The 57671-nt window shown below is 45.2% G+C and carries 54 protein-coding genes (2 of these 54 cut by a window edge); 31 read left to right on the plus strand and 23 right to left on the minus strand.

Translation table 11 applies throughout. The annotated features are described in order from the left end of the window. Together speB and ACQY3M_RS02330 are read right to left on the minus strand one after the other, a co-directional pair. Window positions 1–172: the start of an agmatinase gene (speB, locus tag ACQY3M_RS02325; protein ID WP_428065854.1), read on the minus strand. It extends 755 nt beyond the left edge of the window; only the first 172 of its 927 coding nucleotides appear in the window; it begins with the start codon at window positions 170–172; the stop codon falls past the left edge of the window. Beyond that, complete coding sequence (locus tag ACQY3M_RS02330; protein ID WP_428065855.1) at window positions 133–684, minus strand: pyruvoyl-dependent arginine decarboxylase; 552 nt, start codon at window positions 682–684, stop codon at window positions 133–135. Before ACQY3M_RS02330 ends, speB begins: the two co-directional genes overlap by 40 nt. A 100-nt stretch (window positions 685–784) precedes the next feature. Between ACQY3M_RS02330 and ACQY3M_RS02335 the strand changes: the two genes are divergently transcribed. Next, window positions 785–2833: a M3 family metallopeptidase gene (locus ACQY3M_RS02335; protein WP_428065856.1), complete on the plus strand. Its 2049-nt coding sequence runs from the start codon at window positions 785–787 to the stop codon at window positions 2831–2833. A 244-nt stretch (window positions 2834–3077) separates the two neighbouring features. Here the strand turns inward: ACQY3M_RS02335 and ACQY3M_RS02340 are convergent, their stop codons facing one another. The 6 genes from ACQY3M_RS02340 to rbr are packed head-to-tail and all read right to left on the minus strand — an operon-like array spanning window position 3078 to window position 6449. After that, window positions 3078–3233, minus strand: a complete 156-nt coding sequence (locus ACQY3M_RS02340) for a rubredoxin (protein WP_428065857.1) — start codon at window positions 3231–3233, stop codon at window positions 3078–3080. Further along, on the minus strand, window positions 3230–3757 hold the full coding sequence (locus ACQY3M_RS02345) for a flavin reductase family protein (RefSeq protein WP_428065858.1): 528 nt from the start codon (window positions 3755–3757) through the stop codon (window positions 3230–3232). Before ACQY3M_RS02345 ends, ACQY3M_RS02340 begins: the two co-directional genes overlap by 4 nt. After that, window positions 3757–4953 carry an FprA family A-type flavoprotein gene (locus tag ACQY3M_RS02350; RefSeq protein WP_428065859.1) on the minus strand — a complete coding sequence of 399 codons (1197 nt, stop codon included), beginning with the start codon at window positions 4951–4953 and terminating at the stop codon, window positions 3757–3759. The genes ACQY3M_RS02345 and ACQY3M_RS02350 overlap by 1 nt, the downstream gene beginning before the upstream one ends. Before the next feature lie 19 nt (window positions 4954–4972). Next, entirely contained in the window at window positions 4973–5356 is a 384-nt protein-coding gene (locus ACQY3M_RS02355) for a desulfoferrodoxin (protein WP_428065860.1), read from the minus strand. Window positions 5357–5365: 9 nt separating this feature from the next. After that, window positions 5366–5872 (minus strand): thiol peroxidase, encoded by a 507-nt coding sequence (gene tpx / locus ACQY3M_RS02360; protein WP_428065861.1) that lies wholly within the window; start codon window positions 5870–5872, stop codon window positions 5366–5368. 4 nt (window positions 5873–5876) lie between these two features. Further along, the gene (gene rbr, locus ACQY3M_RS02365; RefSeq protein ID WP_428065862.1) at window positions 5877–6449 is read right to left on the minus strand and encodes a rubrerythrin; all 573 of its coding nucleotides are present in this window, start codon (window positions 6447–6449) and stop codon (window positions 5877–5879) included. Between the two features lie 201 nt (window positions 6450–6650). Here rbr and dnaA point away from each other — a divergent pair, with 201 nt between their 5' ends. From dnaA to pth, 11 genes are all read left to right on the plus strand, one after another. Continuing rightward, window positions 6651–8009: a chromosomal replication initiator protein DnaA gene (gene dnaA / locus ACQY3M_RS02370; RefSeq protein WP_428065863.1), complete on the plus strand. Its 1359-nt coding sequence runs from the start codon at window positions 6651–6653 to the stop codon at window positions 8007–8009. A 136-nt stretch (window positions 8010–8145) separates the two neighbouring features. Next, on the plus strand, window positions 8146–9255 hold the full coding sequence (gene dnaN, locus ACQY3M_RS02375) for a DNA polymerase III subunit beta (protein WP_428065864.1): 1110 nt from the start codon (window positions 8146–8148) through the stop codon (window positions 9253–9255). 4 nt (window positions 9256–9259) lie between these two features. Continuing rightward, a complete protein-coding gene (locus ACQY3M_RS02380; RefSeq protein WP_428065865.1) occupies window positions 9260–9550 on the plus strand; it encodes a DciA family protein in 291 nt (96 codons plus the stop codon). An 11-nt stretch (window positions 9551–9561) separates the two neighbouring features. After that, on the plus strand, window positions 9562–12033 hold the full coding sequence (gyrB, locus tag ACQY3M_RS02385) for a DNA topoisomerase (ATP-hydrolyzing) subunit B (RefSeq protein ID WP_428065866.1): 2472 nt from the start codon (window positions 9562–9564) through the stop codon (window positions 12031–12033). An 11-nt stretch (window positions 12034–12044) separates the two neighbouring features. Further along, window positions 12045–14564, plus strand: a complete 2520-nt coding sequence (gene gyrA / locus ACQY3M_RS02390; protein ID WP_428065867.1) for a DNA gyrase subunit A — start codon at window positions 12045–12047, stop codon at window positions 14562–14564. Window positions 14565–14746: 182 nt separating this feature from the next. After that, window positions 14747–15163, plus strand: a complete 417-nt coding sequence (gene nusB, locus ACQY3M_RS02395; protein ID WP_428065868.1) for a transcription antitermination factor NusB — start codon at window positions 14747–14749, stop codon at window positions 15161–15163. After that, on the plus strand, window positions 15153–17156 hold the full coding sequence (gene ligA, locus ACQY3M_RS02400; protein ID WP_428065869.1) for an NAD-dependent DNA ligase LigA: 2004 nt from the start codon (window positions 15153–15155) through the stop codon (window positions 17154–17156). The genes nusB and ligA overlap by 11 nt, the downstream gene beginning before the upstream one ends. Before the next feature lie 89 nt (window positions 17157–17245). Next, complete coding sequence (glmU, locus tag ACQY3M_RS02405) at window positions 17246–18643, plus strand: bifunctional UDP-N-acetylglucosamine diphosphorylase/glucosamine-1-phosphate N-acetyltransferase GlmU (RefSeq protein ID WP_428065870.1); 1398 nt, start codon at window positions 17246–17248, stop codon at window positions 18641–18643. A gap of 2 nt (window positions 18644–18645) precedes the next feature. Further along, entirely contained in the window at window positions 18646–19596 is a 951-nt protein-coding gene (locus ACQY3M_RS02410; protein WP_428065871.1) for a ribose-phosphate diphosphokinase, read from the plus strand. A 40-nt stretch (window positions 19597–19636) separates the two neighbouring features. Continuing rightward, window positions 19637–20299 (plus strand): 50S ribosomal protein L25, encoded by a 663-nt coding sequence (locus ACQY3M_RS02415; RefSeq protein WP_428065872.1) that lies wholly within the window; start codon window positions 19637–19639, stop codon window positions 20297–20299. Between the two features lie 86 nt (window positions 20300–20385). Next, on the plus strand, window positions 20386–20961 hold the full coding sequence (pth, locus tag ACQY3M_RS02420; protein ID WP_428065873.1) for an aminoacyl-tRNA hydrolase: 576 nt from the start codon (window positions 20386–20388) through the stop codon (window positions 20959–20961). A gap of 207 nt (window positions 20962–21168) precedes the next feature. Here pth and ACQY3M_RS02425 read toward each other — a convergent pair whose 3' ends face one another. The 5 genes from ACQY3M_RS02425 to ACQY3M_RS02445 all read right to left on the minus strand — a co-directional run bounded on the left by ACQY3M_RS02425 (window position 21169) and on the right by ACQY3M_RS02445 (window position 25403). Next, the gene (locus tag ACQY3M_RS02425) at window positions 21169–22296 is read right to left on the minus strand and encodes a DegT/DnrJ/EryC1/StrS family aminotransferase (protein WP_428065874.1); all 1128 of its coding nucleotides are present in this window, start codon (window positions 22294–22296) and stop codon (window positions 21169–21171) included. A 2-nt stretch (window positions 22297–22298) separates the two neighbouring features. After that, window positions 22299–22940 carry an MgtC/SapB family protein gene (locus ACQY3M_RS02430; protein WP_428065875.1) on the minus strand — a complete coding sequence of 214 codons (642 nt, stop codon included), beginning with the start codon at window positions 22938–22940 and terminating at the stop codon, window positions 22299–22301. Window position 22941: 1 nt separating this feature from the next. Next, entirely contained in the window at window positions 22942–23991 is a 1050-nt protein-coding gene (locus ACQY3M_RS02435) for a DUF1646 family protein (protein WP_428065876.1), read from the minus strand. A gap of 79 nt (window positions 23992–24070) precedes the next feature. Continuing rightward, window positions 24071–24724 carry an outer membrane beta-barrel protein gene (locus ACQY3M_RS02440; RefSeq protein ID WP_428065877.1) on the minus strand — a complete coding sequence of 218 codons (654 nt, stop codon included), beginning with the start codon at window positions 24722–24724 and terminating at the stop codon, window positions 24071–24073. 55 nt (window positions 24725–24779) lie between these two features. Then, window positions 24780–25403 (minus strand): KdsC family phosphatase, encoded by a 624-nt coding sequence (locus ACQY3M_RS02445; RefSeq protein WP_428065878.1) that lies wholly within the window; start codon window positions 25401–25403, stop codon window positions 24780–24782. 53 nt (window positions 25404–25456) lie between these two features. On the opposite strand from ACQY3M_RS02445, the gene ACQY3M_RS02450 reads away from it, so the two are divergent. From ACQY3M_RS02450 to ACQY3M_RS02470, 5 genes are all read left to right on the plus strand, one after another. Continuing rightward, window positions 25457–26152 carry a CsgG/HfaB family protein gene (locus tag ACQY3M_RS02450; RefSeq protein WP_428065879.1) on the plus strand — a complete coding sequence of 232 codons (696 nt, stop codon included), beginning with the start codon at window positions 25457–25459 and terminating at the stop codon, window positions 26150–26152. Further along, complete coding sequence (locus ACQY3M_RS02455; RefSeq protein WP_428065880.1) at window positions 26149–26400, plus strand: hypothetical protein; 252 nt, start codon at window positions 26149–26151, stop codon at window positions 26398–26400. The genes ACQY3M_RS02450 and ACQY3M_RS02455 overlap by 4 nt, the downstream gene beginning before the upstream one ends. Beyond that, the gene (gene serS, locus ACQY3M_RS02460) at window positions 26387–27679 is read left to right on the plus strand and encodes a serine--tRNA ligase (protein WP_428065881.1); all 1293 of its coding nucleotides are present in this window, start codon (window positions 26387–26389) and stop codon (window positions 27677–27679) included. The genes ACQY3M_RS02455 and serS overlap by 14 nt, the downstream gene beginning before the upstream one ends. Continuing rightward, window positions 27672–28841, plus strand: coding sequence for a tetratricopeptide repeat protein (locus ACQY3M_RS02465; protein ID WP_428065882.1), 1170 nt, complete (start codon window positions 27672–27674; stop codon window positions 28839–28841). The genes serS and ACQY3M_RS02465 overlap by 8 nt, the downstream gene beginning before the upstream one ends. A 94-nt stretch (window positions 28842–28935) precedes the next feature. Beyond that, window positions 28936–29685, plus strand: coding sequence for a hypothetical protein (locus ACQY3M_RS02470; RefSeq protein WP_428065883.1), 750 nt, complete (start codon window positions 28936–28938; stop codon window positions 29683–29685). Window positions 29686–29924: 239 nt separating this feature from the next. Here the strand turns inward: ACQY3M_RS02470 and ACQY3M_RS02475 are convergent, their stop codons facing one another. Together ACQY3M_RS02475 and dnaE are read right to left on the minus strand one after the other, a co-directional pair. Beyond that, on the minus strand, window positions 29925–30149 hold the full coding sequence (locus ACQY3M_RS02475; RefSeq protein WP_428047306.1) for a hypothetical protein: 225 nt from the start codon (window positions 30147–30149) through the stop codon (window positions 29925–29927). A gap of 118 nt (window positions 30150–30267) precedes the next feature. Further along, entirely contained in the window at window positions 30268–33771 is a 3504-nt protein-coding gene (dnaE, locus tag ACQY3M_RS02480) for a DNA polymerase III subunit alpha (RefSeq protein WP_428065884.1), read from the minus strand. 54 nt (window positions 33772–33825) lie between these two features. On the opposite strand from dnaE, the gene ACQY3M_RS02485 reads away from it, so the two are divergent. From ACQY3M_RS02485 to ACQY3M_RS02500, 4 genes are all read left to right on the plus strand, one after another. Beyond that, the gene (locus ACQY3M_RS02485; protein ID WP_428065885.1) at window positions 33826–34368 is read left to right on the plus strand and encodes an NUDIX hydrolase; all 543 of its coding nucleotides are present in this window, start codon (window positions 33826–33828) and stop codon (window positions 34366–34368) included. A gap of 81 nt (window positions 34369–34449) precedes the next feature. Then, a complete protein-coding gene (locus tag ACQY3M_RS02490) occupies window positions 34450–35253 on the plus strand; it encodes a hypothetical protein (RefSeq protein WP_428065886.1) in 804 nt (267 codons plus the stop codon). A gap of 71 nt (window positions 35254–35324) precedes the next feature. Beyond that, on the plus strand, window positions 35325–36197 hold the full coding sequence (locus ACQY3M_RS02495; RefSeq protein ID WP_428065887.1) for a bifunctional 5,10-methylenetetrahydrofolate dehydrogenase/5,10-methenyltetrahydrofolate cyclohydrolase: 873 nt from the start codon (window positions 35325–35327) through the stop codon (window positions 36195–36197). Further along, window positions 36194–36649, plus strand: a complete 456-nt coding sequence (locus ACQY3M_RS02500) for a hypothetical protein (RefSeq protein WP_428065888.1) — start codon at window positions 36194–36196, stop codon at window positions 36647–36649. Before ACQY3M_RS02495 ends, ACQY3M_RS02500 begins: the two co-directional genes overlap by 4 nt. A gap of 50 nt (window positions 36650–36699) precedes the next feature. Here the strand turns inward: ACQY3M_RS02500 and ACQY3M_RS02505 are convergent, their stop codons facing one another. Genes ACQY3M_RS02505 through ACQY3M_RS02515 form a run of 3 tightly spaced genes read right to left on the minus strand, consistent with a single transcriptional unit; the run spans window position 36700 to window position 38429 of the window. Next, a complete protein-coding gene (locus tag ACQY3M_RS02505; RefSeq protein ID WP_428065889.1) occupies window positions 36700–37380 on the minus strand; it encodes a glycerophosphodiester phosphodiesterase in 681 nt (226 codons plus the stop codon). Between the two features lie 12 nt (window positions 37381–37392). Continuing rightward, a complete protein-coding gene (locus ACQY3M_RS02510) occupies window positions 37393–38205 on the minus strand; it encodes a PHP domain-containing protein (RefSeq protein ID WP_428065890.1) in 813 nt (270 codons plus the stop codon). After that, window positions 38205–38429 carry a NifU family protein gene (locus ACQY3M_RS02515; protein ID WP_428065891.1) on the minus strand — a complete coding sequence of 75 codons (225 nt, stop codon included), beginning with the start codon at window positions 38427–38429 and terminating at the stop codon, window positions 38205–38207. Before ACQY3M_RS02515 ends, ACQY3M_RS02510 begins: the two co-directional genes overlap by 1 nt. A gap of 173 nt (window positions 38430–38602) precedes the next feature. On the opposite strand from ACQY3M_RS02515, the gene ACQY3M_RS02520 reads away from it, so the two are divergent. The 9 genes from ACQY3M_RS02520 (at window position 38603) to ACQY3M_RS02560 (ending at window position 49248) form a co-directional block, all read left to right on the plus strand. Next, entirely contained in the window at window positions 38603–39067 is a 465-nt protein-coding gene (locus tag ACQY3M_RS02520) for an SH3 domain-containing protein (protein WP_428065892.1), read from the plus strand. Between the two features lie 110 nt (window positions 39068–39177). Next, window positions 39178–39645, plus strand: a complete 468-nt coding sequence (locus ACQY3M_RS02525; RefSeq protein ID WP_428065893.1) for a hypothetical protein — start codon at window positions 39178–39180, stop codon at window positions 39643–39645. Window positions 39646–39754: 109 nt separating this feature from the next. Then, window positions 39755–40615, plus strand: coding sequence for a Fe-S cluster assembly protein NifU (gene nifU, locus ACQY3M_RS02530; RefSeq protein WP_428065894.1), 861 nt, complete (start codon window positions 39755–39757; stop codon window positions 40613–40615). After that, window positions 40612–41793, plus strand: coding sequence for a cysteine desulfurase NifS (gene nifS, locus ACQY3M_RS02535; RefSeq protein WP_428065895.1), 1182 nt, complete (start codon window positions 40612–40614; stop codon window positions 41791–41793). Before nifU ends, nifS begins: the two co-directional genes overlap by 4 nt. A 22-nt stretch (window positions 41794–41815) precedes the next feature. After that, window positions 41816–44398, plus strand: coding sequence for a preprotein translocase subunit SecA (gene secA / locus ACQY3M_RS02540; protein WP_428065896.1), 2583 nt, complete (start codon window positions 41816–41818; stop codon window positions 44396–44398). Next, complete coding sequence (lnt, locus tag ACQY3M_RS02545; protein ID WP_428065897.1) at window positions 44383–46368, plus strand: apolipoprotein N-acyltransferase; 1986 nt, start codon at window positions 44383–44385, stop codon at window positions 46366–46368. The genes secA and lnt overlap by 16 nt, the downstream gene beginning before the upstream one ends. After that, window positions 46358–47467, plus strand: a complete 1110-nt coding sequence (prfB, locus tag ACQY3M_RS02550; RefSeq protein ID WP_428065898.1) for a peptide chain release factor 2 — start codon at window positions 46358–46360, stop codon at window positions 47465–47467. Before lnt ends, prfB begins: the two co-directional genes overlap by 11 nt. Beyond that, on the plus strand, window positions 47467–48549 hold the full coding sequence (hemW, locus tag ACQY3M_RS02555; RefSeq protein WP_428065899.1) for a radical SAM family heme chaperone HemW: 1083 nt from the start codon (window positions 47467–47469) through the stop codon (window positions 48547–48549). The genes prfB and hemW overlap by 1 nt, the downstream gene beginning before the upstream one ends. Continuing rightward, window positions 48550–49248, plus strand: a complete 699-nt coding sequence (locus ACQY3M_RS02560; protein WP_428065900.1) for a coenzyme F420-0:L-glutamate ligase — start codon at window positions 48550–48552, stop codon at window positions 49246–49248. 2 nt (window positions 49249–49250) lie between these two features. On the opposite strand, the gene coaD is transcribed toward ACQY3M_RS02560, so the two are convergent. Next, a complete protein-coding gene (gene coaD, locus ACQY3M_RS02565) occupies window positions 49251–49733 on the minus strand; it encodes a pantetheine-phosphate adenylyltransferase (RefSeq protein WP_428065901.1) in 483 nt (160 codons plus the stop codon). 33 nt (window positions 49734–49766) lie between these two features. Between coaD and ACQY3M_RS02570 the strand changes: the two genes are divergently transcribed. Then, entirely contained in the window at window positions 49767–50876 is a 1110-nt protein-coding gene (locus ACQY3M_RS02570) for a deoxyguanosinetriphosphate triphosphohydrolase family protein (protein WP_428065902.1), read from the plus strand. 177 nt (window positions 50877–51053) lie between these two features. On the opposite strand, the gene mutL is transcribed toward ACQY3M_RS02570, so the two are convergent. The 4 genes in view from mutL to ACQY3M_RS02590 are tightly spaced (at most 6 nt apart) and all read right to left on the minus strand, a layout consistent with a single transcriptional unit that may run on beyond the window. Next, window positions 51054–52934 (minus strand): DNA mismatch repair endonuclease MutL, encoded by a 1881-nt coding sequence (gene mutL / locus ACQY3M_RS02575; RefSeq protein WP_428065903.1) that lies wholly within the window; start codon window positions 52932–52934, stop codon window positions 51054–51056. Then, the gene (mutS, locus tag ACQY3M_RS02580; protein WP_428065904.1) at window positions 52931–55477 is read right to left on the minus strand and encodes a DNA mismatch repair protein MutS; all 2547 of its coding nucleotides are present in this window, start codon (window positions 55475–55477) and stop codon (window positions 52931–52933) included. The genes mutL and mutS overlap by 4 nt, the downstream gene beginning before the upstream one ends. A gap of 6 nt (window positions 55478–55483) precedes the next feature. After that, window positions 55484–56461, minus strand: coding sequence for a tRNA dihydrouridine synthase DusB (gene dusB / locus ACQY3M_RS02585; protein ID WP_428065905.1), 978 nt, complete (start codon window positions 56459–56461; stop codon window positions 55484–55486). Then, window positions 56462–57671 carry the 3' portion of a bifunctional metallophosphatase/5'-nucleotidase gene (locus ACQY3M_RS02590; RefSeq protein WP_428065906.1) on the minus strand. 284 nt of this gene lie beyond the right edge of the window, so only the last 1210 of its 1494 coding nucleotides appear in the window; its start codon lies off the right edge, out of view — the gene reads right to left on this strand; the stop codon is at window positions 56462–56464.

Raw genomic sequence — 57671 nt, forward strand, 5'->3', positions numbered from 1 at the left:
CCAACTTCGTCCCGCCGCCATAAGAAACCGTACGCTCATAAGGTACCGATATTACTGCAAAGCGGCTCTCTTCTAGGGAAGGCTGTCCGTCTTCCACCGCAAGAAAATGCGTCGCGTGTTCAGGATGCATAATTACCTTACGAATACCGCCGCCGCTACCACAGTCGTCCATAAACCGTCGACGCAGATCGCCGATTGGGTTATGTTCGTACTCTTTACGATTTTACCGCTCATCTTCCAGATTTCTTCTTTCTGGTTCCAAGTGGTGTTATTGTCAAACTCTATGCCTAAGGTCGTCGAAAGCATCATCGCGGCCAAGTCCTCGGCGTAATCGCCGGCTTTTTGGTCGGCCTCGCCGAAACTGTGATGCTCGGATATATATCCGTGCGTGTTCTTGTCTTTAGGAATAGCCAAACCTACCGAAGCGGATATCAAGCGCCTGTTTTCGTTGCTGGTGTTTCTGCTGATTACGCAGTGAAGTATCTGCCCGGCGTGTAAATGTTCCAGCCCTTTGCTGACTGAAACCACTTTACATTTCGGCGGGAAAATACTTGATACCGGCACCAAGTTGAATTTAGCTATTTTCGCGTCTCTAAGAGCTTCTTCAAAGCTCGCGAGTTTTTCTTTATGTCTGCCTACACCTTTAGTAAGGAATATCTCCCTTGGAACAAATGGTTCGTACATTTTTTATTCTCTCTGTTAAGTGATATTACCCTGAAAACAGGGGCATTATTTTATAAAATAAATTATAACAAAAAATATAATGTAAGTGTAAAGGATTATTATGAACAAAATTTTGTTTCTTACCGCTTTGCTTTTTACGACGGTGAATTTACACGCTGCGGAGGGTGATATGCCTTATAATATGTTCAATGAAAACGGAGTCTTGCATTTCGATTATAAAGCGGAGGATTTGGCGCCGCGCGAAAAAGCCGCCAGAGCCCAGCTGGAAAGAGATTTGCAAGCCATTATAAATATCAATAAAAAAGACAGAACTTTCGAGAATACTTATCTCGCCTACGACAAAGCCTTTGACGCTTATTCCGATTCGCTCGGCCAGGCCGGTTTCTTGGCTTATGTATCGCAGGACGAAAAACTCAGAAACGCGGCCCTCGCCCTCGAGCAGGAAGTAAGCAACTATCTTATAGAAGTCGCCACGCGCCGCGATATTTATCAGGCGTTTAAAGATTACGCCGACACCAATCCCCAACTTGGGCCCGTCGAAGCGAAAATGCTTAAAGACACTATGATAGGCTTTAAGAAAAGCGGTCTTACCCTTAACGATAAAGATTTGGAAACCTTCAAAGAATTAAATAAACAAAAAGCAAAAAACTCCATAGAGTTTTCAAAAAATATCCGCGAGTATAAAGACAGCCTTGAGGTAACAAAAGAACAGCTTGACGGCATGGGCGAAGATTATATCAATAAATTAAACAAAACGCCCGAAGGGAAATACATCGTCACGCTGGATTATCCGGACTATGTCCCCTTTATGCTAAACGCAAAAGACGAAGACGCCCGCAAAGCCTTGGAATTTAAATATTCCCGCCGCGGCGGCAAAGAGAATATAAAACTGTTCGAAGATACTTTGACTCTAAGATACCAAACGGCGAAATTGCTAGGCTACAAAAACCACGCCGAGAACCGCCTCGACACCAGAATGGCGAAAACGCCCGAAAACGTCGAGAAATTCCTAAAAGATTTGGAAAAGAAATTAAGGAAACTCGCCAAAGAGGAAGAAAAAGAACTCCTTAAATTCAAAGAGGAAAAAACCGGCGTAAAGGCCGAAGGCTTCCACGCCTGGGACACCGGCTATTGGACCAATCTGCACAAAAAAGAATACTATGACGTCGACCAAGAAAAAATAAAAGAATATTTCCAAACCGATATAGTGATAGCCAATATGTTTGAAATTTTCGGCAATCTCTTCGGCGTTAAATTTGAAGCGGCCGACATTCCAGTTTGGCATAAAGACGTAAAAAGCTATAAAGTACTTGACACCCAAGACGGCCATATCATCGGTTACATCTATATGGATTTATATCCCAGAGACGGCAAATACAAACACGCCGCCTGCTTTGACTTGGTCGACGGAGAATTAAAAGACGACGGCACCTATCAACAGCCTTTTACCGCCATTGTCGCCAATTTAAACCCGCCGAGCAAAGACGCACCCTCCCTGCTCAAACACGACGAGGTGGAAACTCTCTTTCACGAGTTTGGGCATGTCCTGCATAATGTTTTGACCAAGGCCAAATACTCCTCAATTTCTGGGACTTCCGTCAGCAGGGATTTTGTGGAGGTGCCTTCCCAAATCCTTGAAAATTGGGCTTGGGATCCTTCCGTAATAAAAAAGATGTCGAAGCATTACAAAACGGGCCAGCCGCTCGACGACGAAACAATAAACAAAATGATAGCGGCAAAAAATCATTTCTCGGGCAGTTTCTATATAAGGCAGAACTTCCTCGCGCAAATCGATATGATGTATCATACCGCGACAAAACCCGTAGACTCCACAAAAATGTGGGAGAAATATTCCAAGAAAATCAGAATGATACCGATGACCAAAGATACTTATCCGCAGGCCAGCTTCGACCATCTGATGGGCGGCTATGACGCGGGCTATTACGGTTATTTGTGGGCGGAAGTCATCGCTTTGGATTTCTTCTCCGAGTTCCAAAAATATGGTTTGTTCAATCCGGAAATAGGTAAAAAATTCCGTAAGGAAATTTTAGAGCCGGGCGGCAGTTATGAGGAAGAAACACTCGTCAAGAACTTCCTCGGCAGAGAAGTTTCCAATGAGCCTTTCCTAAAAAATATAGGCTTAAAATAAAAGTTTGAAAATAAAAAAAGGGGGGGATAAATATCCTCCCTTTTTATCGTCTATGCAATTTGACGGACGAGAAGCCCCTCGTGAACAATATTAAAACTTTTTGCAATTTTCACCACACACCACCTTTGCCGTACGCGCCGAAGCCTGTATCCTTTCAAATTTTACTCGCGAAAACAAATCCTTTCCGCCAGATAAAAAACCCCCGCATTAACGGGGGCTTAATATTGATTGTACAACCGTTAAATTACTGAGCCGAGAATTGATCCTTCCCGACACCGCATACCGGGCAAACCCAAGTTTCCGGTACGTCGGCCCATTTTGTTCCGGCAGCTATTCCGTTTGCGGGATCGCCGACTTCCTCGTCATACACATATCCGCACACATTGCACACGTATTTCATTTTACTCCTCCTTGATATTCTTTAAAAGTAGTGGCGCCTTTTGGCGTTTTGCCTTTAAGCACCGTTTGATAATAATCGTAAGTCAAAGGTTTGCAGGCATCGCACAGGACTTCCGCTTCTTGTATCGGGCCGATAAACATAGTATGCGTACCCAAATCTATGCTCTGCTTTACCTCAACCGACAAAACCGCCAAAGTATTTTCCGTAACGACGGGCAAACCTTCCCCGTTTACTTTATATTGCACTTTGGAGAATTTATCGAAATCACGCCCGCTTCTAAAACCGAAAATGCCTATAAACGGCATTTGTGCAGTTTCCATAAGCGGCTGAACGCAAAACTTCTTAGACGACATTATATAGTCGTGCGTAAGAGAATTTTTGTTTAAAGCTATCGCCAGCTGCGCGGGCTGCGCCGTTACTTGAAATACGGAATTGGCTATTAAACCGTTAAATTTACCGTCTTTTTCACTGCTGACGATAAATAGTCCGTAAGATAAATCCGACAAAGCTTTAACGTCTATCATTATTTATTTTTCTCCAATACTTTTTTGCCGACGGCCAAACCAAGCTCAAAACATTCCTTCAGCTTGTCTTCCGTCGGGACGAATCTGCTCTTTACGCACGGCGCCGCTATTTCGATATTGAGTTTTTCTTTCATAATCGTTTCTAGCTCGTTTAGAGCTCCGTCGCTCCAGCCATACGAACCGAATGCCGCGCCGACAAGGTTCTGCTTCTTCAAACCTTTGAAATAGGTTATCAAATCGCCCAAAGAAGGATACAGCTCCTGATTTAATACCGGCGAACCCAGCACCAAACCGGCGCTGTCCAACAGTTCCGTGGCGGCGTCGCTTCTGTGAACGGCGTGCAAAGACATTTGCTTTACTTCCACGCCTGCGGCTATCAAGCCGTCGGTAACGGAAGCGGCCATCTTCTCCGTGCTGCCCCACATTGTATCGTAGATAACCAATACTTTGTTTTTGTTCTTCTGCGCCGCAAATTCCGCGTAAAGATTTATAATCTTTGAAGGATCTTTACGCCATATCGGACCATGGTCCGGGCAGATTATGCTCGGTTTTATACCCAATTTTGTTACCTGTCCCAAAAAGGCGGTAACTATCTTGGAATAGGGCAATATGATATTGGCATAATATTTTTTGGCTTCGTAAATCCAGTCCTTTTCGCAGACTTCGTCGTCAAAGCGTTTGCAGCTGGCGTAATGCATGCCGAAAATATCATTGCAGAAAAGAACATTCTCTTTCTTTAAAAGGCATATCATACTGTCGGGCCAGTGCAGCATTCTGGATTCTATAAAAGTCAAACTATCGCCGCCAAGGTCTATACTGCCGCCGTTGGCTATCGCTTCCACAGGCAAATCATCACCCAAATGCGCCTTTAAGTTCGCCGTACCCATTACTGAGGCATAAACGTGTTCAGGCGCCATATCGGCTATCGCCATTTTTAAAGAACCGCTGTGGTCCAACTCCGCGTGATTGGATATGATGATGTCCACCTTTTTGGGATCTATCACGCTTTTTATTCTTGAAAGCATCTCTTGATAAAACTCTTTCTTGACGGTGTCTATAAGCGTTATTTTATCGTCCAATATCAAAAAAGCGTTATAGGTCGTGCCTTTATTCGTCGAATAACCGTGGAAATCCCTCACGTTCCAATCTATCGCGCCTACCCAATATATCTTTTCCGTAACTTTTATTGCCTGCATATTACTATCCCTTAGTGTTTTATTTTTTCTCCGCAGACCACAATCCGTGCAGATTGCAGTATTCTCTGGCTTTTATAACGCGGCCGTTAAAGCTGAATTTTGCTTCAGGCTTGTCGCCCGGTTTTAAATATTTGCGCCCGATTTTACCATCGTCGGTAAGCACTTCTATAAATTCTATATAATGCTCCGCCAGCATTGGATGCGCAACCGATCCTACTTTAACCAAAATACCGTCATCGGTATATTCTATTACGGGAACGTGTTTTTCCAAAGCGCCGTCGCTGCTGCCTTCTTTCATTTTAATCATAGGCTTGCCGCAGCATACCAGTTCTCCGCCGCCGACATGAACCACTTCCACCATATTGCCGCATATCGGGCATTTATATACATCATTCAATTCCATATTATCCCCCTATATAAGTTCTTTAATATTGTCCAAAATTGATTTATAATCAGGTTCGTTTGATACTTCCTCTACAAACTGAATATATCTTATTATACCTTGCGCATCTATTATAAACACCGCTCTTGTAAGCAGACATAATCCTTCCATAAAAACGCCGTAGTCTTTGGAAAAAGAGGTGTTCTTATAATCAGAAAGTGTTTGAACATTTTTAATTCCCTGCGCGGCGCACCATCTGCTTTGCGCGAAAGGTAAATCCCGGCTGACGGTAAGAACTTTAACCTTATCGCCGAGTTTCCCGGCCTCTTGGTTAAAGCGCGCCGTTTCAATAGAGCAAGTGGGCGTATCAAGAGAAGGAACCGTAGACAAAATAACGATGCGCCCCTTAAAATCTTTAAGGGACACATCGCTTAAATCATTGGCGCTGAGCGTAAAATCCGGCGCAGCCGCACCGATTTTAAGCTCCGAGCCCAACAAAGAGAATTTATTCCCGTTAAGGGTTATTTCTCTCGCCATATTCTTACCAATTCTCGCAGAGAAGCTCAAAATAAGCCTGGGCATGAGCGCAAGCCGGGCATTTTTCAGGAGCTTCTTTGCCTTCGTGCAAATAACCGCAGTTCATACATCTCCATACAACGGGAGAGGATTTCTTAAATACTGTTCCTTCAAGAATATTCTTCCTGAGGCCTTTATATCTGTTGGAATGTTGCTTTTCCGCTATGGCTATATTTTCCATAACGAGGGCAATTTCTTCAAAACCTTCTTCCCTGGCGACTTTTGCAAAATCCGGATACATATGCTGCCATTCATGGTCTTCTCCGGCGGCGGCTTCTTTAAGATTGTCCTCCGTGCTGCCGATCACGCCAGCGGGGAAAGAAGCCGTTATTTCAACTTCTCCTCCCTCCAAAAATTTGAAGAGCCTTTCCGCATGCTCTTTTTCTTGAGCGGCGGTTTCCTCAAAAATCTTGCTTATTTGTACATATCCGTCTTTCTTGGCTTTGCTAGCAAAGAAAGTATATCTGTTTCTAGCCTGAGATTCCCCGGCGAAAGCCGTAAGAATATTTTTTTCTGTTTTTGTTCCTTTTAAATTCATAGTTTGTAATTTCCTCCGTACAAAGAGTATATAAAATTAACCGTTATTAAGTATACAGCTGTAAAACCTTTTTACAAGTATTTTTTTATTAGTTTTATACTTTCTTTTCAAATTCCCCTTTTATTGACTAATTTTACACAAAACTGCTAAAATTTAAGCGTATTGCGTTTTTAATATTTTATAGGGTGTTTGGTATTTACGGTGGAAAATCTTAATATAAACGAAATTTGGGCCGATCTTTTAAAAAAACTGGAAAACAGTCTTGGTAAAGATATCTGCGAAATGTGGATAAAACCAATGAAAATAATCTCTTTTAAAGGGGGTATTTTAAAAATTGAACTGCCAAGCGAAGTTTGGCTTAAAACCATTAAAGACAGGTATGAAAATAATCTGTTAGAGGCTTTGACCGAAATTTTAAACTCCACCTTTTCCATAGAATACTCAATAACCTTAAAGGAAGATTATTCCCAGCAGCAATATCAATCACTGCAGGAACCTGCTTCTTATCAAAACAGAAATCCTTTTATAAATAAACTTAACTCTTATTTTACTTTTGAGGGTTTTATAGAAGGTCCGTCAAACAGATTTGCATATAAGGCTTCAGAAGCCGTCGTAAAGAAGATGGGGGAAAGATCAAATAATCCTTTTGTTATCTTCAGTGCGCCCGGTTTAGGGAAAACGCATCTTCTTCACGCAATAGGAAACCAAATTTTAAAGGAAAATCCTTTCGCCAAAGTATTATATATGTCCGGGGAAGGTTTTGTATCGGAATATATAGAGTCTTTACAAAAATCCACACAGGATTCTTTTAGAAAAAAATACCGTTCTTTGGACTGTTTGTTGATAGATGATATACAATTCGTAGTGGGAAAAGAACGCTGCGAAGAAGAATTCTTTTATACCTTCAACAGTCTTTTTGACAATAGAAAACAAATAGTTTTAACTTCGGACAGAACACCAAACCAACTTGGTCTGAGCGAGAGATTATCTTCTAGGCTCCTTTCTGGCATAGTGGCGGAGATAAAACGCCCCGACCTTGAAACCAGAATAGCTATTTTAAGGCAGAAAAGGGATTCAAACCAGTTTGATATTACCGATGACGTTTTAGCCTTTATAGCGGAAGGAGTGCAAGGCAGTATAAGGGAATTGGAAGGTTGTCTTTTCCGTTTATCTACTTACTGTAATATTCATGGTGTAAATGCGACAATTTCCATCGCCAAGGAAGTACTGGCCGATATTTTAACGCTTGAAAGGGAAAAATATTCCATAAGCGTAAATCAGATAAAAAAGGTTGTATGCAAATATTTCAAAGTAAGTATAGAGGACTTAAACTCCAAGAAAAAGAATAATTCCATAGCGTGGCCTAGGCAGGTTTCCATGTATTTGGCTACGGAGCTTACTTCTCTTTCCCTGCCGGAAATAGGAAGAGAATTTAACAGGGATCACTCAACGGTAATACATGCCAAGGAAAAGGTAAAGGAAGAAATCGACAATAATCTTCTTTTTGCCCCTATTATCAATGATTTGATAACTAAGGTAAAAGCTGTTGATAACAATTAACATAACCGTTTTTTGATAATTGATGTTTATAATGTTGACAAAAAGTGATAACCATCAACAAATCAAACAGAGTATTTGTATAGTGCTATAAACATTATCAACACAATTAACAGGATATAATAATAAGGATAATAATATGAAGATAAATATTACTAAAGAAAATTTTTTGGAAGGCATACAAATTATTCAATCGGGATTGTCAGGCAGAACGACTTTGCCGATTCTTTATAATTTTCTTATGGAAGCGCAGGACGGTAATGTTAAATTAACCAGAACGGATATGGAAATGGCGACCATACACAATATAAAAGCCGAAGTATTGGAAAACGGTTCTATAACCGTACCGTTAAAGGAATTTGCCGATATACTTAAGAACTTGCCTTCCAATCAAGAGATAAATTTGGAAACGGACGAAAACAATAAACTTCATATTAAAAGCGGCAAGTCTAAATTTTGGGTAATAGGCACGCCCAAGAGCGAATATCCCATAGTACCGGAAATAGAAAGGAACGAAAATTTCAGCATAAAAGCAAAAGAAATAAAAGAAATGATAGAAAATACGATATTTTCTTCTTCCACTCAGGAAACTAGATATGTCCTAAACGGTCTTTTATGGGTAAATACGGCCGAGAAATTCGAACTTGTCGCCACCGACGGCAGGAGATTGGCTTTGGCTACGGCTCCCGCCTTACAAAACTCCAAGGAATTTAAAATAATAGTGCCCAGTAAAATTTTAAACGAGCTGTTGAAACTTTTGACGATAAACAAACCCTCAGACGAAGATTTTATAGACGTAACCGTAAGCGCCAATCAAATAAGTTTCAATATGAAAGACACGACTTTTATATCCAGGCTTATAGAAGGCAACTTCCCTAATTATGAGCAGGTTATTCCTACTAAGAAAAATATTATTCTTAAAGTTAACGCGAAGGAATTATTGTCTTCCACCAAGCGCGCCGCTTTATGCGCGGGCGATTTGGGCGGTACGGTAAAATACGCTTTGAGCAATAATTTACTTGGTATATCTGCCAGTTCTTCCAAGATGGATTTTTCCGACGAGCTTAAAGTGGAGTGTGAATGCGAAGATTTCAACACTTCTTTTAATCCTCAGTATTTGATAGACGTTCTTAAGATAATAGGCAGCGATAATGTTATATTTTCTTTTGTGAACGGATCCAATCCCGTACTGGTAGAGCCGGAAGGCAAGGAACAATATAAATACGTGATAATGCCCGTAAAGGCCTAAACCGATGGAAATAAAAAAGAAGGAAATTTGGCATGAGTCAAAAGAGGTTTTAAACTCTTTTTCCAAGCTAAACGGAACTCTTAACCGTTTGATAATATTGGAAAATATATGGGAAAAATCTTTAGGCACAAACGCCAAATATTGGGCTATTGACGCGGTACAGGGCGGTACGATATACGTAAAAGTTAAAGTAATGGCTGCCCGGCACGAACTTAAACTTAAAGAGAAGGAAATAATAAGGGAATTAAATAAAAATTTTGACAGAGCTTGGATAAAACGGATTTTGATAATTTAAAGGAGTAAAACATGACTATATCAGAAGCAGAGTTGGAGAAGGATTACGATTCTTCCAAAATACAGGTTTTGGAAGGCTTAGAGGCGGTAAGGAAACGTCCTGCGATGTATATCGGGTCTACTGGCGCGCCGGGCCTTCATCATCTTATTTATGAGGTTGTAGATAACTCGGTAGACGAAATTTTGGCAGGCAACGCCACACATATAAACGTAACGATAAAAGAAGATAATGTATGCAGCATACAAGACGATGGACGCGGTATCCCCGTAGATCCTATGAAGAACGTCAAAGATCCTAAACTTAAAGGTAAAAGCGCGCTGGAAGTGGTAATGACGGTGCTGCACGCCGGCGGTAAATTTGACAGCGGAGCGTATAAAGTATCGGGTGGTCTTCACGGCGTGGGCGTATCGTGCGTAAACGCTTTGTCTGAATGGTTGGAAGTAGAGGTAAAGAGGGAAGGGAAAATATATTTCCAATCCTACAAACGCGGCAAGCCGCAGGGTAAAGTAGAAGTTGTTGGAGAAACCAAAGAACACGGCACGAAGGTGACTTTTAAGGCGGATAGCGAAATTTTCGGCGATAATATATTCTCCTACGATACCATCGCCAACAGGCTTAGGGAGCTTGCCTTTTTAAACGCCGGTGTAAGAATAACTCTTACTGATGAGAGAGTTGAAAATAAATCTCAGGTATTTTTATACGAAGGCGGCATATCCCAATTTGTAAAATATTTAAATACGAATAAAAAGGTAATTAACCCGGAACCGATATATCTCACCAAGGAAATAGACAATAATTATATTTCCTTTGCGATACAATATAATGACGGCTATTCCGAAAACGTGTATTCTTTCGTCAACAATATTAACACGATAGAAGGCGGAACTCATTTAAGCGGATTCAGATCATCTTTAACCAGAATAGTAAACGAATATATTAAGAGCAACAATCTCTTAAAAAATAAAGATTTGAATATTACCGGCGACGATCTTAGGGAAGGTCTTACGGCGGTGTTATCGGTTAAAATACCGCACCCGCAGTTTGAAGGCCAAACGAAAACGAAATTGGGCAATTCGGAAATAGAAGGTATAGTCCGCTCGATAGTTGGCGACACATTATCTACTTTCTTTGAGGAAAACCCGAAAACGGCCAGAGCTATATGCGAAAAATGTATAGGCGCGGCAGTCGCTCGCGAAGCGGCGAGAAAGGCTAAAGACTTAACCCGCAGGAAAGGCGCATTGGAGTCGGGCGGTCTTCCTGGAAAATTAGCCGACTGCCAGGAAAAGAACCCCGCAAATTGCGAGTTATTCATCGTAGAAGGCGATTCGGCCGGCGGCTCGGCCAAGCAAGGCAGGGACAGAGTATTCCAAGCGATATTGCCTTTAAGAGGTAAAATTTTAAACGTAGAGAAAGCCCAGCTCGTCAAAATACTTTCCAACGAGGAAATCCGCACTTTAATATCTGCGGTAGGTACGGGCGTAGGAGAGGGTGAAGGCGGTTTTGATATTTCCAAATTAAGATACCACAAAATCGTGTTGATGGCCGATGCTGACGTAGACGGCCAGCATATCACCACTTTGCTTTTGACTTTCTTTTACAGGCAGTTAAAGCCTTTGATAGAAAACGGACACATTTATATAGCGCAGCCGCCTTTATATAAAGTAAAGAAAGGCAAGACTGAGGAATATATCCAAACGGAAGAGCAAATGCAGGCCTGGTTGTTTAAGGAGGCTTTAAACTCCATTACGGCCAAGAAGAAAGACGGCAGCGTACTCAGCGTAGAAGAGTTGGAGAAATTCCTCAAGCTGTTAAAAGAAACGGAAGACATGGTAATGAAACTTGAGATAAAAGCCTTAAGTTTGCACGATTTCCAGGAATTTAAGAAATCCGGCAGAATACCGATGTTCCGCACGCCTCTTGAATCTGGCGGATACAAATATTTTTACAGCGACACCGAATTTAGGGAATACGAACAGCAATATAAAGAAGAGAAACGCGAAAACCTTATAGCGGACGGCACTCCCGAAGAGGAAATAACTGAAGATATGCTTGAGCTGGATTATCAAGGCTTGACCGAGCTTACCAAACTTTTGGCGATAGAGAACAAATTGGAAGCGAACGGATACAGCCTAGAGCAATATCCCGCGATAACCGACGAAAAGAAGAGAATAAATCCCATCTTTACGGTAAACGACGGCAAAAAGGATATTTTAGTTTACAGCTTGCAGGAGTTTTTGAAAACGGTGAAGGACGCGGGCGCTCAGGGCGCGAGCATACAGCGCTACAAAGGTCTTGGCGAAATGAACCCCGAACAGCTTTGGGAAACGACGATGGATCCTTCCAAGCGCAAGTTGCTGCGCGTAGCGATAGAGGACAGCGCCGATACGGAAAAGATATTTACCATGCTTATGGGCGATAAAGTAGAGCCCAGGAGAGCGTTTATAGAAAGTCATGCTCTTGAAGTCAGCAACTTGGATATTTAAGGAGTATTTAAATGGCAGAGAATTTAAACAATAATTCGCAGGAACAGGAAGTAAAAAGCGTAGATTTATTTGGCAATATAAAGCAGCGCGACGTCGGCGAGGAGATGAAGAAATCCTTCATAGATTACGCCATGAGCGTAATCGTCAGCCGCGCTCTGCCCGACGTAAGGGACGGCTTAAAGCCCGTACACAGACGTATTTTATACGCGATGCAGGAGATGGGCTTAAAATACAATAAACCGTTTAAGAAATCTGCCCGTGTGGTAGGTGATGTATTGGGTAAATACCACCCGCACGGCGATATGGCGGTGTATGATGCTTTGGTGCGTATGGCTCAGGATTTTTCGATGAGGAAAATGCTGGTAAACGGGCAAGGCAACTTCGGTTCGGTTGACGGCGACAGCGCCGCGGCCATGAGGTATACCGAAGTCCGCCTTCAGGCGATAGCCGACGAGCTTTTGGAAGATATAGATAAAGACACTGTAAAATTTGTCCCGAACTACGACGGCTCCTTGCAGGAGCCTTCGGTATTGCCGGGGAAAATGCCGCAGCTTTTGGTAAACGGTTCCAACGGCATCGCGGTAGGTATGGCGACGAATATCCCCACCCACAATTTGGGCGAAATATGTGACGGTATAATCGCTTTGATAAAGAACCCGGCGATAACCACCAAGGAAATGATGCAAATAGTAAAGGGGCCGGATTTCCCTACGGGCGGCATATTGCGCGGCACCAAGGGCGTATTTGATTATTTTGAAACAGGCAAAGGCTCTTTGAAGATACAGGCCAAAGCGGAAATTGAGGAAATGAAAGGCGGGCGCGAAGCTATAATCGTGACCGAAATACCTTATCAAGTCAACAAGACTAACCTTATCGAAACGATAGCGGGCTTGGTCAAAGACAAGAAGATAATGGAAATATCCGATATCCGCGACGAATCCGACCGCAGGGGCATGCGCCTGGTGATAGAATTAAAGAGGGACGGCAACGGGCAGGTTGTATTGAACCAGCTGTATAAACACACGCAGCTGCAAAGCTCTTTCAGCGTGAATATGCTGGCGATAGTCGACGGCAAACCGCGCGTATTGGGTATGAAGGAAGCTATGCGCCAATACATCAAGCACCGCCAGGAAGTTATCACCAACCGTACCCGCTTTGACTTAAACAAAGCTTTAAAGCGCGAACATATTTTGGAAGGTTTGCTGGTCGCCATAGCGAATATGGACGAAGTGGTAAGCATAATCCGCAAATCCAAAGATGCGGCGGAAGCGAAACTTAACTTGATGACCCGCTTTAAACTGAGCGAAGCTCAAACGCAGGCTATTTTGGATATGAGGCTGCACCAGTTGACGCAGCTGTCTTCCATAGCGATAGAGCAGGAGCAGAAAGACCTTGTAGCCCTGATAAAGGAATTGCAGGATATTTTGGGTTCTACGCAGAGGATATTGGATATTATCGTTACGGAACTTAGCGAGATGAAGAAGAACTACGGCGACGCCCGCAGGACGGAAATATCCAACGAGGTTTCGGACTTCTCCATAGAGGATCTTATCGAGGAGGAGGAAGTTGTAATCACTTTATCCAATGACGGCTACGCCAAGAGAATCCCCTTAGACACCTATAAATCTCAGAACCGCGGCGGCAAAGGGATAATAGGCGGCAAGACGAAAGAGGAAGATTTTATAGAACATCTTTTCGTTACGTCGAGCCACTCCACGATACTTATGTTTACCAACAGGGGCAGAGTATTCGCCTTAAAGGCTTTTGAGATACCGGAAGGCAACAGGCAGTCCAAAGGCAAGGCGATAGTGAACCTATTGCAGATAAGCGGGGAAGAGAAAGTAACCTCCGCCATAGCGTTTAAGGATTTCGATCCCAAGAACTGCGGCGAAACTTACCTTACGATGTGTACGAGAATGGGCACCATCAAGAGGGTGGAACTCAGCGAGTTCGCCAATATCAGGCGCACGGGCATAATAGCGATCGGTCTTGAAGAAGGCGACGTCTTGGTATCGGTGCAGGAAACGCACGGCAAGAGCGACATTATAATCGCCACCAAGAACGGCAAATCGATCAGGTTTGACGAGAACCAAGTCAGAGCCATGGGCAGAACGGCCAAAGGCGTAAGAGGCATAAAACTTGCGCAGGGCGACAGCGTAATCGGTATGGAACAGGCCGAGCGCGATGGCGAGCAGCCGGACGTTCTGTCCGTATGCGAAAACGGCTACGGCAAACGCACGGAGTTCAGCGAATACAGAACGCAGAACCGCGGCGGCAGCGGCGTTATCACGATAAAGACTACCCAGCGCAACGGCTGCGTGGCGGGCATCAAGCTGGTGGACGAAAGCAAGGATCTTATGGTCATAACGGAAAAGGGCATGGCGATAAGGATCCGCTGCGAGGAAATCCGATCCGTCGGCAGAAATGCGCAGGGCGTAAGATTGGTCAGGCTCGAGGATAACGACAAAATCTCGCGCGTGGCGCCGGTGGTGAAAGAGGAAGAAGAAAAGCCGGAAGAAGACGCCAAATAAAATTTAACCTAGCTGGTTAAAGTAAAAGCCCCGCTTACAATACGGCGGGGCTTTTTTGCGCGCCGCTATTGCTTTTGACGGTGAAATAAAATATATTAAGCTAACAAGCGAGTGCTTTAATTTGCCATATTTGATAAAATCTAACTAATAGACGTGAAATTTAACACTTTTCGGGATAATTTATGAGCAAAAGACGCCTAGCCAGAGAATACGCTTTACAAAGTTTATACTATACCGATACGGGTAAATTTTCCAAAGACGACGCTACAATGTTCGTCAACGGTTTTTACGAAAATTTGGAGGAAGATACTTTCTCCTTCTGTAAGGATTTGGTGCAAGGCACTATAAATAATTTGCCGCAGATAGACAAAATTTTATCCGCCCGCGCCAAGAACTGGTCGGTAGAGAGAATGTCGGCGGTGGACAGATCTATACTTAGAATGGCGACTTACGAAATAGCTTTCAGCGCGGACAAGGCGCCTATCCCGGCCATTATCGACGAAGCGATAGAACTAGCCAAGAAGTACTCTACGGAAAACTCCGGCAAATTCATCAACGGTTTGCTGGACCAAATCAAAACGGAACGCAATGGACATTAAAGCGGAGATAGAGCGTTTAAAAGCTCTTATATCATACCATAACGAGCGTTACTACAATTTAGACGCGCCGGAAATCGGCGATTACGAATACGATCAATTATATGCGCGCCTCAAGGAACTTGAGGCGGCCAATCCCCAATATATAACCGCTGACAGCCCTACCCGCAAAATAGGGGGGGCGGCTTCTTCCTCTTTTGCGCCGTACAAGCATTTGGCGCCGATGTTTTCCTTGGACAATACCTATAACGCCGAGGAAATTCGGCAGTGGTATGAAAGGACGAGCTCTTCCCTTAAAAGTACGGAATTTGAAATGGTTGTCGAAACAAAGATAGACGGGGTATCCTGTTCTTTGACTTACGAGAACGGCCTCTTGACCAAAGCCGCCACGCGCGGCGACGGCAAAATCGGGGAAGACATTACGGCCAATATAAAAACGATAAAAGACATTCCTCACAAATTACTCTGCCCGGTTAAAGGGATATTGGAAATCAGGGGCGAAGTATTTATAAAGAAAGCCGATTTAATAAAAATGAACGAACGCCAGCAGGAGGATGCCCTTGTTCCTTTTGCCAATGCACGCAATGCGGCGGCGGGCTCGATAAGGCAAAAGAATCCGTCGGTAACGGCGGGCAGGCCTTTGAGTTTTTACGCGCACAGCTATGGCTGGGGCGATATGGGCGTTGATAGTTTTACGGGATTCATAGACAAATGCAAAGCCTGCGGCATACCGGTATCGCCTGTGAGGAAGGTTTTTACCGATATAGAGGAAGTTATAAAATTTTATGAGGACTTCGGGCGAATCCTGCACAATCTGGAATACGATGCCGACGGCTTGGTGATAAAAGTCAATTCCTTCGCTTTGCAAAAAGAACTTGGCGAAACGGCAAAAAGCCCGCGCTGGGCGGAGGCTTTTAAATACCCCGCGGAACAATGCCAAACGAAGGTAAAGAACGTTAATTTTTCGGTAGGGCGCACGGGCGTGGTTACGCCGGTGGCGGAATTGGAGCCGGTAAAATGCGGCGGCGTTATAATATCTTCGGCGACGCTCCACAATTTTGACGAAATCGCCCGCCTTGGCATCAAGATAGGCGATACGGTCGCCGTGGAAAGGGCGGGCGAAGTTATCCCCAAAGTAGTAAAAGTGGTAAGCGGCGCGCAAGGCGCTCTGAGGATAGCGGAACCGAAGGCTTGCCCGATATGCGGGGGGATATTGGTTCGGGAAGAGGGGGAAGTGGCGATAAGGTGTATAAACCCCAATTGCCCCGCCCAGATAAAAGCGCGGGTGCAGCATTTTGCGGGGCGCGACGCTATGGATATAGACGGACTTGGCGAAGCCGCCGTGGAACAGCTGGTGGATAACGGCTCCATAAAAAAACTTTCCGATATTTACAATTTGACTTTATTTGACATAATGGCGCTCAATGCTTACGGCGATAAAAAGGCGGATAATTTGCTTAACGCGATAGAAAGCTCCAAAAAGAGGCCGCTTGGCAAATTTATATACGCTTTAGGCATCAGGCATATAGGCGCGAAGACGGCCCAGCTTTTGGCCGAGGAGTTCGGCAGTATTGAGAATTTGGCCCAAGCCTCTTTGCCCGAATTGGAAAGGATAGCGGAAATCGGCCCGGTAATAGCCAAAAGCATATACGATTTCTTTGCGGAAGACGAGATAAAAAAAGAACTGGAAAGGTTTAAGCTAAGCGGTGTTGAGCCGATAAATACGCCGCGCCGCAAAGAGGGCGGTATTTTAAGCGGCAAGACCTTTGTGTTCACCGGGGAATTAAAAACAATGCCCCGCGCCCAAGCCGAGGCTTTAGCCAAGGAGAACGGAGCGAAGACCTCAAGTTCGGTATCTTCCAAGACATTTGCGGTGGTCGCGGGCGAGGCGGCCGGCGGAAAACTAAAAAAAGCGCAGGAACTAGGCATAAAAATAATGACGGAAGAGGAGTTCCTGGCGCTTATAAAATATCAAAGCGAAGATTTGTTCGGATAAACAGGGGGAAGGGCCTTGTTTGGAAAAGCCTCTTTTTTTGGTATAATATATGCAGTAGTAAAGATTCTACGGCAAGAGTAAAGGAAATTATGGTAGCCAAAAAAAATCTGTGCGTGCTTATTCTCGCAGGCGGGAAAGGCACGAGAATGAAGTCTTCAACACCAAAACCATTGCATGAAATCTGCGGCGGGCCTATACTTTCGCACATACTTAAAACGGCCCAAAAATTAAAGCCTTCGGCCATAGGCGTGCTTACTGGCCATCAGGCCGACCTTTTAAAGCAAACGGTAAAAGACAATTTAGCCAAATGGGGCATAAAAACCCCGGTGGAGTTTTTATTGCAGAAAAATCTTACCGGCAGCGGAACGGCGGTAAAGGATTCTTTGCCGTTCATCAAAAAATACGATAATGTTCTGATTTTGGCGGGTGACGCTCCTTTGGTGCGCGCGGAAACTTTAAAACAGTTGATTAAGCGCCACAACGACAAAAAAGCGTCGTGTACGGTATTTACCGTAAATATAGAAAACCCTTACGGTTACGGGCGAATAGTTAAGGAAGAGGACGGCTCTTTCAAGAAGATAGTCGAACAGAGCGAAGCGGACGGGAAAACGGCATTGATAAAGGAAGTCAATTCCGGAATGTATATTTTCGATACGCCTCTTTTGATAAAGATGTTGGCTTTTTTGAAACCGCAGGGCGCGAAAAAAGAATACTATCTTACCGACACTTTAGGCTTGCTTAAGGAAAACGGCAAGAAGGTGGAAGTATATAAGGCGGAGGATTTTACTGAAGCTATGGGAATAAACTCCAAGAAGCAGCTTGCGCAAGCGGCCGCTATAATGAGGGCTAAAACCAACGATGATTTTATGGCCGCGGGCGTAACGATAATCCACCCCGAGGTTACCTATATAGACGCTACGGTCAAAATAGGGGCCGACAGCGTAATATACCCCAACAGCCACATACAAGGCGCGACGGTAATCGGCAAGAATTGCGTAATCGGGCCGGACTGCTGGATAGAAAACAGCAAGATAGAAGACGGCGCGGTAATAAAGAGCGGCAGTTATATAACCGATTCGACAGTCGGCAAAAAGTGCCAAGTGGGGCCTTATGCTCATTTAAGGCCGAGCGCTGTTTTAAAAGAGGGCGCGAAAGTCGGCAATTATGTAGAGATAAAAAAAGCGGTTATAGGCAAAGGGTCAAAGGTTTCGCATTTGACGTATATAGGCGATACGGAAATGGGCTCCGGCGTCAATGTGGGCGCGGGTACGATAACCTGCAATTATGACGGGGTAAACAAGTATAAGACGGTAATAGGCGATGATGTTTTTGTAGGATCCAACACGAATTTTGTTGCACCGGTAAAGATAGGGCGCGGCGCCAAAATAGGCGCAGGCTCTACCGTAACGGAAGATATACCTGCGGGCGAATTGGCGATAGCCAGGGCGCGGCAGGTAAATTTAAACAGGAAAAAAGGGAATAAATAAAAATGATACGTTGCCAATGTACCAGAGATTTAAAAGTCTTTACCTGTAACGCGAACAGGGCCTTGGCGGAAAAGATAGCCAAGCATTTAGGCAAAGAGTTGGGCGCTTTGCGCGTGGATCGTTTCGCCGACGGCGAAGTGGACGTGCAAATATTGGAAAGCGTGCGCGGCGCAGATTGTTATATAATCCAGCCGACATGTTCGCCCGCCAACGAAAATCTTATGGAACTGCTGGTGGCCATAGACGCCATGCGCCGCGCTAGCGCGGGCCGCATAACGGCGGTAATACCGTATTTCGGATATGCCCGGGCCGACAGAAAGAGCAACCCCCGCGTACCGATAACCGCCAAATTGGTGTCTAACTTAATAGCTATGGCCGGTGCAGACAGGGTAATGGCTATGGATTTGCACGCCGGGCAAATACAAGGTTTTTTTGATATACCGGTGGACCACTTAAGAGCCAGAGGCGTATTCTTGGAGTATTTCCTTAAGAACAAGCCGAAAGATTTGGTAATAGTATCGCCCGACGTAGGCGGAGTGGAACGCGCCAGAAAATTCGCCGCGAAGATGGAGGCGGGCTTGGTCATCATAGACAAACGCCGCCCCAAGAAAAACGAGGCTGTGGTGTACAATGTTATCGGCGACGTTAAGGACAAGACGGTAATCATCGTAGATGATATAGTTGATACGGCGGGTACTTTGTCGGCGGTTGCCAATAAGGTAAAAGAGAACGGCGCGAAAAAGATTTACGCGGTTTGCACGCACGGCGTCCTTTCAAGGGACGGGGTGGACAAGGTAGACCATTCCGCGATAGAAAAATTGTTTATTACCGACACTTTGCCTGAAAAACGCAAAGCGAGCGATAAAATACAAGTGTTAAGCATAGCGCATATATTTGCCGACGCGATAAAGAGAAATCATGACGGCACATCAATAAGCGAGATGTTCAAATAAAAATTTCAAATAAAAAACAGAAGTTGGAGGAAGCAGCACAATGGAAAAGATAAAAGTAGAAGCCCAAGCCAGGCAAAAAGCCGGCGTTAGGGGTGAACTTTCTAAATTAAGAGCGATGAAACAAATTCCCGCCGTTATTTACGGTGCGGGCAAAGAGCCTGCCAGCATAACGGTATCGGAAAAAGATTTGATTGCGATACAGAAAGCAGGCGGAAACGTAATAGTAGAAATCAATTTGCCTACGGGTAAAGAGCAAGCCATTATTAAGGAAGTACAGTATCACGTAGTAAAAGATACGCCGATACATATAGATTTCCAGAGAGTCTCCATGGACCACGCCATTGAAACGGTAGTGCCCGTGCTACTTACCGGCGAATGCGCTTTTGCCAAGGCTAACGGTGCCATCGTCGACCACGTATTGCGCGAGGTAACGATAAAATGCTTGCCTGCCGATATCCCGCACCACATTGAAGTTGACGTTACTAATGTAACGCTTGAAAATCATATAACGGTAGCGGATATCAAAACGCCTAAGGGCGTAACGATACTGGGCGAAGGCGACAGAACGGTAGTACACGTGCTTATGCCTAAGGATGAATCTGCGTCCGCTGCTGCGGCTACCGGCGCCGATGCTGCAGCTCAGCCTGAACTTTCCGCCACCAAAGGCAAGAAAGAGGAAGAAGGCGAAGCCGCAAAGAAATAATCTTGCATTTGAAGGGGCGCATTTTTATGCGCCCCTTTCTTTTTGGGACAAGGCCTGCTTTAAGCAGGTATTTTTATTAAGGTTTTATGGGCGAAATTTATTTAATAGCGGGGTTGGGTAATCCCGGCCGTCAATATGAGCAGACGCGCCATAACGCGGGTTTTATGGCTTTGGATGTCTTTGCCGAACGGTTTAATCCCTCATGGGAGAAATGGCAGAACGACAAAGGCCTGCTTGCTAAAGCGGAGCTTGGCGCCAATACCATTTATTTGCTTAAACCGATGACTTATATGAATTTATCCGGCCATGCGGTGAGGGGGGTAACTTCTTTTTATAAAATAAAGCCCAAGAATATTCTGATAATTTTTGACGATATGAGCCTTCCTTTAGGTGCCGTACGCCTCAGAGCCAAGGGCAGTGCCGGCGGGCAAAACGGAATGCGCCATATTATAGAACAGTTGGGTACCCAGGATATTGCGCGCCTTAGAATCGGCATAGGCCCGAGGCCGGAATATTTTGAGGGGAAGGATTTTGTCTTATCAAAATTTGGAGAAGAGCAGAAGCCTCTTTTAAAGGAGGCATTACTCAAGGCTGACGCCGCACTTTACGATTTTATCGTAGGCGGAATTGACGCCGCTATGACTAAAGCCAATGCCAAATAAACTTTTAACGGCAAGCTAATTTCGCTAAAGGCCCCGCTTATCTTAAGCGGGGCCTTTTGTTAAAATCCTTTTGCGCCGTGAAGAACGAAATTGGCAATTATTTCGGGAATAAAATAATTTAATTCCTCTTTGCAAAAAGCTAAGCAAAGCAAAAATATTTAAAATAACCCCCCTGTTTAAGCAGGGGGGGGTGTCTTAAAAGAATTATTATTTGTTATAAAATTCTTTTATTTTATTGCATACGATATCTATTTGTTCTTCCGTAATTTCCGGGAACATAGGAATAGAAAGAACTTCCTGCGCCGCGGCTTCTGTGTTGGGGTAATCCTGCGCTTTGCAGTTTAAGTGAGCGTAGCAGGGCTGCTTATAGAGCGGTACTGGATAGTAAACGGCATTGCCGATATTGTTCTCTTTCAAGAAAGCGCTTAGAGCGTCGCGGTCTTTTACGCGAATTGTAAAGACATAATAGCTTTGGCTCCAGCCTTCGGGCGCCTGAGGCGGGAGAGTTATCCCCTTTACGGAGCTTAATTTCTTGCGGTAAAGATCGGCCGCTTTAGTGCGGTTTTCCGTCCATTTGGCGAGATGTTTAAGTTTTACGTCCAATATGGCGGCCTGGATTTCGTCCATTCTTAAGGTGGAGCCTTCCCTATCGTACTCATAGGCTTTACCCAAGGAGCGGCCGCTGTGTCTTATGCTGGTGCAGGCGTCGGCTATTTCCTTATTGTTGGTTACTACCGCGCCGGCATCGCCGCAGGCACCGAGGTTCTTGCTGGGATAAAAGCTAAATGCTCCGGCATCGCCCCAAGTGCCGGTATATTTGCCCGCGCATAAGGCCAAGTGGCTTTGGGCGCAGTCTTCTATAACTTTAAGATTGTGTTTCTTGGCGATGGCCATAATTTCCGGCATATTGGCTGGATAGCCGTATAGGTGTACGGGAACGATGGCTTTTGTCTTAGAGGTGATTTTGCGCTCTATGTCTTTTGGGTCAAGATTATAGGTTAGGGGGTCAATATCGGCAAAGACGAAATCCGCACCCGTAAGAGTTATTGACGTGGTCGTCGCCACAAAGGTAAAGGGAGTGGTGATAACTTCGTCGCCTTTGCCTATGCCCGCGGCCATAAGCGCTATTTGTATTGCGCTTGCACCAGAAGAGCAGGTAATACAATGCTCGGCATTAAGAGCTTTGGCGAAATCCGCTTCAAATTGCTGTGTCTTGGGGCCCAAAAGCCATTTCATCGAGTTTAAGGCTTCCAAGGCGGCTTTGTTAATTTCTTCTTTTAAACTTTCGTGCTGTTTTTGCAAATTAAATAAGGGTACTGGAGTATTGTTTGTCATAATTATTTATCCAATGATTTTATTTCTTTTAACATTATAAGTTCTTTAAAGCTTTCGGTGAAAGCTTTCTTGGACATATTTATTATCATTTTGATAACGAACAGTCCGTCTTCCTTAAACAAATCTTCTTTTATTATTTCCGCTTTATGTTTTTTAAGCGTGTCGTTTATTTTTTGCACTATATCGGGTGAAGGCTCGCACTTTATGGTGAGAGAATCGTATAATCTTACATAATCAAAGCTGTTCATAAGTTTGCGGATAAACAGCTGCAGTATCAAGACGAATATCGTGGCGGAGCCCGCTATAATAAATTCGCCGTATCCCGCGGCCATGCCCACCGCCGCGACCAGCCATATCCCCGCCGCCGTAGTTAGGCCAGATATTTTGTTGCCGTCCCTGAGTATGGAACCCGCACCCAAAAAGCCGACGCCCGCCACTATTTGGGCCGCTATTCTCGCGGGATCGCCCCCGTAGTTAAAAGCCGAGGTTATAGAAAGCAGCGTAAATACCGCCGAACCCGCGCAAATTAAAGTGTTTGTCGCAAAGCCTGCGGGCTTATCGTGATATTGCCTCTCAAGGCCGATTACTCCGCCTAAGATTAAGGCGGCTAAAATTCTTATAATAATTTCTTCCGTTGTTATCATATCAATATTTGGACGCGACTGGCACCAGGTTTAGTATTACGAAATAAACAAGCATTACCGCTATGCCTATGGGCAAAGCGTCTTTCGCCCACTCCTTGCTTTTTATTTTAAATTTGGACGCGCAGATAATATTGGGGATATTGCCCGGTATCAGAAAACCGCCCGATATTATTAAGGCCATAAGCAAAAATTCTATCTGTTTGTTTGTCATGCTTGGTACGATTTCCGCTGCGGCCAATGTGGCATTATCCAAGATCGCCGAGATGGAGTTCGCCCAATAAAGCGCCCATTCCGGCAGTTTTAATATGCTTATTTCCGCCAAGGGCGTCAAACCTTGCCCGAAAAACACCAAAGCCATTACAAACAGAAACACTTTCGCCGCTCTTACTAAAATATCTTTTTTGCTTTCGTGATCTACGCTTTGTTTGGTGAGGTTCTGGGGATCTTTTGTCCTGGCGGCCAACAACGAAAAAAGCAGTACGCCCGGCAATATAAACTCCCACAGCAAATTAAACAGATAGAAAAACCCCGCATTGTGGGGTTCTTCCGCCAGTTTGCTGGTAACTATCGTGGAAAGCGGCTCGCCCAAAGGAGTTAGTACCGCGCCCATACCTATCGCGAAACAGCCCATAACTATTACGTGCACGGTATCCCTTTTAGACAGACGCAAAGTCGCCGCTATTTCGCACAGTATCAAGGCGGCTATTATAGCCGTAATTACGCTTGATAAAAGCGATAAGACGAAAACGAATAAGACAATAGTGGGCTTTAGTCCGATTTTATCTTCAACCACTTCTATAAATTTTGTTATAGCTTTTCTGAACTGTCGGAACAGCAATCCCGTAATGAGGACCGCTAAAGATATTGCTATCGGCTCTTTAAGAGCATGGGATACAAGTTCCCAACTCCACAATCCCGTAATGCTTACGGCCAATATGCCGAGCACGAATAAAAAGGCTTCCAATTCCTTTTCCACCGCATGTATGGTGAAAGGGAGGAACAAAGCCAAGCATATTATAATGCTTAACAAAATGATTACCGTTATCGACATAAGTTTATTATATCAAAAACATTTAGGCGCAAATAAAAAAGCCCGCCAAAAAAGGCGGGCTTTTTTGTGTCGCGTCAAATTATAACTTTACGCCTACTTTCAAAAGAAGCGAAATATCGGAGAGGTAACTCGTATCGGCAAATTTATTATCGTCCATCCACCAGTGGTTGTATCTGGCTTCCAAACCCCAAATAAAGATATCGTTTAAGTCGCTTTCAACGCCCAATCCTACATATAAAGCGGGTTTGGTGGCGGATTGTTCTTCTTCTCCAAAAACATCGGATTCCATTTTCCCTTTATATTTTGCGAAACCAACTCCCACGGGTATATAAAGCCTGGTTTTGGCATCGGGCGCGAAGTTGAACTTACCGGCCAGAAACATGGCATATTTATCGGCGGAAGTTTTTATCGTTTCCGAAAAACCCATAGCGGAAAGAGAGTATTCTGCGGCATCATAATTTGTCGCGTTAAATTCCAATCCCAAACCGATATTTTGGGTAAGGTAATGCATAATTTGAAGACCGTAGGTCGGGCCGACGTCGCCATAGTCAAAATTTTCATCGCCAAAAGAGGCGCCGACATTCGTTGGGGAAAACCCGTATTCCGTGGTGGGAACGGCGAAACCGCCCAAAACTGAAATATGGGTCATACCCTTGTCTATACCTTGGTCTATACCCGCGAAAGCCGGGGTGAAAAGGGCTAATAATACTGTGCTGATGAGCAATTTTTTCATTGATAATCTCCTTAATTTGCAACTTGTCCAAAATATTTTAGCAAAAACGGATCAGTTAAAACACTCCGCTGTAAGAAGGATCCCAAGATTTGTAATCTATTACCGTAGTTTGCTTTTTCTTGCTTTTGCCTATTGCGCCTTGCTGTGCGTTAAGCATAGTTTGAGGCCAAAAACCTTGCGCTTTTAACACTTGTTCGGCCACCTCTCTAAAGGCGCCCCTGCCGCCGGGTGTTTGGGTTATGTAGAGGCAGCAGTCTTTTACTTCTTGGCGGCTGTTAGCCACGGCACAGGGCAGGCCGACTTCTTTTAGGGCGGGTATATCGATAAAATCGTCGCCTATAAAGATTATTTCCTCCGCTTTAAGCCCACTTCGCTTGATGAAATCCTGCAAAGGCGGCAGTTTGGAGAGGAAGTTATAATACAAAAAATCCATACCCAAGGAGGCGGCCCTTCTTTCCGTAGCGGGTGCGTTGCCGCCGGTAATAATACCGGTTATAATGCCGCAGTCCCTGAGCATATGGAAGGCTATGCCGTCATAGGCGCTGAATTTCTTTATTTCTACCGTTTTGCCTTCCGGCGTTACGAAGAAGTTCATCGTGGAATCCGTCAAAACTCCGTCGACATCGGTAAGAACGGCTTTGATTTTTTTGAATTTATCTGAAAGATCTTTTTCTGTCATAGCTATATCTTATTAAATTTAGGCGTAAAGGTAAAAAATTATATAATGATATTATGAGAAATATAATCATATTGATCCTTTGTTTTTTCGTTTCGGCCTGCGCGCCAAAGACTTATATAAGCAAAAGTTATAACTTTAATAACTTGAAGAGGATAGGCGTCTTGGCTTTCGCCTCCCCCGATGATACTTTTAGCGGTGCCGAAAACCTTTTTACCAAAAGCCTTATAAAATACGGATATACCGTAGTTGAAAGAGCTCAAATAGAGGAAGTGTTGCAAGAGCATAATTTATCTACTACGTCCTATCTTTCGCCGGCGGTAACGCGCCAATTGGGCAAGGTGTTGGGAGTAGATGTTCTTTTGACTGGCGAAATCACGTCCTATATGCCCGAGCAGAAGCAGCTTGTGTATAATGTCAGCAGACGGACTTCGAGCGAGCCGGTATTTTCCAAAGAGGTGGTAAAGAATTCTGACGGCAATGTCCAAATAAGAAGCACTTACGCGGGCCAGCAGCACACCAGCAGCAAAGATATTTATCCCGTAGAATACACGATTTACGCACAAGTGGGCGTGGTGGCCAAGATGATAGACGTTGATACTGCCGAAATTATTTGGGTGGGCGACGATACGAAAGAGGGCGTCAGCGGGTTGGATGCGCTCTCTTCAAGCGCGAACGCGCTGATAAAAAGTTTTGACAAGAAAGTTCGCAAAGCAAAGCAGGAATATCAGAAAGACCAGGAAAAGCTATGAGGATAGGCGGGGAAGAAGAATTTGAATTTCACGGCGCAAGCCCCGCTTTTTGGCTTATTCTGTGCGCCGTATTGATACCGTTGGCTTTGTTTTTTGTAAGACAGATGATATATGTGCCCGTTGACACCGGGGTGGTAAAGGATTTTGTATTGGACGAAAGCAAGGAAAAGGCAAGCCCGATAAAGAAATACTTTCCCAAACCATATTCCGTCAACGATTTGGCGAGAGGAGATTATGATAGACATTAAAATTTTAAACGCCGATACTGAAGGGACGAAAAAGAAACTCGCCTCCAGAAACCCAAATTTGACGCAGCTTGCCGATAGAATACTGGAAGAAGAAAAGGAGTATAAGGCAGCGCTTTTGGAAGTGGAAAATTTAAGAGCTAAAAGAAACGATATTTCCAAAAAAATAGGCATAGTGCGCGCCAAAGAAGGCCCCGATGCCGCCAAAGCCGTAATGGAAGAAGCCAATAAACTTAAAGAGAGTATGCAGGGCAAGGAAAGCGAAGTTTCGGCGCTTAAAGAAAAAATACGTCAAACTCTTTTGACGATTCCCAATTTGCCTGCGGACGATGTCCCCGTAGGGCCGGACGAAACGGCCAATGTCGTGGTGAAGGAAAACACTTTGCCTATCCCGCAATTTGATTTTAAGGTAAAGGACCATCACGAAATAGGGGAAAGTTTGGGTATTCTGGATTTTGCCACCGCGGCGAAACTTTCCGGCAGCAGATTTGTTTTGCTAAGGGGCGATGGTGCCCGCTTGGAGAGGAGTTTAATAGCCTTCATGATAGATTTGCACGTCAAAAACGGCTATACGGAATTTATGCCCCCCGCCATAGTAAACGCGGAAGTGCTTTACGGCACCGGCCAGCTGCCCAAATTTAAGGAAGATATGTATCACGTCGACGGGGAAGGAGATCAGTACTTGATTTCCACCGCGGAAATACCTCTTACCAATATGTACAGGGGCGAAACTTTGCAGGACAGCGATTTGCCCAAAGCCTTTACGGCGTATACGCCCTGCTTTAGGAAGGAAGCCGGCTCTTACGGCAAGGATACCAGAGGCCTTATCAGACAGCATCAGTTTAATAAGGTCGAAATGGTGTGGCTTGCTAAGCCGGAAGAATCTATGGATATACTCGAGAAGATGACGCAGGAAGCGGAACTCGTTTTAAAAACCTTAGGCCTTCCTTACAGAAGAGTTTTACTTTCCACGGGCGATATGGGATTCTCTTCCGCCAAGACTTTTGATTTGGAAGTCTGGTTCCCCAGCCAGAACACATTTAGGGAAATTTCGTCTTGCTCCAACTGCACCGATTTCCAGGCCAGACGCATGAATTTAAGGTTCAAACGCGGAGGCGAGAAAGGAACGGAATACGTCCACACCTTAAACGGCAGCGGCGTGGCGGTAGGCAGAACTTTCGCCGCCATATTGGAAAACTATCAGCAGGCTGACGGAAGCGTAATCATACCGGAGGCTTTACGCCCTTACTTCGGCAAAGACAGGATCACCCGCAATGATTAGAAAGTTGTTTTTTGTCGCGGGTTTTGCTTTGTGTTGCAGTTTGGGTTGGGCTAATTCTTTAACTCCGGAAGTATTGTCTTTGGCCGATGCGGGTGTTCGGGCGGTTTACGCTTTGGATTTTGATACCGCGCGCCAAAATATCGATACGCTTCTAAAAAAATATCCCAATTATCCTTTAGCGTTGTTTGGCAGAACGATGATAGAGTGGTCCCGCTTTGAATACGAGTTTGAAAAAAGCAATCCCGCGCAGGCGGAAATATTCAAAGAGAGTATTTCAAGCTCGATAGAAGGTATAAAACAATGGCTTAAAGACAACGGCGACGAAGCCCAGGCTTATATGGCGCTGGGCGGCGTCTACGGAGTAAAAGCCCGTTTTGAACTTGCCAACAAAAGTTATATAAAGGCGTATTTTTCCGGCAGGAAGGGCCTTAAGTATATGAATAAGGCCACCAAGCTAGATCCCGAAATGTACGACGCGTATTTGGGCGAAGCGATTTATCAATATTATGCCGGCACTTTGCCCGCCGTGGTAAAAGTGCTGGCGAAATTGGTTGTCAGCGGGGACGCCCAAAAAGGAATAGACTACCTTAATATGATAAAGGAAAAAGGGCGTTTCAGCGCGGATACGGCCAAATTGCTGTTGGTGGAAATATCAATAGAAAGCGATAAATATTACAATCCTCCTTTGGCCGACAAGTATATCCACGAGATATTGGAAAAGTATCCCAACAATCCTCTTTATAATTTTGTGGCGATAATTGCCTCTTACGAAAATAAGGACTATGACAATGTTTACAAACAGGCGGCAGATTTCCTAAACAATATCGGCGTAAAGCCTTTTTATAAGGAAATATATATTGCGCGTTCTTATACCGCCATGGGTACGGCGTTGATGGCGAAGGGCGAATATGAAGAAGCTGCAAAAGTATTTGAGCAAAGCCGGCAAGCTACGAAAGAACAGGAAATGAGCCGCTGGCAGCTTTATAACGAACTCCGTTTGGCGCAGTGCTATGACGCGCAAGGCCGCAGGGACCTTTCGGAGCCTTTATATAAAGACATAATAGCGCGCAAGCAAAACTGGGATATTGACGAAGTGGCCAAAGCCCATTTAAAAGAACCTTTTAAGCCGGGAACTGAACTTGGCAGAATGTCTCCGCCGTAAAGCGGGGGGCTTGTTTTTGCTTTAAAATATGGCATACTATATAAGGCCGGCTAAAACCCGGCTTTTAGTAGGCCTGTATAAAAGGAGGGGTTAAATGAAATCAAAGAAGTATGCAGGACTGTTGTTATGCGCCGCGTTTGTCGTAAGTGCTACCGCGGCTTTTGCAAGGCCTGATGACAGGAGCATAAGACGCGAAGACAGAAGGAATTTCCGCGTTCATAATTATATAGCGCAGGATTGCGCGGTAATGTTCCCTAAAGCGTTGCACGGCAATATGGATGCTTTTGAAGACGCTATGGAATATTATATGGAAACGAGCTCTTTCTGGGAAAGCTGCGTCGCTCCGTACTTGGATAGGGGGCAAAACGCGGTAATAAGCTATAAAGTTTTTACCGACGGGGACATGCCTAACGTTAGAGAGGTCGCCCAAGCCGTAAAATCCGCAAAGGATTTTACCGAAGAGCTGACGGACTATATTGAGGATGTACAAGAATATACAGGCATATACGAAAGGCCGGAAAGGTTTACCTACTTGCAGGTACCTTCTTCGCTCAATCTGAATAAACAGCTTTTGCGCGAAGTAAAAAAGGTAAATAAAAGATATAAAGCCAAAAGCGATATGCCCAAAATATGGGTTGAGCTGGACTTTGCACCCGCCGAAACCCGTGCGGATATCGGTACGATAACGGTGCTCGGCCCCGGTTCTAAAGGGATAGTGCGCCCTAATCCCAGACCTGCTGCCGACATTGTCCCGGCGGATCATTTGAGGCCGGCCCATCATAGGGCGGCAGAGCAGGCTACTAAGCCTGTTCAAGAACCGGCAGCGGTTGCGCCCGCCAAATAAAATTATTTACGCGCTAAAAACCCCGGCTGAAAAGGCCGGGGTTTTTGTTTAGATGGATAAAGTATCGGCCATATAATGGTTTTCAAAAATCGTAGCCTTCCTAAAACAAACAATTTGTGTTTAGGTTTTAATAGTCATTAAAAACAGGCTTTAATACGGGCTGCACTTTGGAGTGTATAATTATTAACAATAAAAAGCCCCCGTTTAGATGGGGGCTTCAAATCAATGTATAAACAAGATTATTTAGCGTTTACCATTTTCGCTCTGGAGATATCGCCTTTCTTATCTAAGAAATAAAGAAAGCCTTTCTCTTTTTTGATGCCGGCTTTGGCTACTTTTTTGGCTTTGCCGCCTTTTTTGCCGCCGCGGGCCATTTGCACTCTGGAGACGTCGCCGTCTTTATCGATATAATAAAGGAAGCCGTCTTCGCGCTCTACGCCAACTTTAAGAACTTTTTCTGCCATGGTCTTTCTCCTGCTTGGAATAGGGCATTTAAGCCCGATACCACAAGTCTAATAAAAAAATTTAATATATGCAAGAGGTTTTTTAGTCGATAATTCCGTCTGAGAAAAGCAAAAGTTTTTATTTTGTTTCAAAATCCCAGGCGGTTGGGCCGATATTTTCTTCTATGAAATTAACCAAGGAATTATGTATATTTATTCTGTAAGGGGTTCTTATCACTGTTTTTTTGCCGTTTTCTTCTATATCTAAGAAGGTTTCCGTCAGTCCTTGCGAGGCTTGCAGAAGGGAATTAAGCGTAAGAAGGGTTTCGGTTTTGCAGGAAGAAGGCAAATGTATTATAAAGCCGGCGGCCTTTTTTGATATTGCGCTAAGGATAGGCTCCACGGCAGAGACCATAATTTCCGGCTTGGCGGAGAATTCATCACCCCTGATATCGCCCGTAACTATTACAGCCTGATTTATTTCCACTTTCCCGTTGATTGTGGCCCAAGCGCGGCTGAAAGCGTTTGCCGTTATGGATTGTGATTCGTCTTCAATAGTGAGTTGCGCCCAGTTATCTTTATTTTTTGTTTGGCGTTTTTTTATTCTTGATATTATACCTGCCACTTCCACGGTGCCTATGGTGGGGTTGTCGTGTATGGTTGAAATGTCGGTCTTTATAATTTTTTTTATATGTCTTTGATATTTACTGAGCGGATGTCCGGACAAATATAAACCGAGAACTTCCCTTTCATTGTTTAAGAGTTCGGCTTTTGTTAAGGGAGGCACTTTTTTGAGGACGGGTTTGGATTGTATGGTGATATCTACCATTCCGTCCCCAAACAAGGTCGAAGCCGCGCTTTCTTTCTCCTGTTTAATTTTTATGGAATGCGTAACTACGGGATCTATATCGCTTAAGAGCTGCGCTCTTACGTAAAGGGGATCTTGGTTTGGATATAGGGAATCAAAAGCGCCGGCCATCGCGAAAGATTCCAAAGATTTTCTATTTGCCAGATAAAGGTTTATTCTTACGCAGAAATCGTATAAATCTTTATAAGGGCCGTTTTCCTCCCTTTCTTTAACGATATTTTTGCAGCCTTCCTCCCCGACGTTTTTTATGGCGGTAAGGCCAAAGCGAATAGCCTCTTTGCCGTTTGGCAGTTTCTCCACGCTGAAATAGGGCTTTGATTTTTGCACATCGGGGGGCAGAACGTCATAGCCCATTCTTCTGGCTTCTTCCAGATAGGTTACGATTTTGTTTTCCTTGTCGGAAGAGCCTATGGCGTTATGGCCTATTTCGTTGGTAAGCGACGCGCACATAAACTCTACCGGATAATTGGCTTTTAAATATGCCGTTTGATAAGATACCAAAGCGTATGCTACGGAATGTGATTTGTTAAAACCGTATTCGGCGAATTTGGCCATTTGGTCGAAAATTTTGTTGGAGAGTTTGGCGGGTACGCGGTTCTTTTCCGCCCCGGAAATGAACTTTTCGCGGAATTTTTCCATAATGTCGAGTTTCTTTTTACCCATAGCTTTGCGCAGAGTATCGGCCTCGCCTGGCGTAAAACCGCTCAGCGCTTTGGAAACTTCCATAATCTGTTCCTGATAGATCATCGTGCCGTAAGTTTCGGCCAGAATAGGTTCCATCAGTTTATGGTCGACCGTTATTTTCTCGGCCCCGTTTTTGCGCTTGACGAAACTTTCCAACATACCGCTTTGCATAGGGCCTGGCCTGTATAGGGCGACCAATGCGGAAATATCGCTGAATACGCTGGGTTTTAAGCGTTTTACCAAGTCTTTCATTCCGCCGCTTTCCAGCTGGAACACGCAGGTGGTATGCGCGGCCTGTAAAAGTTCATAGGTCTTTTGGTCGTCCAAGGGGATATTGTCTATATCTATATCTATGCCGCGCAGCTCTTTTACCATTTTGATGGTATTGTCTATAACGGTTAAAGTCTTTAAGCCAAGGAAGTCTATTTTCAAAAGGCCCATGTCCGATACGGTATTGCCTTCAAACTGGGTAGTTATAATACCCTTTGAGCCTTTGGCCAAAGGAGTGTATTTTGTTACCTCCTCTTTGGTTACCAAAAGTCCGGCGGCGTGTACGCCCGTATGCCTTTTAAGGCCCTCTATTTTCATTGCGTATTCAAAGAGCTGCTTTACTTTTGGATCTCTTTCCATTTCCGAGCGTATTTCTGGCACTTGTTCTATTGCGCCGTGAATGGTGGCCTTTAAATCGTCGGGGATATATTTTGCCAGGCGGTTTGTGTCGCTTACGCTGAAGCCCAAAACGCGGGCGGTGTCTTTTAAAGCCAGTTTTGCCTTCATCGTACCGAAAGTTATTATCTGCGCCACATTTTTGTTGCCGTATTTATGGCGCATATATTCTATTACTTTCTCGCGGCCAGCGTCGGAAAAGTCTATATCCAAATCCGGCATGCTGACGCGGTCGGGGTTTAGGAAGCGCTCAAAGAGCAATTTGTTTTTCAGCGGATCCAGTTTTGTTATATCCATACTGTAAGCTACTATCGAGCCCGCGCCCGAACCTCTGCCCGGCCCTACGGGTATGTCATTATTGCGGGCATAAGCTATAAAGTCCGCCACTATAAGAAAGTATACCGCGAAACCCATAGAGGTTATTACGGAGAGCTCGTAGTCCAGCCTTTTTTGATATTCTTCTGGAATGGCGTCCGTTTTAAGTTTCTTTTTTAGGCCCTCTATGCATTTAAATCTCAGGTAATCGGCGTGGGTGGCGAATTCTTTGGGTATTTCGAAGTTTGGCATTACAAAGCCTTCCTTCTTAAATTCCAGATTGCATTTTTCCGCCACTTCCAAGGTGTTTTTTATGGCCTGCGGAGCATAGTCAAAGAGTTTGGCCATTTCCTCGCCGCTTTTGAAGTATAGTTCGTGAGTGGTCATTTTAAGACGGGAAGGATCGTCCAAAGTCTTGCCCATAGCTATGCACATATGTATATCGTGTGCCTGCCAATCCTCCCGTTTTTCGTAGTGGCAGTCATTGGTTGCGACAAGCGGTATCCCGGTTTTTTTTGAAACTTCCAATAGTACTTTAAGCGCGGCCTGTTCTTCGGGTATGCCGTGGTCCATAATCTCTATGTAATAATTGCCTTTGCCCAGCGCTTCCTGGTATTTCAAAGCCAGTTTTATGGCTTCTTCCTCGCCTTTATAAAGGGCGGTTTGCGCCAGTTCGCCTTTAAGGCAGCCGGAGAGAACTATAAGGCCCTCTTTGTTTTTGCACAGCAAGTCGAAATCTATTCTGGGATGGTAGTAAAACCCGTCTACCCAGGCATCGGAATTTAGCTGCATCAAATTGTGGTAGCCTTGTAAATCCTTGCTTAGTACGGTAAGGTGGTTATAGGCGCTTTTGTCTTTGTCGATAACATTGTATTTAAAAGGGGTTGAGTAGAACTCACAGCCTATAATGGGTTTTACGCCGACTTCGCGGGTATTTTTGTAAAATTCCATCGCGCCGTACATATTGCCGTGGTCCGTCATTGCGAAGGCTTTTATTTTTTGTTCTGCCAAACCTTTGAGAAAAGAAGACGGCCCCTTGCCGGCGATGCGTATCATACCGTCAAGCAGGGAATATTCCGTATGATTATGAAGGTGTACAAATTCCGTCATTTTATTTTGCCGTATAAAAAGCTAATATAAAAACAAGCTGCAAATGGAGGCTCTATGACACATTATAGTAAATTAGTAGAGAAGAAAATAAAGAGCAAGAAGATTTACAGGGGCGTAACTGGTTTCAATGTCGATACGGTAAGGCTGGTAAACGGGAAAACATCTTTTAGGGAGTATATGCTGCACCCCGGCGCCAGCGCGGTATTGGCTTTTATAGACGGTAAAGTTTTATTCGTTGAACAATATCGTTATCCGGTGAAGAAAGTTACTTTGGAACTTCCGGCGGGCAAAATGAAGAAAGGCCAGAGCCCCCTTGCCTGCGCGCGGGCCGAGCTTGAGGAAGAAACGGGTTATAAAGCGGGCAAAATAAAGAAACTTTTAAGTTTTAACACTTCCGTAGCGTTTTCCGATGAGGTGCTGCATATATATTTAGCCGAAAATTTAAAAAGAGGCAAAATGCATTTGGACGCGGACGAATTTGTAAACGTAAAACTTATCGATTATGAAAAAGCGCTGAAAATGGTAAAAAGCGGGAAGATAACCGATTCCAAAACTATAATTGCGCTGCTTTATTATAAGGCTTTGTGTAAGGCTTAAAGTTGACAATATTAGGTGGAGCATATATAATTTAAATATATACACTCGCGAGTACTTCGCGCGAGACAGAGAGGTTTGTCTATGATGAAAAGGAAGATATTTTTTATAGCGGCTTTTATGGCTGCTTTCGGCTTGGCAAACGCGGCTATGCCCGACTTTGTGCCTTCGTCGCAGGTTAGCGAGCAAGATTTTACGCAATGTCTTTTAAAGAGCCAGCAAGTCTATTATGACGGCGAGTCTGCGGAGCATTGCGCGGAGATAAGAGCGGTTTTTTACGGGGAAACGGCAGATTGGCTTTCCAGTTTGGAAGCAAGCAATTTCATAAATAAAATCAACGGATACGCTCTTGACCCCGAACAATTTGACAATTCGGCAATGGCGCTTAATTTAATAACTTCGGCTCAAATTCTTAACAACACTCACGAGTTTTTTGCCAATTTGTCGGAACAATTTAAAAACGGACGTTCCGGTACTCCGGCGGATATAAAGCTGGCCGATTTGGATGAAAGCTCTATGGCTTCTTTCGTAAGGCTTTCCAACAGCGACTCTTTCGCGGCGTATTTCCGCGCCGTTGCCAAGGCGATAAGACTCAGCCTAATGCTTGACGAGGTTAAATCCAAGTCTTCGGCGCAATCGTCTATGAGCAAATTCGGTGGCATAAAAGTGGATTTGGCCCCAATGATGGAAACCTTCGCGCAGCCGAATCAAGGCGATATAATGAGAGGATCTTCCTACGAAAGCCAGTTAAACGTTTTGGAAAACAAATTCGTCAAATTGCTTGAGGATAAGGGCTCGTCAAGCGCAAAAGACAGCATGAAAATGTCGAAGAAGGACCTGTTTGGCGATAGTTTGCTGGGAGAGGATTTCGACAGCTATTTTGAATAAAAGACAAACGCTTCTAAATATTTGCCCCTCTTTAATAGAAAAGAGGGGCAAAATTTTATAAAATTTCCATAATGATAACGATACTTGAAGGCAAAACATTGGCGGCCGCGATAAGGGAAAGCCTGCCTGAGAAAGCTAAAGAATTGACTACAAAGCTGGGGCGGGCGCCTCGGCTTGTCGGGGTTTCCTGGCAAGGCGATTACGCGGGGCATCTTTATTTGACGAAAGAGGTAAACGCCGCGCGCAAAACAGGCATACAGGCCGATATAGTGTTAGTGGAAGAGAGTACAAGCCCGGCGGATTTCGTCAAACTGTTGTCCAAGATTTATGAGGATAAGGCCATAGACGCACTGTTGATACCCCGTCCTTTGCCGCCGGCTTTAAACGGTTTGGATATTTCTTTATTGATAAACCCGGATCAGGATATAGATGGCGCGGGCCTTATAAGTATGGGGCGGCTGTTTATGTGCAAGAGCTGGGACGACGTTTTAAAACTGGAGAGTTTTATTCCATGCTGCCCTCTTGCGGTGATGCGTCTTTTAGAGTATCATAAGATAGAGCTTTGCGGCAAGAAGGCCTGCGTAATAGGGCGCAGCAATACGGTAGGCGGACCATTGGCCAAGATGCTTATGTGTAAAAACGCGACAGTGACCGTGTGCCATACCAAAACAAAAGATCTGAAGGAAGTTTTGTTGGAGCAGGATATAGTGATTAGCGCCGCGGGGCAAGCCAGGTTTATCAAAAAAGAAATGGTAAAAAAAGGTACAATACTGATAGATGTCGGTACCAATCAAGACGAAAGCGGAATATTCTGCGGAGACATTGATTTTGAAAATATAAAAGAGAGCTGTGCGGTCTCGCCGGTTCCCGGCGGAGTAGGGCCGGTGACTTTGGCGTGTTTGCTTGAGCACACCTTGCGCGCAGCCGAGAGGAAACTAAAATGAGAAAACTTCTATTTTTCATAATACTCCCCGCGTTTTTTGCCGGGTGTTACGGCGGCGGGACGTCTTCTGGCAATATAAAGGAGAGGACTTTCAATGAGCAAATAGCGGAATTGGAGAAGGAACCTGTCCCGGAAGATTACGAAAACGAAATGCAAGGCGGCGCATTACAAAGCGACGTAGACAGAGCTTTGGATGTTTCTGCTCAAGCACAAAGAGAGCGCCGCGGTGTTGCGCCTTTAGTGGAATCGGACTATATCTTTAGGGTAATGCCCGATAAAGGAACGTATAGTTTTGACGAGTATAATCAAGTCTGGACCGATGATCCTAAATTGGAGGACTATAAGAACACTAAGAGGCTCTGGAGCAAACCCAAGGCTTTCAAGCCGGAAGAAGTCGCCGACGATTACGGGTATGAGGAAACTTCCGGCGAAGAATATTATTACGAAGAGTAAAAAACTTGGCTATATTTAAAAACCCCGATGCAAACATCGGGGTTTTTGTTTTAAATGGAAAGCCCGATTTTCAAGAAGGCGGGCGACATAATTTCCGGGAAATCGCTGAAAATGCCGTCAACCCCCATCTTTTTCAAGTTAAGTGCGGTTTTATAATCGTTTACCGTATATATAAAAGTCTTTAGATTATTTTGGCGGCATATTTTGATTATGGAAGGTTTTATCCTTTTAACACTCATATTGACGCTGTAAGCGTTGATTTCCAATGCTTGGGCTAGTTTAAAATCCCTGGTAAGAACGCCTATCTTTATGCCCGAGTTTAATTCCCGTACCCGCCTAAGAGTATCAAAATCGAAAGAGGATATAAGCAGACGTTCAAGACTCGCTTTAGGTTCTTTATTAAGAAGAGAGAAAAGCTGTTTTTCTATATCAGGGTATAGGTTGTCGTCGTTTTTTATTTCCAGATTGATTTTTATAGCGGGATTTTTTGCCGTTTCAAACAGCTGCACCAGAGTGGGTACTTGCAATTTGCGCAAGGCGGAATAATTAAGGTCTTTAATTTTTTGTCCGTTTGGCAGGCGATAGTCGTGATAGAGTAGCAAAACACCGTCTTTGGAGCGCTGTAAATCCGTTTCCATAAAGAGTGCGCCCATATCAAAGGCGGCCTTAAAAGCTTTAAGGGTATTTTCTTTAAAGTAAGCACTTGCGCCGCGGTGGGCTATGGTAATCATATTATAATCCGATTATAATCCAAAGGCCCGTTTTAGGTCCTCAAAAGTATTTTGCGGGATATCGAAACCGGGTGTACAGGCCCTGCCGCTTTTTGTTCCGTGGAAATCTGTCCCTGCGCTTATCAGCAGTTTATATTTGTCTGCTATGGCAAAGAGGTCCTGCTTGGTTTGGAAAGAGTGTGCAGGGTAGTAAATTTCTATACCGTTTAATCCGGCGCTGACCCAAGCTGGGAAGTTCCAGCAGTCTTTGACTATGCCGGGGTGGGCGATAAAAGCCAATCCGCCGGCTTGGCGTATGATTTTTATTGTTTCCGCCACGGAAGCGCCTCTTGGCGGGGCATAACCCGGGCGGCCTTGCACGAGATATTTTTTAAAACCTTCCTGCCTGCTGGAAACTATCTTTTTATTTTTGAGAGCATCTGCTATATGTGCGCGTGAAGCTACGGTTTTTACCAAGCGGAACACGTCTTCTTCCGTGATGGGCAGGCCCACTTCCCGCAGCTGTCTGATGATGTTTTTTACTCTTTGGTTTCTTTCCTCTCTGCTGAACTCCAGGAAGTCGAGCAGAATTTTATTTTCCGGGTCGACATTAAAGCCGAGAATATGCAGATGATCGTGCTCTTTTGTGCTTATTTCTACGCCGTTTACAAAAAGAATATTTTGTTCTTCGGCTTTTTCGCGGGCTTCTTTGGCAGCGGAAAGGGTATCGTGATCTGTTACGGCCATCAATCTGACGCCTGCCCTTTTATAATGGTAAACGACTTCAGACGGGGTGTTTGTCCCGTCTGAATGTTTGGTATGGGCGTGCAAATCGACCAGAGGCATTAAGCTTTTTCTACGCTGGTTATCTGCGGGATGGCTTCTTTAAGATATCTTTCTATACCGTTTTTAAGTGTCATTGTGGCCATAGGGCAGGAACCGCAGGCTCCTTTAAGTTTTACGGTAACCACGCCGGTAGCTTCGTCAAAGTTTACGAATTCAACATCGCCGCCGTCGGCTTGAAGGGCGGGGCGTACTTTTTGCAGAAGTGCGATAATTTGTTCTTTCATCTGTAAGGCTCCTAGTTTTTTCTTTAAAATAATGATAGCATTTTTATATAATAAGTAGGAAACCGGCAAACGTCAAGATAGGCGTATCGGCGATATGTACTTGCGGAAACGAAAAAATATGATATACTGTTTCCAGCGGGTAAATTAGATATTTAACGGAGTATGTGGAAAATATGAAGAACATAACAAAAATTTCGGCGGCTTTTATAGCCTTGTTTTTAGGAGTAAACGCTTTTGCCGCGGCGGAATATGCGAGCGTCGGCGTGCAAGAGGGCAATATAAGAACTTGCGCGAGCACCAGATGCAAAGTGGCTTTTAAAGTTTGGAAGTATACTCCGCTTAGAATGCTTGGCGTAAGCAAAGACAGAAATTGGGTGGAAGTAAAAGATTTCCAAGGTTTTAAAGGTTGGATACACAAGACTTTGCTTTCCGAGACGCCTGGCCTTTCGGCCAAGAGTGACGCCAATATAAGAGTATCGCCCAGCAGCGACGCGGAAGTCGCGTGGATAGTACAAGAGGGCTATCCGTTAAAATTCATAAAGAAGCAGGGCAATTGGTTGCAGGTGGAAGGCACGGACGGCGTAAAAGGGTGGATACACTCTTCGGTAGTCTGGGGCTTTTTGGAATACAAAAAATAAGATTTTAGCTTGAAAGGCGGAACGCTTAGGCGTTCCGCTTTTTTTATGTGCCGACTGCAAAATCCGGCCCCTGTTTAAAAAGGATAAAAAAAAGGTATAATATTTATAATATGAAATACTTGGTAATAACATTCACGTTTTTGGTACTCGCTTTCGGCGGGTACGTGATAAGCACGACGAAAGCTGACGAGGGCTTTACGCTCTCCGGCCGTGTAGACGTGGCGGAAAGGCTGCGCAAGCCCGCGCAGGCCGACAATGTTTCATGCTCCATAGTAGTAAAGAACGAGGCCGATGTCCCAATAGCCATAAAGAGGATAATCAACCCTAAGTTTCCGATGAATTTCAATATCGGCAAGGAAGATTTGCTTATTGACGATGTGGAAGGCAATATCAAGCTGGAAGTACAGATCAACTCTCACGGCAATTTGGGCGTTTTGAAAAGCGGCGATATTTTCGGTGAGAGTAAGGAGCTATATGCTTCAGGCCGAAAGGATATAGTTTTGGTTGCGGATAAGATGATGGGCAAGCCGACGCTGGGTTCCAACAGGGGCAATTTTTTCAGAACGGCGGCAAGATAAAAGGATTTGTATAAAACGGGAAAGGCCCTCGCGTAAAGCGAGGGCTTTTGCGTCGTGAGGGGCGGGGCGTTTTATAGTATAATATACTTAACAGATTTGGAGATATTTTATGTGGGATTACACAGACAAGGTGATGGATCACTTTAAAAATCCGAGAAATGTGGGGGAAATCAAAGACGCTGACGGCACCGGCCAGGTAGGCAGCCTGATTTGCGGAGATGCTTTAAAACTTACCATAAAAGTAAACAAAGAGACCGAAGTTATAGAGGATGTAAAGTTCCAGACTTTCGGCTGTGCAAGCGCGATAGCGTCTTCTTCGATTTTGACTGAGATGGTAAAAGGCAAGACGCTGGCCGAGGCTCTAAAGATAACCAACAGGGACATAGCCGAGGCTTTGGGCAGCCTGCCTGAAGAAAAAATGCATTGTTCCGTTATGGGTATGGAGGCTTTGGACGCCGCCATAAAATCATATAGGCAAGGCGGCGCACCCGTGATATTTGAGCAGGAACCGGGCACCAATATAGTCTGCCATTGTTTCAATGTAAGCGAGCAGGCTATAATCCAAGCGATACACAACAATAATCTTAAAACGGTGGAAGACGTAACCCACTTTACCAAAGCGGGCGGAGCGTGCGGGAAGTGTAAAGAAGAAATCGGCCGCATATTAAGCAAAGTTCTTTCGTGCGAAGTCCCTTCCGCCCCTAAAGCGGAGGAAAAGAAGCCCTATTCCGAAATGACAATAGTGGAAAAAATAAAAGCCGTGGAAGAAGTTCTGAACAATGATATAAAGCCCAAACTTAACTTAGACGGCGGCAGCGTAGAACTTACCGATATAAACGGCAATATCGTTACGGTGAAGCTGCTTGGCATGTGCGGCGGCTGTATGAATGCGGGCGCGACGCTTAAAGGCTTTGTGGAAAAGACTTTGAAAGACAAAATTTCCAAAGACATAGAGGTAAAACAGGCATGAGCTTGATTTACTTTGACAATAACGCCACTACCGGAGTATTGCCGGAAGTGTTTGAAGCGATGGCGCCGTATTTTACGGAGAAATACGGCAATGCCAGCAGTATGCATCGTTTTGGCGGCGGCAACAAAAAAGCGATAGAGCTTGCCAGGGCTAAGGTGGCGGATTTAATCAATGCAAACGCGGCGGAAGTGGTATTTACTTCGGGCGGTACGGAGGCCGACAGCAGCGCGATATACTCCGCTTTGCAATTTTATCCGAACAAAAAGCATATAATCACTTCCGCGGTGGAGCACCCCGCGGTATTGGAAGTATTCAAAAAACTTGGCAAAGAGGGGTACAGGGTAGATTTTATCGGGGTTGACGCCGACGGAAGATTTAATATGGCCCAATACAAAGCGGTATTGGATAAAGATACGGCGCTTGTCAGCGTAATGTGGGCCAACAGCGAAACGGGCACGATTTTCCCTATAAAAGATATTTGCGCTTTGGCGCATGAGGCGGGAGCCTTATTCCATACGGACGCCGTACAGGCTGTCGGCAAGATAGCCGTAGACGTAAAAGAGGCGGGGGTGGATATGCTTTCGTGCTCTTCGCACAAGATAAACGGGCCTAAGGGAATAGGCGCTCTTTATATAAGACAGGGGCTTAGATTCTTCCCGTTTATGGTGGGCGGACATCAGGAGCGTTTACGCCGCGCGGGAACGGAAAATGTCCCCGCGATAGTCGGCTTTGGCGAAGCGGCGAGAATTGCAAAAGAAACATTGTTTTTGTATGAAGACAAAGTCCGCGTATTAAGGGATAATTTGGAAAACGGCCTTATTAAAGAAATACCCGACTGCCGAGTCAACGGCGACAAGGATCACCGTCTGCCCAATACCAGCAATATCAGTTTTGGGTACGTGGAAGGCGAATCGATATTGATGATGTTGGACGAATATAATATTTGTGCGTCTTCTGGTTCGGCATGTACGTCGGGTTCTTTGGAGCCTTCGCACGTATTGATGGCGATGGGAGTGCCGTTTCAGTTTGCGCACGGTTCCATAAGGTTTTCGCTGGGCAAGTCCAATACGGAAACGGAAGTGGAGCAAGTTATAAAGGTTCTCCCGCCGATAATAAAGAGGCTTAGGGAAATATCTCCGTTCCACGGGGAGAAAAGGGCCTGCGCCGCGAGGCAATAAAATTTAGAATAAAAGAGGAAATATGCTTACCTATATAGTTGATAAAATAATCGGAACAAAAAGTGAAAGACAGTTAAAGAAATACCAACCTGCGGTAGAAAAGATAAATGCGCTGGAGAAGGATTTTTCCTCTTTGAGTGACGAGGCTTTAAAAGCCAAGACTGAAGAATTTAAACAAAGGCTTAACAAAGGCGCAACTTTAAACGATATTTTGCCAGAAGCCTTCGCCGCGGTGAGAGAAGCGGCAAAAAGGGTGTTGGGTTTAAGGCATTATGACGTACAGCTTTTGGGCGGTATGGTCTTGCACGACGGCAAAATAGCGGAGATGAGAACGGGTGAAGGAAAGACTTTGGTAGCCACTTTGCCTTCCTACCTCAACGCTTTGACGGGCAAAGGCGTTCACGTGGTTACGGTAAACGACTATTTGGCCAAACGCGACAGGCAGTGGATGGGTCCTATACATGAATTTTTGGGTTTGACGGTGGGTTATATCAGCCACGATATGGATAATGCCGAAAGGCGGGAAATGTACTTAAAAGACATAACCTACGTAACTAACAACGAACTCGGCTTTGACTATCTGCGCGACAATATGGTGGTGCGCGCGGGCGACAGAGTACAAAGGAAATTAAACTATTGTATAGTCGACGAGGTGGACTCCATCTTGATAGACGAGGCCAGAACTCCTTTGATAATATCCGGTCCTTCGGACCAAAAGACGGACAAGTACTATATAGTAAACCGCATGATACCCTCTCTCAAAATCCGCAAGATAACGGAAAAGGACGAAGTAAACGCCAAATACGCGGGAGAGGATTTATCCAAAGGCTATGACGCTTTAATCGACGAAAAGAACCACACCGTAACCTTAACTGACGAAGGCGTGGCCAAGGCCGAAAAAATGCTCGGCGTACCCAATTTGTATAATGACGTGGAATCGGAATGGGTGCACCATATCAATCAGGCTTTGCGCGCGCATCACTTGTACGAGAAGGACGTCCACTACGTAATAAAAGACGGGGAAGTCATCATTGTAGATGAATTTACCGGCAGGCTGATGCCGGGGCGCCGCTGGTCGGACGGTTTGCACCAGGCGGTGGAGGCCAAAGAACATCTGCCGATAAAGGAAGAGAACCAAACTTTGGCCACGATAACTTTCCAGAACTTCTTTAAGCTGTACAACAAGCTTTCGGGCATGACTGGTACGGCGATGACGGAAGCCAATGAGTTTTGGACGATTTACAAACTGGACGTGGTGGAAATACCTTCCAATAAGCCTTGTCTGAGGAAAGACGACCCCGATATAATCTATAAGACCGAGCGCGAGAAATTTAACGCCGTTATTGACGACGTCGAACAGCTTTGGCGCAAGGGCATGCCTGTATTGGTGGGCACCAGGTCGATAGAAAAATCTGAAAAACTTTCCGAACTTTTAAGAAAGCGCGGCATACCGCATAAGGTATTAAACGCGAAATATCACGAGATGGAAGCGCAGATAATCAGCCAGGCGGGGCGCAAGGGCGCCGTAACGATAGCCACTAATATGGCGGGGCGCGGAACGGACATCGTTTTGGGCGGCAATCCGTGCGATAAGGCCGAGCAGGAATATGTGGCTGAACACGGCGGCCTTACGGTAATAGGCACCGAACGCCACGAAAGCAGACGTATAGACAATCAGCTGCGCGGACGCTGCGCAAGGCAGGGCGATAAAGGATCAAGCAGGTTTTACGTCGCGCTGGACGATGAGCTTATGCGCCTGTTCGGCAGCGAGAGAATCGCCTCGGTAATGACGACCTTGGGTATGAAAGAGGGCGAGAGCATAAAATCGCGCATAATATCCAAGCAGATAGAAGGCGCGCAAAGGCGCGTGGAAGGGCACAACTTCGATATAAGAAAGCACCTTTTGGATTACGATAAGGTAATGAACCAGCAGAGGACTGCGGTATATAATCTTAGGAACGCCATTTTGGACGGCGCGAATTTTACCGAACGCATCAATCAGATGATAGAGGAAACTGCGGAAGAAATTTTCTATAAATTTTACAATCGCCACCATCCCAGGCAGAGCGATTTCGCCAGTTTAAACGCCGTATTAAAAAGACACTTTACTCTTGAGGAAAGCTACACGGCGGAAAACACCGCCGGCAGAAGCGACAAGGAACTGTTAAACGAGATAATAGAGAAGATAAAAGCGATCTATACGCAAAGGGCGAACTATTTTCTGGAGCAGGGCATTTTATTTGACGAGATAGAAAGAATGCTTCTTTTGCAGCTTCTCGACCAAAGCTGGAAACAGCATTTATACGAGTTGGACCAAATCCAAAAGAGCGTGGGGCTTAGGGCTTACGGGCAGAAGGATCCGCTGATAGAATATCAGAAGGAATCCTTCAATCTGTATCAGAATATGATGACGCGCGTAAGAGATATGTTTGTAGATTATATCTTCCGTTTGCAGCTGCCCCCGCAAAGACGCCAGCCGATAGTAAAGAAAACGGCGGAAACCGAAAAAGGAGAAACCCCTTCGCAGGAGCATCATAAAATCGGACGCAACGATTTATGCCCTTGCGGCAGCGGCAAAAAATACAAAAAATGTTGCGGAAGATAAATATTGATTTTGTAAAGGGTCAACTTAACGCTTTACGCGATAAGGCCAAGAATTTATTAAAAGGCAAGAAAGCCGATAATAAACCCGCCGGCAAAACCGTTCAGGCGCCGGCGTCCGCCAAAGCGCCCGCCGCGCCAAGGCCCCAAAAGACCGGGTTGGGCAAGCCGTCCAATACGGTGGCCGGCCTTATACCGGAGGACGATATTTACGCTTCAGCGGCGCAAAACAATCCTTCCTTGAAGATAAAGGAAGAGGATTTGTTTATGGGCGGCAGCCGCGATTTTTTAAAGCCGATTTCCGAGGAAGATGTCCAGGACATTACTTTAAAGCCTTTGGGGGAAGATCTCCCTAAAGTAAAGAAATTTAAAAGGAAGATTTTACTCTCGCAAATCATAAGCGATTTGTTTACAGGATTGGTCGTGGCGGTCTGCGCGATAGCCTGCGCTTTGCTGCTGGCCGAAAGTTATATAACCAAACCTGCGCCGGTCTACGCGTGGTTGGCGTTTATCCCGTTTGCGATAGCGATATTTAATATAAGGAGCGCGATATTCAGCCTTATAGTGGGTTGGCTTACCGGCGGGATATTTTATTTTGTCATACTGCACTGGATATCTGGCACGGTTTTTGAAGGTTTGGGCAATAACGGCATAGCGACGCTAAGCCTTGCGGCTTTATCTTCGGTATTGGCGATACAATTCGCATTGTTTTCCGTAGGTTCTTATTATCTTAAAAGGACGCCGCTTCTTTGGCCCTTGGCAAGCGCTTGCCTGTGGGTCGGGCTGGAGATACTTCATCAGCTGATAGCGTTAAAGTTTATGGCGTTTCCGTGGTTTGTTTTGGGCTACACGCAGTTTAATTTTCTGTATCTGATTCAGATAAGCTCCTACACCGGCGTTTACGGCGTAAGTTTTGTGGTGATATTTACTTCTCTCGTGGCGGGCTATTTGTTTTTGAGGATAAACCGCGCGGTCAAAGTATTCTATTTTATATTGGCGTTTTGTATTCTTCTGCTTACTTTAAGTTTTGGCCATAAAGTAATAAAGGAACAGCTTAATTATATGCAGTCTTCCCCCAACAGTTTGCGTATAGCTTTAATGCAGCCTTATACGCATAAGCTGTTTATTTCCGGCTATGAGGAAGATGTCGTCTATACGATAGCGGGGCAGATGGAAGCGTTAAAAGGCAAAAAGGCCAATTTGGTGATATGGCCGGAAAGTTCTTTGCCTGGCGATTTGCTCAGCAGTGAGTATATGGACTATATCAAGGAACAGAGCAAAGAACTTAAAGTTTGGCAGATATTCGGCGGGACGGAAGTAGTGGAAGATGAACAATATGTCGCGGCGGTGCTTGTCAATGAAGACGGGATAAACGACGACTATAAAAAGACGCAGCTGGTTCCTTTCGGGGAGTTTTTGCCGTTCCAAGGCCTCTTGGGCGGGTTCTACGAAGCCAATGGGATAACTTCTCTTACAGGTACTTTCAGTGCGGGCAAGGAGCCGGGCAAGATTTTCAGCATAATGGCGGATGTGCCGGGCAAGAATAAGAAGGCGGAATATCAGTTCGGCACGGAAATTTGTTTTGAATCGATATTCCCCTCGATATACAGGGCACAGGCTTTAAGCGGGGCGGACTTTTTTGTAAACATATCCAATGACGGGTGGTTTTTGGTAAGCGCGGCGCCCTATCAACATTTGCGTGCGAATGTGTTTAGGGCCGTGGAGAACCGCAGGCCTTTATTGCGTTCTACCAATACGGGCATTTCCGCTTGGATAGACAGTTTGGGCAAAATAAGGTTTGAAACGGGTTTGGACAAACAGGAAAGTTCTGTTTTCAACTTCGTTTTCAAAGACAGAGATACAAAGACTTTCTATACCACGCACGGCGATTTATTCGCTTATATCTGTCTGGCTTTGGCTGTGCCTTTGGTAATCTTCAGTATGGTATTTTTGAGCGTAAGAAATGAGTATTGAAATAAAAGATTTGCATCAGCTTACGGGCGATATATCTCAAAGGTTGGATAAACTCTTTGAGATACAGCACATATCCTCTAAACAGGATTTGCTTAAGGAGAAAGAAGCTCTTAGCGCCGCGCCCGATTTTTGGCAGGACGCGGATAAAGCCAAAGCGGTATCAAAGGAAATCGACTCTTTAAAAACCGATATAGAAACTTACAAAGCTATGCGCCGTTCTTTGGAGGACGCGCAGACTTTGATTTCTTTGGCGGAGGAGATGTCGGACGAAACCGAACTGGAAAATGCCGCTTCCGCCTTAAATAAGCTGGACGAAACTTTAAAATCGGTCGAGTTTAAAACCAAGCTTTCGCGGCCGGAAGACAAACTTAACGCCATAGTAAGCATACACGCCGGCGCCGGCGGAACGGAATCGTGCGATTGGGCGGATATGCTTTTAAGAATGTATACCCGCTGGGCCGAGCAGCATAACTTTAAAGTACACATTACCGATATTTTACCCGGCGAAGAAGCGGGCGTAAAGAACGTTACTTTGTTTATAGAAGGCCCTTACGCCTACGGTTTTTTAAAGAGCGAAAATGGCGTACACAGGCTTGTAAGAATATCCCCCTTTGACGCAAACAGCCGCAGGCATACTTCTTTCGCTTCATTGGATATTTTGCCCGATATTGAAGACGAAATAAATATAGAAATATCCGATAAGGATATAGAAGTTACCACCTGCCGAAGCGGCGGCGCGGGCGGGCAAAACGTAAACAAAGTGGAAACGGCTGTCCGCATTTTGCATAAACCGACGGGTATAGTAGTGGCGTGCCAGGTGGAGCGCTCCCAACTGCAGAACAAGACCCGCGCGATGAAGATGTTAAAGGCCAAACTATACGAAATGGAACTGGACAAAAAACGCTCCGAGATGGAACGCCATTACAGCGAAAAGGGCGATATAGCATGGGGACATCAAATCCGCTCTTATGTTTTTATGCCTTACCAAATGGTAAAAGACTTGCGGACGGGCTATGAAACCTCCAACATACAAGGCGTGATGGACGGCGATTTGGACCCGTTTATGCAGGCCTATCTTGATTATAAAGCCGGTGCGTAATGGCGGGGCTTTACATACACATTCCCTTTTGCGTGAGCAAATGTTTTTATTGCGATTTCGTATCGTACGGCGGCAAGCTCGCGCTCGCAAAAGAATATCTTAAAGCGGTAAAAAAAGAGGCTTCTTTTTACGATACTCTCCGCCCTCGTACGGTGTATATCGGCGGCGGAACGCCGAGCTTCTTGCCCGCCGAGGAGATGGAGTTCCTTCTTAAATTCATCAATGAAAAATATGGCGGAGGCTTTAAGGAATTTACCTTTGAATGCAATCCCGAAAGCGTAAACGAAGAAAAACTTGCCCTCCTTAAAAATTACGGAGTAAACAGAATCAGTTTGGGGCTTCAGAGTTTTAACGACGGAGAGCTAAAGCTGATAGGGCGCGCTCATCGTGCGGAGGATTTTTTAAAAGCGTATGAGGCGGCGTCAAAATATTTCGATAATATAAATGTAGATCTTATGGCCGCCCTGCCTTCTCAAACCGAGGATAGCTTCCTCACAAGCCTTAAAAAACTTATAACTTTAAAACCCAAACATATCTCTCTTTATGGCCTTCAAATAGAGGAAGGAACCCCCCTTTATGAACAGGGATATTCTTACGAGGAAAATTTTTATGTCCGCCTTTTGGAGCTCGGATACAAAGAACTTGCGGATAACGGATTTAAGCAGTATGAAATTTCCAATTACGCGCGCGAAGGCTTTGAAAGTATCCACAATACCAACTATTGGTTTAACGGGGAATATCTGGGTCTTGGCGCGTCGGCGAGCGGATATTTAAATGGAGTGCGTTATCAAAATCTTTGCGGGATAGAGGAATATATCAAAAGCGTAAACGAAGGCCGCCGCCCCGTTTTGTCGGAAGAGAAACTTAAAGGTAAGGCCAAAATCGGGGAAGAAATTTTATTGCGCTTTAGGTATCTTAAAGGTTTTAAACCCTGCGCCCAAATGTTAAAATATTTTGGCGGCGAATTTGAAATTCTTAAACGGGAAGGCCTGATAGAAGCCGAAGGCGAATTGCTTAAACTGTCGCGGCGCGGAAAATATCTGGCCAATGAAGTATTCCGCCGCTTCGTGGAGCCTTTTTAAATGCAAATAAAAGCCTATAAAACGCGTTTGTTTAAGGAGGGAGAGGATCTCCCCTCGTTTATAAAGGAACATCTGCCCGCCTTAAAAGAGGGCGTTGTAATAGCGGTATCTTCCAAGGTTGCTGGCCTTTGGGAAGGGCGTACGGCGCCTTTGTCACACAAAGAAGAAATAATAAAAAAAGAAAGCGACTTTTGTTTAAAGACAGCCCTTTGCCATTTTACAGTAAAGGATGGAATGGTAATGACGAACGCCGGCGTAGACGAGAGCAATATAAAAGGGAAACTTTCTCTGCTCCCTAAGCGCCCTTACAAGACGGCGGAAGTTTTAAGGAAAGAACTAAAAAAGATTTACGGTGTAAAGAAGCTGGGGGTTATTTTGACCGACAGTATGATACTGCCTTTGAGGTCCGGTGTAATATCGGCGGCAGTGGGCTATGCGGGCTTTAAGGGGGTAAAGGATTACCGCGGCAAAGGCGACATATTCGGGCGGGAACTTAAAATGACGATGGTAAATATCGCCGACACTTTGGCGGCGGGCGCGGGGTTGCTGATGGGAGAGGGCCGGGAGAAGAAACCTTTTGCCGTTATAGAAGACGCGCCCGTAGTTTTTTGCGCCAAACAAAAAGAGGGCGAAATAAAATATCCCCTTAAAGATGATCTATACTATCCGTTTTTTGAGCCTTATCTAAAAAAGAAATAAATCTATTTTTTGTAGATTTTGAGCAGTTCCTTTTCCACGTAAGGCGGTACGCTGTTTTTAAGGCGCCCGCCGAAGGCATAAGCCTCGCGTACCATAGATGAGGTAAGATAGGTATACTTTGCGCTGGGCATAAGGAAAACGGTTTCCATATCCGGGTTGAGTTCGCTGTTGGTGTTAGCGAGGATAAATTCGTATTCCAAATCGGTCAAAGCGCGTAGGCCGCGTATGGCCACTTTGGCTTTTTTTATTCTCATATAGTCGGCAAGAAGGCCGTCGAAGCTATCGACCGTAACATTTTTAAATTGTTTCGTGCAGTGTTTAAGATGGTCAAGGCGCTGGCTTGCGGTGAAGATCGGTTTTTTGTTTTTGTTTATCAATACGGCGACGATGACTTTGTCGAATATCTCGGCGGCGCGGCGGATAATATCAAGATGTCCGTTTGTTACGGGATCGAAAGTTCCGGGGTATACGGCAATATTTTTCATAAAACACCTCTCTAACTTTATTATAATAATTCTATGAACAAAAATCCCTTTTCAGATGAGATATACTTAAAAAGAACCTATAAGGCCGAGCCGGACTTCCGCGGGGAATATTTTAGGGACCAAACAAAAATAATCCATTCCCAGCCGTTTAGAAGATTAAAAAGTAAGACGCAAGTCTTCGCCGCGCCCGATAATGACCATATCTGCACCCGCATAGAACACGTTTTGCACGTAGCGACCATAGCCGCATCCATCTGCAAGGGCTTGAACAGGACAGGCAACTGGCAGCTTAACGAGGAGCTTGCCTATGCCATCGGCCTCGCGCACGATTTGGGCCATGCGCCGTTCGGGCATGAAGGCGAAAGAGCGATAGCCAAGAAAATAGCGCCCGCCAATTTTATGCATGAAGTAAACGGATACCGCGTGGTGGAACATCTCACCTGTTACGGTAAAGGGTTAAATCTCACCTATGCGGTAAAAGACGGGATTTTGTGCCACTGCGGGGAGGATTTTAACAATAATGCTTTAAAGCCGGGGGCCCAACCGAACGATTTGGAAGCGATAAAAGACAGGAAACATCTCCCTTCCACCTATGAAGGCTGCGTAGTGCGCCTTTCCGATAAAATAGCATATCTCGGCCGCGATATAGAAGACGCGGTGCGCGCGGGCATAATAACTTATAACGACGTGCCTTCCATAATCAAAAAGGAACTGGGCGAAAACAACGGCGAAATAATAAATACCCTCGTTTTGGATCTCACGAACAATTCCGCAGACAAAGACTGTTTAGGCTTTTCCGACGATAAATTCGCGATTATGGGCGAGCTTAAAACTTTCAATTATAAGCATATTTACAATCATTCCTCGATAGCCAAACAAAAAGACGTTTTAACTTACGCCGTAGGCGAATTGTTTGATTATTATATGGACTTGTTCGGGAAATATTCTCTTGGCCCGGGTTACGAAAAAGAACAGAAAAAGGCCGCCAAAAGTTTTGGGCATTATATAGATTCCATGAGGGAGATATATAAAGGCGTCGATCCGAAAGTTATAATAACCGATTATATAGCGGGTATGACGGATTCTTACGCACAGGAGTGCATAAAGGAAGCGCTGGGCATAAATCTTAACTTTAACTTTTAGTTTTTCGATATGTATTTTGCAAATTAAAAAGCCGCGCAAAAGCGCGGCTTACTTTTTACCGAAATCGCTTGAGTGGGAAAACTAAAAAATCAATCTAAGCGGAAAAGAAGATTTTAGTTTTGCCTTTTAACTCCGCAGCTGGCGGCGCAATTTTTGCAAACTCTAATAGCGTTCTTTTTAGGAACGGCCGAACTTGCGGGTAATTTCCTTCATTTCCAGAGTGATCAAAGTCGGGCGGCCGTGCGGGCAGTGCAGAGCGTCTTTACATTTTTTCATATTTTCCAGAAGGGCAAGAGCTTGCGTTTTTTCCAATTTCTCGCCCGCCTTTATGGCCTTTTTGCAGGCCATGGTGGAAATTAGGCGATACTTTAGGCTGTCGTCGGATTTGACGGGATCGCCGATAACGTCGGAAAGCGAAAGGATAAAATCCTTTATGTTTTCTTCCTTAAATTTGAGCAAATTCGGTACGGAGTTTATCGTCAAAGTGCCGCTTGAAAAACGCGAAATTTCAAAACCCGCGTTTTGCAATGTTTTGCTCCAAGAGAGTACGGCCTCCAGTTTGCTTGCGGGCAGCTGCAGGCTTACCGGGAACATTAAAGGCTGGATTTGTACGGATGATTTTTCTATTTGCTCCATATATTCTTCGAAGTAAATTCTTTCCTGCGCGGCGTGTTGGTCAATCATTACCAGGCCTTGCGGGTTTTCAAACAGAAGATAACTTTGCTGAAGCTGCCCGATATAGGTATAAGGCCCTTTAAACCAGAGCGGTTGATCGGGCTGAGATTCCTCTATAAGATCGGGCGTCGTTTGCCGTGTTTGATTGGGGGCTTCTTCTTTTATTTCCGCGGCATTGTTAAAAGAATAGGAGGGCGGGACTTCAAAATCGTGAGCTTGTACTGTGTTAAAGGTTTTTAGGGTCATATCATTCAGCAACTGCCCCAAACACTGCGCCTGTTCTTTAAAGTCGGGCTTTTTCTCAAAAGCGGGAACGGGCGGGCAAATAAAAGAAGTTTTCTGCTCGGCCTCGGGCCGTTTGGATTGGCCAAGTTCAATGTTTTGGCTTTGCGCGTTTTGCAAAAGGGCATTGGCGATTTTTGAATATATAAAGTTAAAAACTTCGCTTTCATTTACAAATTTGATGTCCTTTTTTTGCGGGTGAATATTTACGTCAAACTCGCTTGGCGCAAGCGTCATAAAAATTACGGCCGAGGGATGTTTGTCTTTTTCTCTGTAAGGTTGATATGCTTTATATAAAGCCTGCTGTATCAGCTTGCAGGAAACGGGCCTCTTGTTGACAAAGAAAAATTGCCTGTCGCGCGCGGGATAAAGTTTATCCGCGGGCGAAACAAAAGCCTTAAAGCCGTGTTTTTCGTCCTGTATGTACAGCATTGTTTTTGCTATATCCTCGCCCAATATTTTGCCCAGGCGGTTTCTTAAACCTTGTTCGTCGTCTTTTTGCGCGGTTAGGGAATAGATTTTGGAGCCGTCCGTCCGGACATTAAATACCACCTGCGGGTTGGCCATGGCGGCTTCTTCCGCGCAGGAAAGAAGGTGGCTTCTTTCCACATTGTCCGATTTTAGGAATTTAAGTCTGGCGGGCGTATTAAAGAATAAATCCCGCACTTCCACAGTTGTGCCTTTTATCGCCGGAGCGGGGGCTTGATTGGTTATTTTACCTCCTTCGGCCTGTATCATCGCGCCTTTTTGGCCCTGCACGCAGGAGGAAACGGTTAAACGGCTAATGGCCGCTATGGAATAAAGAGCTTCACCCCTAAAACCGAAAGTGTTTAGATTATCCAAATCTTCAAAGTTTTCTATCTTGCTTGTAGAATGGCGCAACAGCGCAAGCGGCAGTTCTTCCTGCGCTATTCCCTGCCCGTTGTCGTTTACGCGGATTAGCTTTTTGCCCGCTTTTTCTATGTCTATATTGATAAGCGTCGCACCCGAATCCAAGCTGTTTTCCAACAGTTCTTTTAATACTCCGCTGGGGCGTTCTATCACTTCGCCCGCGGCTATTTTGCCGGCGGTTTTTGGATCCAAAATTTTAATATTTTTCACTCTAACCTCTTTTTCCATTCGGCTATAATCTGCAGAGCTTGCAGCGGCGTTATTTTATTTAAGTCTACCATTTTTATTTCCTGTACTATCGGGCTGGAGAATAAATCCGGCGCGCTGTCTTCCTGCATAGTATTGCTCATAGCCTGTTTTTCGCCGAGGTCGGCCAGGATTTTCTTAGCTCTTAATATGCAGCTGTGCGGCAGGCCGGCGATTTCGGCGACGTGTACGCCGTAGGATTTATCGGCGCCGCCGGGCTGGATCTCAAAGAGGAAGTTTAATTTTATTTCGCCGCTCGGCGTTTTGTATTCGCTTGCCGTCACGTGGAAGTTCTTTATACGGGCGTATTTTTCTTCCAGCTCCGTCAGCTCAAAGTAATGCGTCGCGAACAGTACTTTGGGCCCCGCGCCGTGCGGCTTATACAAAAATTCCGTTATGGCCCAGGCGATGGAAATGCCGTCGTAGGTGGAAGTGCCTCTGCCCACTTCGTCAAGCAGTATCAAAGTGGCGGGCGTGGCGCAGGCAAGGATATTGGCCGTTTCGCGCATTTCCACCATAAAGGTTGATTCCCCGCGGCTTAAAGCGTCCTGCGCGCCGATGCGGGTAAGAATTTTGTCGGTTAAAGGGATTTCGGCTGCGTCGGCCGGCACGAAGCTGCCCATCTGCGCCATAATGGTGATTAAGGCCGTCTGTTTTAAAAATACGCTTTTGCCGCCCATATTCGGGCCCGTTAAAAGTATTATTTGAGGGCCTTGCCCGCCCAAAAATAAATCGTTGGGCACGAAACTGCCGCTGGGGATATTTTGTTCCACTATCGGGTGCCGCCCCTTTTCTATAACCAAGGCCGAATTTGAAGGCGCGATTTGCGGCTTCTTGTAGTTGCCGTTAAGCGCGGCGCAAGCCAAAGAAAACATACAATCGCTTTTGGCTATAATCTTAGCCGTCTTTTTCAATATCGCCAAATTTTGGTAAAGATAAGATCTTATTTCTTCAAAGAGGGAAAGTTCTATGCGAAGGCTCTTTTCTTCCGCGGAGAGGATTTTCTTTTCCAGTTCCTTAAGTTCTTCCGTTATAAATCTTTCAGCGCCCGTAAGAGTTTGCTTGCGGATATAATCGTAAGGCACTTTGGATATATGCGTTTTTGTTACTTCTATATAATAGCCGAATACGGAATTGAACCCTACTTTCAAAGAGGGTATTCCCGTGCGATCCTTTTCCCGTTGGCAGATGGCCATAAGGGCTTGGTCGGCATGTTGTTTAAGATTTACGATTTCGTCGAGTTCGGCATTATATCCGGGCTTGATTATGCCGCCGTCGGAAAGTTTTGCGGGCGGATTGTCGTTTAAAGCGCGGGAGAGTAAATCCGAAATTTCTTTTATCTTGTTAAAGTGACTGGCGAATACGTCCCTTAGCTCCGGCAATAAGGATCCGTAATTTAGCAGCCAATCCTTAAATTTGTCGCAGAGATTTAAAGACTGTCTTAATCCCGCCAAGTCCCGCGGGGTGGCCGAAGAGGTGGCGACGCGGCTCATAATCCTTTCAATGTCGCAGACGTCTTTTAAGATTAAGGCGAGCTGGTCGCGCGCGGCTTCGTTTTCAAGAAGGGCCTGTACCGAGTTTTGTCTGGCCGATATTTCTTCTTTATCAAGCAGAGGCCTAAGTATCCACTCTTTTAAAGTCCTAGATCCCATAGGCGTTTTTGTATAATCCAATATCCCCCAAAGGGTATTCTTGCGTCCGCCCAAGGGGCTGGAGATAAGTTCCAAGGTGGCGACGGCGGCGCTGTCTAGTTGGAGATATTGCGATATTTCCTTGTAGAACGGAGCGAAATATTCCTTAAAATTATCATTTGTCCCGGCCATATATTTAAGGCAGGTAAGGCCGGCCTTTAAAGCCAAAGGATAATTCGTCAAGGTGCCGGGCCAATTATCGGGCAGTTTGTCTGTTTCGTAAGAAGCCTCGCAGGGTGAAAGAGTAATATCCTGCGGGATAATTATTTTAGTTTTCAGTTTGTTTAGGCTTTCTTTCCCGCCGATAATTTCGGCGGGGTTGATGGTGGCCATCAACGCCGAAAGCGCCGTCATATCCTCATCGTCGTCTTTCTGGGTTATCCAAAAATCGCCGGTGGAAGCCTCCAGACAGGCCACCCCCCAGCCGTTTTTGCCGGTCTCTACGGAGAGCAGGTAATTGGAATTGCCCGCCTCCAACATGGAATCTTCCAATACCGTTCCCGGCGTTATTATTTTGACTATTTTCCTTTCAAACAGTTTTGTCTTGGGGTTGGTGATGTTGGAGGTCTGTTCGCATATCGCTATTTTTTTGCCCGCCTTAAGCAGTTTCGCGATATAGGAATTGGCCGAATGGTACGGCACTCCGCACATCGGCTGATCGCCGCGCGCGGTTAAGGCTAGGCCGAGCAGGCGGGAGCCTTCTTTGGCGTCATCGCCGAACATCTCGTAGAAGTCGCCCAGCCTAAAGAACAATAAGGCGTCGGGGTTTTGTCCTTTTATGTCGTAATATTGACGCATGAGGGGGGTTAGTGTCATAGCGAATTATTGCTTCTCCTTTATAACGAGAGAAAGAATTTCCTTGGCGTCCGCGAGATTTTCGCAGCGGACGAATTTTTCCCTAACCGCGGCGGCATTGTTAAATCCGCTCAGCCAATAACCAACCGTTTTTTTGCTGCGGCTTATTCCTACTTTCTCTCCGTAAAATTTTACGTTTTCTTCAACAAGCGCAAGGAATATTTCCGCCCTGCGGGTATTGCCCACGGGCGTAAATTGCGCCCCGTTTAGGGTTTGCGCTATCTCTTTAAATATAAAAGGGTTTCCTATCGCGCCGCGGCCTATCATTACCGCTTGCGCGCCCGCTTCAAACATAGCTTTGGCGTCTTGCGCGTTTAATACTCCGCCGTTGGCTATGACGGGTATCTTTGCGACTTGGCAGGCGCTTTCCAAAAACTTTATGTTCGGCTCGCCGTTATGAATATCGACTGCCGCGCGAGCGTGTAAAGTTATGGCCGCGGCGCCGTTGTCCTGCGCTATTTTGGTAAGAAGCGGGGCTAAATTCTCTTGCCTGTTAAGCGACACTCTGGTCTTTAAAGTTACGGGGATTTTAACGCTTTTTACGGCGGCTTGCAAAATCTCGGCGATTTTTTCCGGCGTTTTCATCAATACGCAGCCCGCGCCCGCCTTGTTGACTTTCTTTACCGGGCAGCCGGCGTTGATGTCTATTATATCCGCGCCCTGCTCTTGCGCCCGCTTGCAGGCCAAAGCTATGCTTTGCGCGTCGCCCCCGAACACTTGCATGGAAATTGGGTGCTCCTCTTTTGCCACTTTCAGCATTTTTACGCTTTTGGCATTATCGTATTTTAAGGCCGAAGCCGATACCATCTCCGCGCAGACAAGCCCCGCCCCGCCTTTGAGGCAAAGTATCCTAAACGGGGTATCCGTTATCCCGGCCATGGGCGCCAATACTAAATTTGAGGGGCAGAGGAAATCCCCTATCTTTAATGGTTGTACGAAAGTCATTTATTCTTCCTTCCAGAGGTCTTGCGCAACAGAAAGCACTTCTTTATCCCTGTTTAGGCACCAGCGCAGTATGTCGCGAACTGTCCTGTCGGTATTTTTAAATTCAAAAACATTTAAAAATTCGTTATGGCCCATTCCGCCAGCGACTATATGGTCCGATACGGATATGGAATAAAGCCGCGCCGCCTGCATAGGCGCGCCGTTTATGTATAACTTCTTTATTTTTTTGCCCAAGGGGGCGTCCGCATCGTAAACAACCCTTAAGCCCGCCGTCTGCGGCCAGTTGTTTTTTGTCGCTATACTGTACTCCAAAGCGTTTTTAAGTTCATCTCCGCGCATTTTGATGAACATTACCCTATCGTTAAACGGTATGGCGTTGCCTAGCTGTACTTCGCTTAAAGGGCCTTGTTCGAAACCGTTTAAAAAAGCGTCGGAATTTATTATACCCAGTTCGTTCTTGCCCCAGCGTTTTATGCATTGGGCGGTATAGGCGCCCAACGGGGAAGGCCTATCACTGTAAGTGGGCAGAGCGATGCCTAGAGAAGCTATTTTGCGGCTGGTCGTTCTAAGCGCAACCTTGCGCATATTTTCTATTTCCCGTTCCAAATCTTCGTCTTGGCCCAAGGTGTCTTTATCTAAGATTACGGGCTCGAACTGATAAGATGAAAATTGCTTATTCTTGCTGAATTTAAGTTTTATTTTGGCCGTTTCAAAAAGCATCGGCGGGCAGCGGGTTACCAAAGTTTTGGAAATTTCTTCCGTCTCCGCGCCGGAAACGTCGCTGTTGCCGCCCAATATTACGGTAAGTTCCGGCAATTCTTCGGCGAGGATTTTCTCGTCCGTTTTTTTGCTGCTTAAATCCAAATCAAATCCGATGCTGCTTAAAAGTATGATTATGTCGGGATTGTGTTTTTCTAGTTGCGGAAGCAGCTCTCGTATCGCGGATATTTCGTCTTTTACCAAAAGAGAGGAATTCCTTAAAGTATCGGGGAAGTCCTGTTTAGACATTACTCCCAAAACAGCCGCTTTTATTCCGTTTTCTTCTGCTATAACGTATTTTTTGATGTATTTTGGCTGGGTTCCGTCTTTGTTTTCCAAGTTGGATACCACTATTGGGAAATTGGCCTTTTTCAAGCCAGATTCCACCACATCCCAGCCCAAGGCCAAATCGGCCGAGCTTAAAGTGGCGGCGGTATACCCCAATTTATTC

Origin of the sequence: Candidatus Proelusimicrobium volucris, from assembly GCF_959605025.1 — a bacterium.
Taxonomy (GTDB): domain Bacteria; phylum Elusimicrobiota; class Elusimicrobia; order Elusimicrobiales; family Elusimicrobiaceae; genus Proelusimicrobium; species Proelusimicrobium volucris.

Excerpts from the sequence above, each read along its gene's own strand:
- ACQY3M_RS02330 (WP_428065855.1), bottom strand. The coding sequence starts at position 684 with ATGTACGAACCATTTGTTCCAAGGGAGATATTCCTTACTAAAGGTGTA.
- ACQY3M_RS02335 (WP_428065856.1), top strand. The coding sequence starts at position 785 with ATGAACAAAATTTTGTTTCTTACCGCTTTGCTTTTTACGACGGTGAAT.
- ACQY3M_RS02340 (WP_428065857.1), bottom strand. The coding sequence starts at position 3,233 with ATGAAATACGTGTGCAATGTGTGCGGATATGTGTATGACGAGGAAGTC.
- ACQY3M_RS02345 (WP_428065858.1), bottom strand. The coding sequence starts at position 3,757 with ATGATAGACGTTAAAGCTTTGTCGGATTTATCTTACGGACTATTTATC.
- ACQY3M_RS02350 (WP_428065859.1), bottom strand. The coding sequence starts at position 4,953 with ATGCAGGCAATAAAAGTTACGGAAAAGATATATTGGGTAGGCGCGATA.
- ACQY3M_RS02355 (WP_428065860.1), bottom strand. The coding sequence starts at position 5,356 with ATGGAATTGAATGATGTATATAAATGCCCGATATGCGGCAATATGGTG.
- tpx (WP_428065861.1), bottom strand. The coding sequence starts at position 5,872 with ATGGCGAGAGAAATAACCCTTAACGGGAATAAATTCTCTTTGTTGGGC.
- rbr (WP_428065862.1), bottom strand. The coding sequence starts at position 6,449 with ATGAATTTAAAAGGAACAAAAACAGAAAAAAATATTCTTACGGCTTTC.
- dnaN (WP_428065864.1), top strand. The coding sequence starts at position 8,146 with ATGAAGATAAATATTACTAAAGAAAATTTTTTGGAAGGCATACAAATT.
- ACQY3M_RS02380 (WP_428065865.1), top strand. The coding sequence starts at position 9,260 with ATGGAAATAAAAAAGAAGGAAATTTGGCATGAGTCAAAAGAGGTTTTA.
- gyrB (WP_428065866.1), top strand. The coding sequence starts at position 9,562 with ATGACTATATCAGAAGCAGAGTTGGAGAAGGATTACGATTCTTCCAAA.
- gyrA (WP_428065867.1), top strand. The coding sequence starts at position 12,045 with ATGGCAGAGAATTTAAACAATAATTCGCAGGAACAGGAAGTAAAAAGC.
- nusB (WP_428065868.1), top strand. The coding sequence starts at position 14,747 with ATGAGCAAAAGACGCCTAGCCAGAGAATACGCTTTACAAAGTTTATAC.
- ligA (WP_428065869.1), top strand. The coding sequence starts at position 15,153 with ATGGACATTAAAGCGGAGATAGAGCGTTTAAAAGCTCTTATATCATAC.
- glmU (WP_428065870.1), top strand. The coding sequence starts at position 17,246 with ATGGTAGCCAAAAAAAATCTGTGCGTGCTTATTCTCGCAGGCGGGAAA.
- ACQY3M_RS02410 (WP_428065871.1), top strand. The coding sequence starts at position 18,646 with ATGATACGTTGCCAATGTACCAGAGATTTAAAAGTCTTTACCTGTAAC.
- ACQY3M_RS02415 (WP_428065872.1), top strand. The coding sequence starts at position 19,637 with ATGGAAAAGATAAAAGTAGAAGCCCAAGCCAGGCAAAAAGCCGGCGTT.
- pth (WP_428065873.1), top strand. The coding sequence starts at position 20,386 with ATGGGCGAAATTTATTTAATAGCGGGGTTGGGTAATCCCGGCCGTCAA.
- ACQY3M_RS02425 (WP_428065874.1), bottom strand. The coding sequence starts at position 22,296 with ATGACAAACAATACTCCAGTACCCTTATTTAATTTGCAAAAACAGCAC.
- ACQY3M_RS02430 (WP_428065875.1), bottom strand. The coding sequence starts at position 22,940 with ATGATAACAACGGAAGAAATTATTATAAGAATTTTAGCCGCCTTAATC.
- ACQY3M_RS02435 (WP_428065876.1), bottom strand. The coding sequence starts at position 23,991 with ATGTCGATAACGGTAATCATTTTGTTAAGCATTATAATATGCTTGGCT.
- ACQY3M_RS02440 (WP_428065877.1), bottom strand. The coding sequence starts at position 24,724 with ATGAAAAAATTGCTCATCAGCACAGTATTATTAGCCCTTTTCACCCCG.
- ACQY3M_RS02445 (WP_428065878.1), bottom strand. The coding sequence starts at position 25,403 with ATGACAGAAAAAGATCTTTCAGATAAATTCAAAAAAATCAAAGCCGTT.
- ACQY3M_RS02450 (WP_428065879.1), top strand. The coding sequence starts at position 25,457 with ATGAGAAATATAATCATATTGATCCTTTGTTTTTTCGTTTCGGCCTGC.
- ACQY3M_RS02455 (WP_428065880.1), top strand. The coding sequence starts at position 26,149 with ATGAGGATAGGCGGGGAAGAAGAATTTGAATTTCACGGCGCAAGCCCC.
- serS (WP_428065881.1), top strand. The coding sequence starts at position 26,387 with ATGATAGACATTAAAATTTTAAACGCCGATACTGAAGGGACGAAAAAG.
- ACQY3M_RS02465 (WP_428065882.1), top strand. The coding sequence starts at position 27,672 with ATGATTAGAAAGTTGTTTTTTGTCGCGGGTTTTGCTTTGTGTTGCAGT.
- ACQY3M_RS02470 (WP_428065883.1), top strand. The coding sequence starts at position 28,936 with ATGAAATCAAAGAAGTATGCAGGACTGTTGTTATGCGCCGCGTTTGTC.
- ACQY3M_RS02475 (WP_428047306.1), bottom strand. The coding sequence starts at position 30,149 with ATGGCAGAAAAAGTTCTTAAAGTTGGCGTAGAGCGCGAAGACGGCTTC.
- dnaE (WP_428065884.1), bottom strand. The coding sequence starts at position 33,771 with ATGACGGAATTTGTACACCTTCATAATCATACGGAATATTCCCTGCTT.
- ACQY3M_RS02485 (WP_428065885.1), top strand. The coding sequence starts at position 33,826 with ATGACACATTATAGTAAATTAGTAGAGAAGAAAATAAAGAGCAAGAAG.
- ACQY3M_RS02490 (WP_428065886.1), top strand. The coding sequence starts at position 34,450 with ATGATGAAAAGGAAGATATTTTTTATAGCGGCTTTTATGGCTGCTTTC.
- ACQY3M_RS02495 (WP_428065887.1), top strand. The coding sequence starts at position 35,325 with ATGATAACGATACTTGAAGGCAAAACATTGGCGGCCGCGATAAGGGAA.
- ACQY3M_RS02500 (WP_428065888.1), top strand. The coding sequence starts at position 36,194 with ATGAGAAAACTTCTATTTTTCATAATACTCCCCGCGTTTTTTGCCGGG.
- ACQY3M_RS02505 (WP_428065889.1), bottom strand. The coding sequence starts at position 37,380 with ATGATTACCATAGCCCACCGCGGCGCAAGTGCTTACTTTAAAGAAAAT.
- ACQY3M_RS02510 (WP_428065890.1), bottom strand. The coding sequence starts at position 38,205 with ATGCCTCTGGTCGATTTGCACGCCCATACCAAACATTCAGACGGGACA.
- ACQY3M_RS02515 (WP_428065891.1), bottom strand. The coding sequence starts at position 38,429 with ATGAAAGAACAAATTATCGCACTTCTGCAAAAAGTACGCCCCGCCCTT.
- ACQY3M_RS02520 (WP_428065892.1), top strand. The coding sequence starts at position 38,603 with ATGAAGAACATAACAAAAATTTCGGCGGCTTTTATAGCCTTGTTTTTA.
- ACQY3M_RS02525 (WP_428065893.1), top strand. The coding sequence starts at position 39,178 with ATGAAATACTTGGTAATAACATTCACGTTTTTGGTACTCGCTTTCGGC.
- nifU (WP_428065894.1), top strand. The coding sequence starts at position 39,755 with ATGTGGGATTACACAGACAAGGTGATGGATCACTTTAAAAATCCGAGA.
- nifS (WP_428065895.1), top strand. The coding sequence starts at position 40,612 with ATGAGCTTGATTTACTTTGACAATAACGCCACTACCGGAGTATTGCCG.
- secA (WP_428065896.1), top strand. The coding sequence starts at position 41,816 with ATGCTTACCTATATAGTTGATAAAATAATCGGAACAAAAAGTGAAAGA.
- lnt (WP_428065897.1), top strand. The coding sequence starts at position 44,383 with ATGTTGCGGAAGATAAATATTGATTTTGTAAAGGGTCAACTTAACGCT.
- prfB (WP_428065898.1), top strand. The coding sequence starts at position 46,358 with ATGAGTATTGAAATAAAAGATTTGCATCAGCTTACGGGCGATATATCT.
- hemW (WP_428065899.1), top strand. The coding sequence starts at position 47,467 with ATGGCGGGGCTTTACATACACATTCCCTTTTGCGTGAGCAAATGTTTT.
- ACQY3M_RS02560 (WP_428065900.1), top strand. The coding sequence starts at position 48,550 with ATGCAAATAAAAGCCTATAAAACGCGTTTGTTTAAGGAGGGAGAGGAT.
- coaD (WP_428065901.1), bottom strand. The coding sequence starts at position 49,733 with ATGAAAAATATTGCCGTATACCCCGGAACTTTCGATCCCGTAACAAAC.
- ACQY3M_RS02570 (WP_428065902.1), top strand. The coding sequence starts at position 49,767 with ATGAACAAAAATCCCTTTTCAGATGAGATATACTTAAAAAGAACCTAT.
- mutS (WP_428065904.1), bottom strand. The coding sequence starts at position 55,477 with ATGACACTAACCCCCCTCATGCGTCAATATTACGACATAAAAGGACAA.
- dusB (WP_428065905.1), bottom strand. The coding sequence starts at position 56,461 with ATGACTTTCGTACAACCATTAAAGATAGGGGATTTCCTCTGCCCCTCA.